Source organism: Candidatus Tisiphia endosymbiont of Nemotelus nigrinus, assembly GCF_964026475.1.
Classification (GTDB): Bacteria; Pseudomonadota; Alphaproteobacteria; order Rickettsiales; family Rickettsiaceae; genus Tisiphia.
In genome coordinates, this window is record NZ_OZ032151.1 from 1,094,277 (window position 1) to 1,151,947 (window position 57,671).

The window sequence follows — 57,671 nt, forward strand, 5'->3', positions numbered from 1 at the left end:
GAATAAATAGAATATCGGCAAATAATAGATGTTCATACATTTTAATTTGCAAATCAGTTAAAATCTTCTGACCGATAAATTTAATTAAATAACTTGAATAATATTCAGCAATACCTTTAATAGTAAATGTTAGTACTACCATTAACGGTAAGAATAATAACATTTGACGATTATGCGTTAAGAATATTTGGTCAATGGTCGGTTGGACTAATTTAACAATATAAGAAGTACACCCAGCCGAAATTACCATAAACAATACTGCTACCCCGATCTGTTTTAGATAGGGTCTTACATGTTCAACTATTAGCCTTCTTAAAGTATTATAGGCACTATAGTCATAATTTATTAGATTATGTTTTTTTTGCAAAATTCTCTCCTTCAGTTTGATAATTTGTTATATAGCCAGCTATGGTTAGTATTTATCCATAGCAAATTGGCGTCATTGCGAGACCACATAGTGGTCGTGGCAATCCATATTCATTGCTTCGTCGTGCTTACGCACCCCTCGCAATGACGGAGTAATACTATTCGTGTTAGCTATAATTTGTTATAACGTTTGTACTATACAGAAAAATTACTGTACTGAACAATATTAGTAATAATAGCATAAAAAATCCTAGCACTAAGTATATTGAATTAAAATATTGCCATAATAACATACAAAAAAATGGTGTTGTCGATGAAAGTATCATACCGCCAAGTGAATGAGATAAACTACACATTCTTGCCCTAATATTAGTTATAAACATAGATTGGACAATAATTTGTAATGGCACTACGTAAAATGGAGCAAGTCCGATAAGCATTACTGGAAAGTAAATTACCAAAATTTCTTTATATAGTAAAAATTGGACAATAATTATCACTAACAAACTTAACGATAATGAAATGATAATTTGTTTTTTAGGGTAAAATCTATCAGCTAAAAAACCAGACAATACTGACATAATAGCATAAATACTTATTAAAGCTATATTGATAATTTGAGCTTGATTGCTATTCATAATTAATGCACTTTTTACAGCAAATACTCCCCAAAAATAAATTAGAAAATGGTAAATACCTCCTATGCAACCACTCATTAATATTGCTAGAATAAATTTTTTAAATGAATCTTTTATAATCTTTGCTAAATAAAAAAAGTGATAATCTGAAGATTTATGATCCTTTTTAGATTTTAAGAACTCCTCGCTTTCATGAAAATAGTGTCTCAGAAATATGATAAATAAGCCAAAAATTCCACCAATAATAAAATTTGCCCGCCATAAATAAGCAATTGATTCAAACTCTGTAGAAAAATGATAAATTGTTGCAGCAAGCAATGCCCCAACCTGACTACAAAATGATACAATACCACTAGCACAATTTTTGCTAGCCTTGCCTACTTTTTCTACAACATAAATTTTTATAGCATCACTTTCTCCTGCTAAGCTCATTAAAAAGGTCATACGGCAAAATATTAAAATTATTGTAGCCACCATGCCAATTCTATCAAAATCAGGAGTTAAGCCTATAAGAATTGTTGAAATAGTAGCTAAAAATACCGAGATTCTAACTGATACAATTCTGCCATATTTATCGCTAATAAAACCAAAAATAATAGAACCAACAGGGCGAGCTATTACAGCTATACTAAATATAGCAAAAAATAATAATATTTGTTTATCACTTGATCCTAGTGGTAAAAAATTCTTGGATAAAACCGTTGCTGATAGACCAAAAAGAGCATAATCATAATAACGGACAATTGTTGTAAAAAAAGCAATTAGGAATGCCGGTCTTGTCATAGATCTAGACCTATTATTTTTTCATGCTATAATTTCTTTTTTCTTATTGTACACTTAATTTTATAAAATAGCTTGTGTATCGTTGATTTTTTACTGTTGAGTATATACATTTAATGCAGAAAAATAAAATATTAATTATATGTGGACCTACAGCTAGTGGCAAGTCTTATTTGGCTCATTATTTAGCTAAAATATATGGTGGTGAAATAATTAACAGTGACTCTATGCAGATATATAAGCAGATTCCTATTATCACTGCCTCACCATCGCAAATATACCGAAACGAGATACCTTATCATCTTTATAATTTTTTATCTATAGATCAAGAGTTTTCAGTAATACAATATGTAAATCATGCTCTTGAGAAAATTACAGACATTCGTAATAGAGGTAAGCTACCCATAATTGTTGGTGGTACGGGGTTATATATTAATTCACTGCTTTTTGGTTATAATGAAATACCAACAATATCTCCTAAAATTAGGCAATATGTTAGAGAGTTGCACTCTAAGATTGGCTCATGTCAGTTCTTTAATAAACTAAAAGAGCTTGATGTATTAGCTAGCCAAAAATTAAATAAGCACGATAGTCAGAGAATTATAAGAGCCTATGAAGTATTTATGCAAACCGGACAATCTATATTTACTTTCCAAGCCACGCAAAATATATCCATTCTTCCAAAATCTGATTTTAAAGTAATTTTTCTACATCCGGGGCGAGAATTTCTTTATCAAACATGTAGTACTAGGCTAGAAAAAATATTTAATGAAGGAGCAATTGAAGAAGTAGCTCTAATTAAAGAAAACTTTCCTGACATACGTTCTTCTGCCATAAAAGCCATTGGTCTACAAGAAATATTATCTTATCTAAATAATGAAATTACTTTACAGACTGCCTTAAATCTAACGCAAATGAAAACCAGACAATATGCAAAAAGACAAATCACCTGGTTCAAAAACCAAATAAAAGACAAAATCACTCTAGAATATGTCAGTAATCAACAATTTGAAGAATTAATTATTGATTTGGGGAGATACTTTATCAATAACCAACTTGCTATTCATTGATTTTATATTTACAGTATCACCACTGCCTATACTACTAGAAAGAATCATTTTGGCAAAATGGTTCTGTAGCTCTCGTTGTATAACTCTTTTCAGTGGTCTAGCACCAAACATTGAATCATAGCCCTTATCAGCTAGGTAATTTATAGTCGATTCATCAAATTGCAATGTAATATTTTGTTGCAAAAGAATTTTTCTTAAATTATCTAGTTGTATTTTGACAATATAATGGATGTTGGCACGAGTTAGTTTATGGAATAAAATAATCTCATCTAGCCTATTTAAGAATTCAGGTTTAAATACGGCTCGTACATATTGCATTACTTGTTCTTTAATTTTATCTTGGTCATCGCCTTGCTGTTGATTAATAAGCGTTTCAGCTCCAAGGTTGGAAGTAAGAACAATAATGGTATTTTTAAAATCAACGACTATCCCTTGACTATCAGTTAAACGCCCTTCATCTAGAATTTGTAACATGATGTTGAAAATATCCGAATGGGCCTTCTCTACTTCATCAAATAAAATGACTTGATAAGGTCTCCTACGTACTGCCTCGGTTAAGATACCTCCCTGCTCATAACCAACATACCCTGGGGGAGCTCCAATCAAACGTGATATAGAGTGTTTTTCCATATATTCAGACATATCAATTCTGAGTATAGCATTACGATCGTCAAATAAAAAAAGTGCCAAAGCCTTGGTTAGTTCGGTTTTACCAACACCAGTGGGACCTAAGAATAAGAACGATCCAAGTGGTCTATTATGATCCTGTATTCCAGCACGAGAACGACGTACAGCATCACTGACTCCTTTTATAGCTTCATCTTGACCAATCACCGATTGACGCAGTTTATCTTCCATAGATAGTAGCTTTTCACGCTCGCTGGATAGCATTGTATCAATCGGTATGCCAGTAATTTTGGAGATGATTATAGCTATATCGTTTTCTGATACAGCTTCTTTTGATAGTTGGTTATTTCCCCCTTCTATTGCTTGTTGTAGTTTCTTAGTTAAATCAGGGATAATACCATATTTCAGCTCACTAGCTCGGGCAAGTTCGCCACTTCTTTCTGCTCTCTCAAGTTCTGATCGAGCTTTTTCTAGTTCCTCTTTTAATTTTTGCTCAATATGTATCCTAGATTTTTCAGCTTGCCAACTAGCAGTCATATCATAAGAAAGAGATTCAAGCTTTGTTAACTCATCTGTTAATTGGATAATTTTCTTTTTTGAATATTCATCGTCTTCTTTTTTTAGAGCTGCTAGTTCAATTTTTATTTGAATGATACGCCGATCAAGTTCATCTAGTTCTTCTGGTTTACTAGATAATTCTATTTTTAGCCTACTACATGCTTCGTCGATTAAATCAATAGCTTTATCTGGTAAATAACGATCAGTAATATATCTGTTAGATAAAGTGCTGGCAGCAATTATAGCACTATCAGCAATTCTTACACCATGGTGTAATTCATATTTGTCCTTAATACCACGTAGAATTGAAATAGTATCTTCTACTGTTGGCTGGCTAACGTAAACTGGTTGAAATCTTCTAGCAAGAGCTGCATCTTTTTCAATATATTTACGATATTCATCTAAAGTGGTAGCTCCAATACAATGGAGTTCTCCTCTAGCAAGCATTGGTTTTAGTAAATTTGATGCATCCATAGCTCCGTCTGTCTTACCAGTTCCTACTAAAAGATGTAGTTCATCAATAAATAAAATAATTTCCCCACTAGAGTTTTTAATTTCACTTAATACAGCTTTTAGTCGCTCTTCGAATTCCCCGCGATATTTAGCCCCAGCAATTAAAGCTCCCATATCAAGCTCAATGATACGACAATTTGCTAGAGTTTCTGGAATATCTTGGCTAAAGATTCTTTGAGCTAGCCCCTCTATTATGGCTGTTTTACCAACTCCTGGTTCTCCTATCAGCACTGGGTTATTTTTCATTCTTCTCGACAAAACTTGCACTGTCCTTCTAATTTCCTCATCTCTACCAATTATTGGATCAAGTTTACCAAGCTCTGCCAACTCAGTTACATCTCTACCGTATTTTTTTAGGGCATCATAACTATTTTCAGAAGAGCTGCTATCAGCCGTCCTGCCTTTTCTTAACTGCAGAATTGCTGCGTTTATTTTCTTATTCGTTATCGAATTATCTGATAAAATTTTACCAGCAGGGGTTTTATCATACGATAAACCTTCAAAAATTCGCTCAATAGTCACAAAACTATCAGCATTATTCTTGGCAAGCTCAGACGCTTTATCAAGTAATTTTAGTGCTTCTGATGATAGGTAAAGCTGTCCCCCTCCCTCTATTTGTACTTTCGGGATTTTATTTAATTCTATAGTTAAAGATTTATTTAAATCATCTAAACTAATGCCTAAAATATTAATGAGATTATCAATAACACCGCTATCATCATTTAACAAGCTTGCCAATAGATGTAATGGCAATATTTGCTGATGATCACTTTTTGCTGCTATGCTCTGGGCGTTAGACAGTACAGATTTTGCATGGGTAGTAAATTTTTCTATGTTCATTGCAGTAACCTCACAAATTTTAGATTATCTCAAAGTTTATTATTTAATATATCATAATATTTTCTTCCACTAAGTCTTTATATAAATAATAATTAATAATAATCAAGGGGGTGTACGCACAACTGTTGAAAGTTAAAAACTATAACATATTACAGCCTTAAATTACGCATAATCAATAGTTTAACATTCATAATTTTAAATTTACAAGATTAGTACTACAGTTGTAGATTGAGTAAATTCTCTAACCGTCATGTATGGAACTACCCAAAAATGCACGAAAAAAAAATAATACTTGACAGAAAAAAAGCAAATGCACTCATGTATTCGACTTAAGGCTATAGAGTAGACGTAAGCGTTGCCACTTACGCCCCTCGTTAGAACCTCATCGTGCCCTATTAAGGCAATGGGCTCAAGATATCATCATTCACATACTGCCTTGCATTAAGGAGTGGTATATTCTTACCTTTGGTAATGGATTGCATTCGATAAACAGACAAAACTTCTCCCAACTGAATGATTCTCTTTGGCTGCGACGATTTAACCACTTAAACAATGTCTTCACTGATTGCCTTATGAAGCCATTCACTGCTTTAATATTAAAAGTCACACCATAATACTGTATATGCCCTCTCAACTTGCTACAAAAACTTCTCCATATGACATGCAGTTTATGCTTGTTTCTAATGTCCTTACACCAGTCATTGACCTTCTTCAGTTTGGCACTTATTCGTTTACTACAACTCTTTACCTTAGGTATTATTTTACCTTTCCTAGACTTACCAAAATAAAAGGTGAAACCCAAAAAATCAAAAGCCTCTTGCCTTTCGTTCTGAGAAAATTTTCTCTTTGAAAATCTAACCATTTTGGTCTTTTCTTCGTTGAGTTTAAGTTTGTACTTCTCAAGTCGTTTTGCTAAAGCTATTTTTATTCTCTTGGCGTCCTCCTCGTATCTACAACATATTACACCATCATCACAGTAGCGAAATAATGCTACTGTTCCTCTGCAATGTTGCTTTACCACTTCTTCAAACCATTCATCTAAAACATAGTGAGCAAAAATATTTGCAAGGATGGGACTAGCAATGTTTCCTTGAATCGTCCCTTCTTCTTGAACAATCAGTTCTCCTTCAGACAATATTCCAGCTTTAAACATGCGGATTATATATCTTATTAGCTTCTTGTCATGAATTTTCTCTTGCAGCATTTCTATCAATATCCTTCTATCAATAGTACCAAAGAAGTTAGCCAAATCTAGGTCTATTACGCTCTCTACCTCATTGCTATAAAGATGTTGCGTTAATCCTCTTATTGCATCATGACACCCTATTCCCGTTCTGAAACCATAGGAACATTCCAAGAATATTGGCTCATATATACTTTCAAGCACTTTGTGCATCATCTTCTGACATATTTTATCTTCAAAGTTGCTGATACCTAAAGTTCTAGTCTTGCCATTGCTTCCTTCTTTCGGTATTTTTACCTCTCGAATATTGCCCGGTATGTAAGCCATCCTCTTTAGTTTATCAGACAATTTTCCAATATTTTCTGTAAGTTTTAAGCCATAATTAGTTTTGTTTACTCCATCTACTCCAGTTGCTTTCTTAACATCCAGCTCATGATAGCAGACAGCAAGTGCGTTCTCACTAAACAAATGCATGAGGTTGTTAAATCTCTTACTTTTATCCAATGAAGATAACCATGCTATTCTCTTTAGTTTTGTTTCTGTTATTACTTGATAATCTGTTGTTATCATAACATTTCCCTCTAGAGATCGATTTTACCCACCAGCCTTCCCTCCATTGGCATTACCCAATTTCATCAGTACTATGCTGGATCTGACTTCCTATATTTCTTTTCAGCTTCCTCGCTTTTACACTTGTTAGCTAATACTCCTAATTCAGAGAAAATATAGGATATCCCACGTTTATAAATAAACTTTTATTACATGCCATGTTCTCAGACCCCGGAGATCCCATACATATCTGCCTATTTATGATATGTATGTTGTTGCATTCCTGTTTATTGACACAGTCTGCGATCTCAAAAGAAGACATTAACGAGGCTCAATTGCTTCAACCTTACGGCTTACGGCCTATAATATTTCTGTCTACGCTTAACTGACTTTGTTACCAAACTCAGCTCAAGACTCGATACATAGTGTGCTAGGTCAACACTTCTATGGCTGCTCTTGCAACAGCTAGCTTATTTACACTTCGTGGCGCACCAATAATGTGCCTTAGCCCTGATGGAATTCGCTACTAACTTACGAACTTTAACATTATCATTGCGACGGCTTCTATGAGCTATATCCCATTCTGGGACTCCCTATTGTTGTTTTAATACATTAAACATTAAATCTAGAAGAATAACATCTGCTATTCATTCTGTATATAGGGTAGTTCCATACCATTATTGCGAGAAGCCACTTTAGGCGACGAAGCAAAAGTTGCAACAGCACAATGTTTATTTGGATCGCCACGCCACTTCGTGGCTCGCGATGACAATCATTCGTTTCTGTAGTTTAGCTCTTCCTACCATTAATTGTGACTTTTAAATCGCCCTGTAAATTGACTATATTTTTAAATATTGACAAATATTCTCAACTCTACTACAGTAAAACCTTAATTTTAGGTAACAAAGAAAAGACCAGAAATACTAGTGTTGTAAGCAAGGGTATGAGTTTATGAGAATGGGGTGGTAAGTAGGGGGATATAGAGCATTACAATGGCATTCAAAAGGTAGTGGGTTCGATTCCCCCTGGCTCCACCAGATTCTCCAACTTTTTCATGGTTTTTATAATTTCTTAAAAGCATTTTTATTTTGGTTTCCCGCCAAAAATCCCCAAAACTGACCTGCAAAACAGTCTGTTTCTAATCGTTTTTCACGGGGGTATGACAGGATCATTAACTTTTCCTGATGGTTCAGTTGAAAATCATAATGCTATCTTCTATGACTTAGTTGGTAATTTCATCCCACCTGAATGGCAAAACCTTACCAATAATTGTGGTAAATGATTAAGCACAATATAAGAACCTAAATATGCTAACTAGTCGCAAGTACTCTTATTTTATTTGTTTCTTCTTGCTAGGGATAGTGGCGGGAGGAAATTTCTCTTTGGTCTCATTCACTATTCACTACCAATTATCACAAGCAGGATATGCAACTGATATTATTGGTCTAATGTTTCTAACCTCTCTGCCATACTGCCTAAAACCAATATTGGCCCCCTTTATTGATAAATATTCTATACCTATTATATGTAAGAGATTTGGTCAACGTCGTGGATGGGCACTGGCTACACAAGGATGTTTATTAGTTGCTACTAGTGGATTCTTAATTATACACCCCACTGTTAATATAGTTATTACTGCAATTTTAAATTTTACTATTTCCTGTTGTGCAGCAACTCAAGATATTATTTTAGATGCTTATCGTATAGAACACTCCGGAACAAAGGAAGAACTCTCAATTGCCACAACTTTTAGTAATACGGGATTTCGTATAGGAATGCTTATTAATAGTACAGGGGCATTATATGTATCTTGCATCTTTAATTGGCATTTAGTATATCTATGTACCTTTTTTATAACAATGGTAGCCCCGGTAATAATCTTGTACATGCAAGAGCCTGCTACAAAAAAAACGGACCACATTTTTACTAATTTCATTTCATTTACCCAATATTCTCAAGTTATTGGTAAGAGCTTACTATTATTAAAACAAAACCATCCAAATTGGATGTTTATTATGTTGTTTATTTTTCTATATAAAGCAAGTGACTCAATTCCTATGGCAATGAGTTCTCCATTATTTATTGACTTATCCTTTACCTCTCAAGAAATTGCCTCTATTTCCAAAACCTATGGATTCATACTAATGACCTTTGGGGGGATTGTTAGCGGTATTTTAACTGCAAGAATAGGAATATCTCGAAGCCTCTTAATATGCGGTAGTCTACAATTACTATCTCCCTTGATGCTGATGTTTTTATCTATAATAGGTCATGATATAGTTACATTTACTATGACTATTACTGTACAAAATTTCTGTTGTGGGCTTGGTAATACCGCTCTGGTTATTTATTTTTCCAGCTTATGCAATAGCGAATTGATTGCCACGCAATACTCAATTATTTCCTCTTTTAGTTCTTTCATACGTATCATTTTATCCTGTTTGTCTGGTATTTGTGCAAATTATATGGAATGGTCCAATCTTTTTTTATTTACTACGTTATTTAGCATGTTATTTGTATTAGCTTTTTTCAGAATACATAAAATTTAATGATTTTGCTTCTATAAACCAAATTTTAAGACGCAATTCTCATATCTTTTAATTATAATTCTTAATATAAAATATACTAAAAAGAGAATTATTGCTAAGTCTCAGCCAACCCCTTGAACAGATACGATACATGTTCGTGGTCAAAAATTACATCAAAATCCATAAGATTTTTATCTTATTTTGTCAAAAACCTTATGGATTTTCAGAACTTTATAGTCTAACCAAAGAATAATGTTTGTCATCCCTGCAAAAGCAGGGAACTAAAACAACACCTAAAAAGCCCTAAGGTATTATAGATTTCTGTCTACGCAGGAATGACATATTTTGCATTTAAATATAGTATATGTTATATTCTAGGCTTTTGACAGAGCAACTATTTAAAGGACACTCTCCAACAACAATCTGCTATTACCGAGATACTTTTTTATTAGAATTAATAGATGTATCAAATACCATAGAGACTAAATTCGCTAACTTTTCCTCTTGATCTAAAATCTCAGGTAATACTTTCCAATATGATATAGTTATCAACTTATTTGAACTATTATATGTAAATGGTTCAGAGATAAAAGATTTTAAAGACACAACCATGTTGTTATCTATTTTAAAATATAACTCGTTTCTTGCAACTATTCCTATTATTACTCCATCTTTATATATACCATAACTACCAAACATTGCACGAGCAGTGATTTGACCAAAAGGGGCTAGTATATCTTTAATATATTCAACAAATTCATTACTTTTCATAATTAACTACTGATTGATCTGCACAAAAAATCATCATAAGATGTTATACGAGCCTTACTACACTGCCTTCGCTTATCCCTTGTTTTATATTCCAATGCGTAGTATTATTTTAGTATAATTGGTAATTAAGATTAAAACAATGCAACTTTTCAATTTAACAGGCAAAACAGCCCTCATTACAGGAGCAAGTAGCGGTCTAGGAGAGCAATTTTCTCGCCTTCTTTCTACTATGGGGGTACGAACCATATTGGCTAGTAGAAGACTAGATAAACTGCAAACTTTAGCTTCTGAGCTTAGAAACGCTATCGCCCTGGAAATGGATGTAGCAGATAAGATATCTGTTCAAAGAGCCTTTAATATATTAAAAGAACAAGGAGAACTCATAGATATCTGCATTAATAATGCCGGAATTGCAAAACCTACCCCCGTATTTGCATCATGTGAACTAGATGATTTCGAGTCTATTATGCAAACCAATATACTGGGAGTTTGGTATGTTACCAAGAAAGTTGCTAATCATATGAGAAACCATGGAATACATGGAAGTATTATCAATATTAGTAGTGTTAATGGAGCCAACCGGTTACGTGAAAATATCGCTGGTTACTGCGCCTCTAAAGCATCTGTTATCCAAATGACAAAGGCATTAGTCGGAGAGTTGGCAAAAGCACATATTCGAATTAATTGTATTATACCTGGTATATTTCATACACCACTTACAGATTACCGATTAAATACAGAAGAAAAACGTAAAGCAATAGAAGAGCTTACCCCTCTAAATTTTATAGCAGAACCTAGTGACCTTGATGGTGCAATTTTATATCTTGCTTCAAACAAAGCATCTCGCTATGTTACAGGCTCATGTATTACCGTTGATGGTGGTGCTTCCTGGGGAGGTAAGTAAGAAGGGCAATTTAAAAGCCGCGGAAGAAACCGTCTGAAAATCCCAAACGTCAGTGCGAGAAACCACTTTAGTCGCTTAAAGTAACTACTCGTTATGACAGTTAGAGAACAGCTTTTTTCCTTAAATTGGTATATTATGTCAAATTACATTTTCACTACAAAATAAAAAATGTAGGGTGAGATTCTTTGTTATTTCAACAAATATTTTTTCGTACAAAACCTATAGTTTTCAGACGATCACACACTTTTTCAAACACCATTTTTGGTAGGATATTTAATGTAGCAATTTCAATATATCCATTATCTTTTAAATCAAGAGAAAAAGATGGTGACTGAAATTCTGGTCCATCAATTTCTCTAGCAATTTTTATAAAATTACCTATTATATGGCTGTTACAATAATCATACGAATTAATCATTCTTTTTGTCAATCTATTAATATATGTATCGCTTCTTGATGTATAGGTAAGTGCAAGAGCGTTACTCAGCATCAATCTTTGACGGTGATTAAAAGGAATATCTGAAGCTAAAATAAATTCAACAATAAAACTAGAACGCAGTGTTCTATCAATATTCTTATTATATTGTGCAAGCATCATGACCAAAGCAATTATACTAATTGTCATAGCATCTGGTTGAATTAAGATAGGTTTGATAACTTCTGTATAATTTTTGATATTACAAGTAGTCTCGTCAAAATTTACCAATGTCTTGATTCGTTCATAAATAATATCTTTTTGCTGTTCTTCTTCAGGAAGACAAGAAAATCTAACACCTTCTTTTAAACCATAATTTGAAATTATCACCTTTTCCGGTAAAAAGACATTGAGCATAGATTTTGCCACTAAGATTGCATTACCATGAATTCTTGACTTGTGTTGTGTTCTCAGCATATTAACATGGGCCAATCTTTCAAGATATAGCTCAAATTCCTTACGGTTTATTTCAAGGTTATGTAAATTTTTAAGAGGATAATGAACAAACTTCATATAAGAACGTCCAATTAATCTTAAAGCCCCTCCTATTAAATATAAGTTTGGGCAATGTAATCCTTCAAACTCTTTCTTGATCATTTGATTAATTATATTAATATCGTCAAAATGATTATTAGTGATTAGACCAGTACCTAAAGGTAGAGACTTTAAGATACCCACCTTTTTATCTTTGATGTGTGCAAGCTCAAGACTGCCACCCCCTAAGTCTGCTGCGATGCCACAAGCATCATTAATACCAGAAATTAATCCGGCAGCTGTAAGATAAGCCTCACGATCACCCGAAATAACTTCAATATTAATATTAAATTTTCTCTTAACTATCTCTCTAAATTCTTCTGCTCTTGGATGCCCTCTAAGTATAGCAGTAGCAACACATTTAACATCTGTTACTGATAACCTATCAAAAATATGTACAAAATATTGTAACGACAAATATGCTTGATGCTTCACTTCTAAATTATCTAGATTAAGTAAATTAATAATATCACTTTTAAATTTATCATTAAAAATTTCTGGAGCTCCAAGTCTATCACATTCATAAACTACAGCTCTTACGGCATTATAGCCAATGTCAATAATAGCTGAGCGCATAGATACTTATCTTACTTCTTACTTAAAAAAATTAATCTTCTTTAGTGGTAGAATCTGCAGTGCTAGAACTTACATTTTCTTGCTCTTCGCCTATATTATTTTTGTTTGGATCATAAGGTTTTTGAGTTGGAATAAATGTAGGGGGTAATAGCCTATTTGTAAAGAACTTATCTTCATAATACTTAATTTTTAAAGATTTTATAGGCGGGAAAGATTCAATTAAAACAATTTGTTCATCTTTTGGCAGTTGAATTACTTCCTGAGGTAAAAGCAGAGCCCTTGAAACTTGCGATACATTCTGAGTTCTTGTTGAAATATTAAGATCAAAAAATATTGGTTTACTATAAGATCGTTGTTCAACTGTTTTATTACCAACTAGCTGAGATATTAAGTTAGCTGTTTCATAATTATTAGCTGCAAAAGTAATACGATATGTAGAATTTGACAGAAACGAATTCATGCCAGCATCCTCATAAGTTCCTTTGAGCTGTTGGGTATCTTGGATAATCAAGAATAGGCGAACTCTATATCCCCTGAAGAATGCGATACCAGCCTTAAACGTTTCCATTTTGCCTAAAGTAGGGAATTCATCAAGCAAGAACATCACCCCATAAGGTTCTTCTTTTAGATCGGGCATTTTACGACTTAAAAATTCTGTAGCTTGCTGGTAAAAAACCTGCATCAATTTTTGCAAACGTTGTATATTATCAGGAGTTAGACCAACATACACTGTTGTTTTAATCTTCTTAAACTCAAGTATATTAAAGTCAGATGAGGCAGTAGCAGCATCAATAAGGGGATTTGCCCATAGTTCTAAAGAGGAGTTCATTGTCGAGATAACACCTGAACGTTCTTTATCTGCTTTTTGTAAAAATGCCGCTATATTCATATAAGCAACAGGATGTATCACTTTGCCTAAAGTATCTAGAACTACTGCTAAATTATACACTACATCATCACTACGCATGGTTCTAACCACTTCGCCAAAAGATTTAGTTTTTGTCGGATCAGCAATCAAGTATAGCACCACACCAAGAAATAAACTGCGGGCCTCATTATTCCAAAAATCTTTTTCAGGCATAATAAGATTTGAGATTTTTTGTACGTCATCCACCATTTGACCTGGTTTGGTACTTACCCAATCTATCGGATTATAACAATGAGTTATCCCATCAGGATTTGATGGTTCCCAAACAAATACACGTTGCCCTTGTTTTTGCCGCCAACCACTTGTAAAACCATGATTCTCTAGCTTAATATCATGCACTATTATAGAGTGTTCCCAAAATAATAAATTAGGAATAACAAATCCTACGCCTTTACCTGAACCGGTTGGAGCAAAAAGCAAAGCATGCTGAAACCCTTCAGCAACAAAATATCCACCACTATTAGTACCAAGTAACATACCATGTTTTGTACGTAAACCAGCTCTACTTATATCATCTTCAGTAGCCCAACTAGCATCACCATAGACTTTTTCCGGCTGAGTAAAAAATTGCAAACTTTTTATTCTTTTAAAATTCTTCCAGTAGAATATGATAACTATAATTGTTGGCATAGTTAGGGCTAATATTAACTTAATTTTTAAGTAATTATACGCTTGGAGAGTTAATTGCGACCACACACTAATTAACCAATAAGACCACTTATAAGCTATATCTATGGCTACTAAGTCAACATTTAGGACTTTAGTTTCGTTGGTAATGAATGCAACTATTGCTCCACTGATCCATATCGTGCAAAATATTACTAATGGGTGTATTATAGCGTGTCCAAAGATGTTACGAACAAGTTTTTGTATTTTATGCCATTCCATCGTTATCCTTGCCTATTCTTACTATAGTATATTTCCGAGACATATCTTTTACCACCACTACCTCGCTTCAATTGTACCACAATATCGACGACCGCTAATATATATTTTTTTACTTTATCTGGTGGCATACCTAAACTAGCTTGCATCACCATTAACTTAAGCTGTTCTATAGCCATGGTTGGTGCATCAGCATGTAAAGTAGATATAGAACCAGGATGCCCTGTATTAATGGCTCGTAAGAAACTAAATGCCTCAGCCCCCCTAAGTTCACCGACAATAATTCTATCAGGTCTTAGGCGTAAACATGCTTCAATCAAATCCTGAGTAGTAACTTTTGCACGACCTTGTCCCCCTTTTGAAGCTAGGAGGTGTAATTTATTAGGATGGTTTGTTAAGATTACCTCTCGTGCATCTTCCACAGTGATTAATCGTTCGCTATTTGGAATTTCTGCTAATGCAGCGTTAGTAAAGGTTGTTTTACCAGTTGATGTACCACCACTAATAATAATATTTTTCTTAGAAATTACCGCATGCCGAATAAATTCTTTTATTTTATTTTCTTTTAGATAGTTGTTTAATACTGCTTCATTCTCGTCAATCAGTTCCCCAGTAGATGTTGAATCAAAAGCTCCCATCTTGTCATATTGATCTAATGTAAGATTCATTGTACTACCTTTCCTGATAGCATAACCAACATATCCCGGCTCACAAGCAGGAGGAAACACTATTTGGATACGATAACCATTAGGTAGTGAGGCGGAAAGTAAAGGCCTTTCTTCGGAAATCATCTGATCAGTTGACTGAGCTACCAACCTACCAAGCGATATAAGATGTTCGAAATCAAGTTCAGGTACTGATTTGCAAAATTGGTCTCCTTTTTTCTCAACCCATACTTCTCCTGGTTTGTTTACCATGATCTCATTAACACCATCCTCTGCGAACAGTTCTTTAAATGGTAATAGGAAAGTCTCTAACGCAGCAAAATTATCACTCATTTTATCAATCTTGATTTTCTTAATACAGCTTGAGGAAATTTATAATCTTTATTGACATAAATCCTTATTAACGTACCTTGATCTATGGTAATAGTTGATTTAAGTGCCTGTTGCTGCATCATATCTTTCATAGTATTGCTGACGTCAGTAAAAGCTTGTTTTGAGGCTGTTTGTGCCTGGGTTGGAGTGGCAGCATTTGCTGTACTAGATAACAAACTAGCTGCTGCACTAGTTACTGCACTCATTAATGCAATAAGTCTTTGACCAGGTTGCGATCCAGTTGGATTGTGAGCAGTACTACAAGCCTGCATCATGGAAGTATATGCTGTTGAGGTTTTATCAGTAATGGCATTCATCACACTAGTACAGATCTGTGAAATTTTAACATCCTCAGTACCAGGACCATTATTAATACTTTGTGCTAAATTTTGTATATTAGCAGCGATAGCAGCATTAGCAGCAACAACTTGCGAATTAACTGGTGGAGCTACCACTTTGTCAAGAGCATTGGCAAGTGCAATATTAAATGCTGATGATAATACAGCGTTGGTTAATCGTTCTTTAAATTTATTATCTACTCTTCCCTGCTCGCCTTTTCTTCCAAGATTATCAACAGCTAAAGCATCTAAATTAATGGTATAACCACTTGATAGATCAATACGATTCCATATTATGGAAATCCGACCATATGCTCCATCAGTACCAGTTGCATAAACACCAAAAATCTTTGATCCTTTAGGAATTAAAATAATTTTCTCCTTTTCAGAGAATACATCTCTGCTAATTATTGCCCTTATTTCTCCACCTAAATCACTGTTAATAGCAGTCTCTAATACTGCTTCCATTATCTTGCCACGAGCAAGAACAAATGCCATATCTCCCCGATCTTGAAAATTTGCTTCTTCGGCAATTTGACTCGGTGTTTTTTTCTCTGGAACTCCTGCAATTAATACTATAGCAGATTTTCTCTTTGCTTCACGACGGTTCTTTTCTTCTTCACTTTCAGTTAACTTCCCAGGAAGAGGTGATGGCGTAACAGCAGGAAGAGTAGCATTACTATCTCCTGAAGGAAGTGGTAAAGGAACTGTTGGTATATCAGTAACTTTAGGGGGAATAGGTTGTGGAGGAGGTGGTGGCGGTGGACGCTCCACAGGCACTTCAAGCTTAGGAGCTTCTGGTAATTTTGGAATTTCTGGTATATTTTTAGAGTTATCTTGTGTTGCTTTAGTAATATCAGTAGGCACTGACGGAGCCACTACCACCTCAGATGGTTTATTATCACTAATAAAAAGTTTAAAAAAAATAAATATAAAAACAGCAGAAATGACAAGCAAAATCGCAATACTTTGCTTAGGATTAGTGGCAACTTTTGATAGCTCATTTTGAACTTCTGGTATATCTTGTTCCTCTGTACCAGGTACACTGATTTGAGAAGTGGTATTATCTTGTTCTGCCATGTTAAATTAATATCAATTTATAAAAAAATCATCTATAGCTAACCCGATTAGCATTTAGTCATAATAAATTGATGTTATTGCGAAACCAAGTAGTGGTTGTGGCAATCCATTTCTGAACACTTTTATGGATTGCTTCGTTGACTTACGTTTTCTCGCAATGACATCTAGAACCTATAAGGGTTACTGTGAGGTAGTAAAGGCTTTCTTAGGGTAATAAAATCTAACTACATACACCAAGTCCTTTTCACGTCCTTCTTCCAATTCTTTGGATACAACATCGAATTGGTAAGTCCTTTTATTAGTTATTATAGTCATATTTGTTCTAATATTTTTCTCCAATGGCTTAATGAATAATCTGTTTGCCAACGGAGTCATTTTCCAAGCATACGATTCTCCTAGAACAATATTTTGTATCTCCTCATTTTTGGCAAATTCTATACTTGACTGAAAGCCAAAATGTAGAACTAATAAATAAACCTCATTAGGATTATGTATATAAGTTTTAATTCTGTTATCAGTAGTTATGGTTAGGTCATCTAAATCATTATCTATATGCATATCACTTGTATAAGCATTGGCAATAACCGAATACAATAATATTACCGTTGTGAAAAGAAGTCTAGCTATTATCATCATCTACCCTGTAATCATTAATTTGGAAACCTACCGGATTAATATCTCGCTCTGCATCTGTTAATTCCATTGGAACATACGCAAAACTTACCACAGCTATTCTATTATAAACCTTTTTATCACCTGTTGTTTCATTAATAGAGAACCTAACTATATATTTATTCTTATTTTCTTTCAAATTTTCTTGCAACTTTGACCAAGATTTAATTATTAAGAAAGTTGTGTTATTTTGAGCATACCTTAAAACTGGGTCTATATCTTTATTTTTTATGTAGCCGAGATAGTTATAATATACCGAGCTTGAAGATAATAATCTAATACTTCTTCGTGCTTCAGTATCAAAATCAACAGGATTATAGGTTTCTCTAGCTATTAGGTATTTTTTTATAAAATATCTTGAAAGTGCATCATTGCCACTTAATATCTCCGAAGATATTGGATTAACAATCGTTGCTGCTCCGGTGCTATTATCAATTTGGATAACAAAAGGGCTAAACTCTCTTGAATTTATTACTATAGTTATCGCTGCTATAAATGCCATTATCAGGAAGAGCAACAATATAGATATTACCAACAAGATATTACGTTGGACAACTAGCTTATCAGATTTTTCTTCGTACCAATTCTTGGTAACCTTAACAAAATTACCAGACTGAACATTTTGAGGTTCTATCATAGAATTGGTAGGTGATTTTAGTGTATTTAATATATTAGCCAACTTAAACATTGTGATTATAACTTATTTCATTTGTAATATAATAACCCTTATCACTACAATTATACACTAATTTGCAATGTACACTAATAGGATTTTAATATTATTTATTTTTACTACCAAAGGAATAAATTAACTTACCTATCAGGGATTCAATATTAACCGCCGACTGGGTGTGTTTTATTTGTTCGCCTATTGCCAAATTTTCCTCAGATGAACCAGGGGTTACTGATATATATCTACTACCAAATATTCCGCTTGTAACTATTGCTACACTAGTGTCTTTAGGCAATTTTATATCATTATTGATGCAAATTGTTAATAAAGCAAAGAAACTAGTTTTATCTAGAGTTATGTTGGTTACTGATCCTATTTTTACACCAGCTAACATCACGTCACTTCCCTTAACTACCCCCTCAGCATTTTGGAAATTTGCTTTAAGCGTATACCCAGATTCGATTCTTGATGAGTTACCAATTTTATAAGCAAAAATAAAAAAGCCTATAGCAACTAATATTACTATAAAGCCAACTAAAGTTTCTATAATATTCTGTTTCATTATTTTGATTTACCTAAAGGTTGCCACCTATTATATTCAGTTTTGGTTGTAGTATTTTTTACTCGCTTATGTGACAAACTAGTACCAGTAATATTAGGAAGATAATCTTGTTGCCAATCGAATTTACCATTATTGATTGGCACTTCATTGATCATATAATGTAGCCAAGCATGCCACATAGGCGGAACTTTTGATGCTTCTACTTTACCTTTATAAACCACCTGTCTTCTAGCCTGCCCTAAATAATCCAGCTTTTTACTTTCGTAATATTTGTTGCCAAATTGATCTTTTCCAATTCTTCTGGAGAAAATAGGTATAAAAAAATTATCTATGAATGACATTTGAGTATTTTTATAGCAGTTTCTTTTCCCTTTGCAGCTAGTCTATCAGCTATCTCATTACCTTCATTATTACCATGACCTTTAATCCAACTCCAAATAATAGAGTGTTTACCTAGCTCGTCGTACAATTTTTTCCATAAATCAACATTCTTGATAGGATCATTGTTGTTTTTATGCCAGTTATTTTTTATCCATGTGTTAATCCACTGAGTTATTCCAAGCTGTAAATATTTACTATCTGTATAAAGTTCTACACAGCATGATTTTTTAAGAATTTTTAACGCTTCAATTGCTGCTGTCATTTCCATGCGGTTATTAGTGGTGTGTAGTTCATGACCAAATATCTCCTTACAAACTCCATTAAACTGTAACAATGCTCCCCAACCACCCGGTCCAGGGTTACCTGAACAAGCTCCATCAGTGTATATAATAACTTTTGGTAGAGAAGCTTGACTCTTTAGAATATTGAAGTTTTGTAGATTCATCGATATTACTGTACTTATTGCGAATCATTTTGCTCATCCTGAACTTGTTTCAGGATATACTTACACACCAAAAGATCCTGAAATAAATTCAGGATGACTACATATTTTTAATTCAGGAGCAGTACATTGTCATCTAGAATTCATAAGTTTTACACGGGCTTACGGGGTTTTCGAAATTTATCCAAAACTATTATATTATCTGCTGAATTAGATTTACTTCTAGAATCAACATCCCCCTTAATTGTTTCTCTTTTTTTTGTGTCTGATAATTGATTAGATTTAATTATTTTTGGTTTAAATTTTAGGCTATAACCACTATTAGGATCAACAAAACTGATCAGAGAATCAAATGGTACGTTGATCGTTTCTTTGATGCCATCAAAACTAACCGTTACAGAGAATCCATTACTCCCTACAGTTAAATCTTCAAATTGATATTGCATTACTATAGTTATTTCTTTTGGATAGCGTTCTTTTATCCTAGAAGATAAGATTACAGCAGGGTTATCAGTTCTATAAGAAATATACAAAAGTTGATTCATCTGCAACTTATCCACATGAACTCTTGCAAGAATCTTTTTTACAAATTCTAACATACATTCATTAAGAAATTGTTGATATGAGTTGTTCATAGTTATAAAATAAATAAAATAATACTCTATAGCTAACCTGATTAGTATTTAGTCATAGTAAATTGGCGTTTATTAGCAAGGAGCTACTTACAGTAGTGACGAAGCAATCCTATTTTATGTTAACCTTGCGAAAGTAGGTATATTAGATTCCCGTTGTTGCTAAGAATGACAATTTACCAGTAGTTAATCCAATCTAATTATTATAGTGGGGCTTTTTCTGTTGCCCGGTTAAGCCCCTTAACCGCGTAGGATTAAGCAGCTGCTAGAGCTTCATTTCCTACGAAACGTTTATTATCATTTGCGTTTCTTTTTTTTAACCCAACGACACAAGGTCCGGCGGAATTATACCGAGTAAAGATAATTTTTTTATTAAGCACGTCGATCCTATTTCGCCCCCATAAAGTTTTTATTACAAAATATATCTCAACTTTCTTGGTGGAAGCGCCGGGTACCGCCCCCGGGTCCGCAACCTCTATTCTAAATCACGTTTATTACAATAGCTACAAAAGTAGCATTCATATGATACATCAATTATAATAGGATGTAAAGACCAATTTCAACCAAAACTATTTAGACACTGTTAACAAAGCTTATTTAATTGGTGAATAAAGTCTTTTTTGCTGCAAATTATAAGATTTTTTTGAAATAGGTATACTATTCCGGCAAAAATCTTATTAATTTTCGCTAAAAAATCCATTAATTCACCAATTAAATAAGCTTTGTTAACAGTGTCTAAAACAAAGTCTCTAACCGTTATTGCGAGAAGCCACTTTAGACGACGAAGCAATCCAAAAGTTGCAACAGCACGTTGTTTATTTGGATCGCCACGCCACTTCGTGGCTCGCGATGACGGTTGTTCGTTCTTATAACCTAGCACTACAGTTGTAAACTGAATAAATTATAGAAAATTTGAGGGTTTTCTTTACAATATGGTTTCTAGTTTTTGAAATCTACAACTGTAGTGTTAGGACGCTCTGCTACTTCTAGGACGACCAGCATAAAGCTTTCTATCGTTATTATTACGAGGAAAATAACTTTTTCTAGCACTATTGTTGCTATTATTACCATTAAATGGTCTTCTACGGTTCTTACGTCCTGTCATTTCTTCTCTTGAAGTACTTTCACCTTGATTCATTAGACGATCAATAGCTTTCCACCTGATATTATCTTCTGGCGAAATGAAGGATAATGCACAGCCTGAAAGCCCCGCTCTACCAGTTCTACCTATTCTATGCAAGTAATCTTCTGGAGACATTGGTAAGTCATAATTGATAACATGCTGTGTATGGGGTATGTCTAAGCCACGAGCGGCAACGTCTGTTGCCACCATAATTCTATGACGAGAAGAGCGAAACGATGCAATTACACGATCCCTTCTACCTTGCGTCAAATCACCATGGATAGCTTCAGCCTTATGGTCTTCAAACTTTAACATTTTTGCCAACTGATCAGCCCCACGCTTAGTTTTTACAAAAATAATTATAGAACCATCTCGTTGATTTAGTTGTTTGATAAGCTCAGGAAACTTTTCTTTATCAGAAACACGCAAAGTTTCTTGTTTTATTTGAGAGGCAGCCTGAGTATTTGATCCGATAGTAATACGTTTAGGATTGCTCACATATTTTTGCGATAGTGCAATAATATGTTTTGGCATAGTTGCTGAAAACATTAAAACCTGCCGTTTTTCAGGTATATATTTATTTATTTCTTCCAACTGCTCTTTCATACCCATGTCAAGCATTCTGTCCATCTCATCAAGTACAACTAATTGAACTGTATTTAATTTTAAGCTACCACGCAGTAAGTGATCTATAATACGACCAGGTGTTCCAATTACAACTTTAGGATTTGCCTTTAGCTGCATAAATTGTTTATGCATTGGTTCACCTCCTATTAAGACCGCACTGGGAAGCTTAATTTGAGTAGTCACATTAGTTAAAGTAGTGCGTACTTGACTAGCTAATTCCCGAGTTGGTACAAGTACCAATGCCATTGATTTAGTCTGTATAAAAGAATTGACGATTGGTAGTAAATAGGCAAGGGTCTTACCCGAACCAGTTTGACTAGAAGCAAGAATATCACTACCTTGCATCGCGATCGGTATAGCCTCTCTTTGAATTTCCGTAGGAGAGGTGATGTTCATCTGTTCAAGTGATATAATCACTTCGTTTGGTAAATTAAAATTTTTCATTATTAAATCCAATATTATAAATATTATTTATCTTAAATTAAAAACACTCAAATGCTTTTGGCGCTTATATCTTTAAATTATGATATAAGCCTAAACATTGGTGCTACGCACCACGTAACAAAATGGAAGAAACTACCAAAATATGTGCAGTTTCTTAGAAGTGTCTAAAGAATTGGAAGGTAAAACGTAATTATATATTCCAACTCTTCAAAGCATCTGAGTAAACAATATTCTATACCTTTAAAAAAAGAATAAGTTTATGATTAAGTTCTTATGTTATAAAGCGGGTTATTAATTAATTTGCATAGTAAAAGCGGCTGTAATTATAAATACAACAGAAAATGCATACTCTTTTGCTTTGAAAAATTATTTTTCAAATCCATTTCCCCAAATCATTCGAGTATACTTAAATAGTCCAATAAAGTTACAGCTTTACTTACAGTGAACACTGAATTACAAAAGATAATGCACAAAGTGTATAAAAAGATGATACTACCCAAAATTCACTAGTTTAATAACCACTCATAAATTTTGAGTAGTTGCTTGTAGTTTTAAATAAATATTACTTTATTTGCAGATTAACAGCGGAAATTTTCCCCTTATTGTCTTCTAGATCAAATCCTATACTTTGACCCCCATTAAGATTACGAATCCCGGCACGCTCTACAGCTGAGATGTGGACAAAAACGTCACTCCCACCATCATCTGGTTGAATAAAACCAAAGCCCTTGGTTGTATTAAACCATTTGACCTTACCTACTTTAGTAGTCATAAAAACCTTTTAGTATAGAGTTACTTCATCTGAACTTAATTCGCAACTCTTCCATAGAAATTAAACCAAATAATCTACTAGTATAAGGTTTTTATGCTATTAAAGAGTTAATTATTAAACTCAATGAGCATAGTACTCTTTTTCTTAATAATTGTCAACAATGGATAAGAAAATATACATAGATTTTATATTTTTCTTTAAAATAACAGACATTTTAGCACAGTGCCTCTATTCATTCAATAATGTGGGAGATAAAAGTTTGTGAATAGGGAGTAATGTTAGTCGGGTTAGCTATACAAAGTCGTCTTTATTTAATTTTTATCTTGCTAAACTTTGTGATTTTTGCTACTAATCATCCTTGATATTTGGAATTTGATTTATCGATTTTTTTACAACTAGCAGCTAGCTTCCTATAAAATTATTACAATGAGTTATTTTAAATTTTTCCTTCACCTAGTATTATTAGTATTTTTAATAAACCACTCCGCTCAAGCTAGATGGAGTAGCTATGAAGATGCCCCTATTGAGATTAAATTTTATAATGACGATATTAATATTAACCAAGATGGCACTTCTGAAAACATAACGGAAATGCATGCAAAAATACTAAAAGAATCAGGTCGCGATGCTTTCTCCCAATATCGCTTAACTTATAATGAGAATAGTTCTTCAATTTCTATATTAGAAGCTAAAACTATTTATCAAGGACAAGAATATATAGTTACTAAAGATATGATTGAAGATAAACCACTAGCTTGCCCTGGCAAAGGTTTTGATCAATTAAAACAAATAACCATATCATTTCCTAAAGCAGAGCTTGGAGCTGAAATATATTTAAAATATAAATATGTTGAAACAAAAGTGCCTGTAGATAACTTTTATGGTGCTACTATATCTTACGGTATGAACAGTTATTTTAAGGCAAGTCACACTAAGATTAATTCCAAATTACCTTTAAATATTAAAGTAAACGATCCAAAGGGCGTATTAAAAGTTATTAAAGACGCTGAAAGTGATTTTCATTCGGCAGAAATTATCTTAGAAAAACCTGTTTACAACGCCCTAACAAATGAACCAAATAATGGCATATTAAATATCAAACATTCTACTTGGGTATCCTTATCAAGTTTAACCAAATGGCAAGATTTGGCTAAACAACTTGCTCCTGGGTATTCCAGTGTAATTAATCAACCACTTCCTGCAATTTTTATGAATATAGCGGAATCTGCCATAGATAAGAATACTGACGAAGAAAAAATTAATTTTGTCACTTCTTCGTTGAATGAAAAAATTCAATATATGGGAGATTGGCGGACAGTATCGGGTCGTTATTTCCCTAGAGACTTAGAAAAAATAGCTAGTTCACAAATTGGCGATTGTAAAGATTTTTCTGCAAGTACCGCTGCTATCTTGCAGAAACTTGATTATAAAGTTCAACCTATTTTGGTAATGAGAGGTGTTACTAATTTTTCTAACCCAAATTCCTTACCTAACATAGGGAATTTTAATCATGTGATGCTTAAAGTAACTAATAAAAATGGTAAAGCATATTGGATTGATCCAACAAATCTTGTTAGTATGGCACAAGGGGTGTTCCCAGATATTGCTAATAAGATAGCACTGGTATTAGATATTCAAGAAGCCGGTTATACCAAGATTGCCTCTATACAGCCTGAAAATTCACAAACTATATTACGCAATGAATTAGTTATACAAAATAATATTGTAAAGGTATCTGGTCAGCTTGATTTCAAGGGAGAAACATCACTAAATCTAAGCGGTCAGGGGTTATATGCTTCAACTGAACAGTTGAAGGATTCTGCTTTCCGCATGTTGAGTGGAGAATATCTGAATGAAGAAGATAAAAAATTCTTAGAATTACCTGATCTTACTTCTCGTATTGTCAAGGATCTTACAATCAAATATGCATTACAGCAAAGAAATAGAATTTCCAAAACAAATATGGGAGCTGCTTTAAGTTTAAGGTCTAGTAGTAGAATGGAGGATATCACTGATATAGCTTTTGACCAAATATCAGATATCTTTATAGGGATACCTGAAACTAATAAGAAATGTATGACTATAAAAAATATTATAGTTAAAGACTGTAAAAAATTAAACTTTGAGATTGATACTCCTTGGATATATGTAAATAGATCATGTAAATATCAGAATAAAGATACTATATTCACAGATATAATAACCATAAAACAGAGCTTGATTACCCAAGAAGAATTAAAAACTTCTCAATATAAAAATCTTAAAACTAAGTTAGAAAATGAATTTGCTCGAGTTGCCATAATATTACCCTAATATACTACGTATTCTTGCAATGACAAAGGAGTTATCTAGGAGGCTGTCGGAGATAACTAATTAATTATATTTTGAGCTATTTTTAGGCGAAAATAAATAGGATTTTTGATAGGATGTGTACCTATTTCAAGAAAATCCTGTTTATTAGCAGCCAAAAAGAGCCAAATATAGAATTACTTTAGTTATTGCAGGCAGCCTCCTAGGTTCTTATATCATAATTTAAAGATATAAGAACCTAGGGCCTCAAAGGGTTAGCTATCTTTTATCATAAGGCATAAATTCTCTTTGTACATACCCAGTATATAATTGCCGGGGTCTGCTAATTTTTTGTTCTGGATCCTCATGCATCTCTTTCCATTGCCCCATCCAACCGACAGTTCTTGCCATAGCAAATAGTACTGTAAACATCTGTGATGGTATACCCATAGCTTGATAAATAATACCGGAATAAAAATCGACATTCGGATAAAGTTTGCGATCGATAAAATATTGGTCACTGAGAGCAATTTTTTCAAGCTCAGTAGCGATTTGTAGTAAGGGGTTATTACGGTTTCCTAACTCATCCAATACTTCTTTGCAAGTCTCTCTAAGTACAATTGCTCTTGGATCATAACTTTTATAAACTCGGTGACCAAAACCCATTAATCGGAACGGATCATTTTTATCTTTTGCCCTTGCGATATATTCTGGAATACGGTTTATGGTACCAATTTCTTTCAGCATATTAATTACTGCCTCATTAGCTCCACCATGTGCTGGACCCCATAAAGAAGCTATGCCAGTACTGATACAAGCAAATGGATTAGCTCCGGATGATCCGGCTAAACGTACTGTCGAAGTAGAAGCATTCTGCTCGTGGTCAGCATGGAGGATAAATATTTTATCTAAGGCATTTTTTACCACCTGACTTACCTTGTATTTCTCACAAGGTGTTGAAAACATCATATAGAGAAAATTTTCAGTAAAATCCAAACTATTATCAGGATAGATAAAGGGTTGTCCTATTGAATATTTATATGCCATTGCTGCAATAGTTGGCATTTTGGCAATCATTCTAATAGCAATCAATTCACGTTCATTTTCTTCTATATTAAAAAAATCTGGATAAAATGCAGATAAAGATCCTACTACAGCTAGCATAATTGCCATGGGATGAGCCGAGGGGCAAAAAGCCATAAATAAATTTCTAAGCCGCTCATTAATCAAAGAATGATGCGTAATCTTCTGGGAAAAAGATTTATATTGATTGATAGTTGGTAATTCACCATTTAGCAGCAAATAGGCTACCTCTAAGAAATTACTTTTTTCCGCTAATGTTTTAATATCATATCCCCGATATCTCAATATCCCCTGATCACCATCTATATAAGTCATAGCTGATTTACAAGCTGCTGTAGACATAAAGCCAGGATCGTAAGTGAAATAGCCTGTTAATGAATATATACTGCTAACATCAATAACATCTTGACCAAACGAGGCTCTTTTTATTGGTAAATTAAAAATTTTATCACCTATTTTTAACTCAACATTTTCTATAGTCATACATCCTCAATTTTATCATACTACTTTATCATATTTTTTGTTGCCCACTAATACTAAAATTCTAATATTTTACACCGAATTATATGTATCTTTATCCAGAGTACCTTCGCTATTATCGATAATCAAGGTAATTGTTGCATCACCTGTAATATTAATAGTCGTACGTAACATATCTAATATCCTATCAATTCCAGCAATTATAGCAACCCCTTCAATCGGTAAATTAATTGAAGACAGCACCATAGGTAGCATTATTAAAGAAGCCCCTGGAATACCAGCTCCACCTATAGAGCCAAGAGTTGAGGTAATGATAATGACTAAATAATCATGTAATGCTAAATCTACACCCATCATTTGAGCAAAAAATATGGTAGTAAGAGCTAAATTTATTGCAAAACCATCCATATTTATCGATGCACCAAGAGGTAGTACAAAAGAAGTACTAGATTCAGATATACCTAGTCGTTCGCGACAAACTTGCATAGTGGTGGCAAGCGTTGCCTTACTACTAGAAGTAGAAAAGGCAAGCACCTGATATTCTAGACTTTTTCTATAAAAAGGTAGTGGTGATATTCGACAGAACAGATAAATTAGCATACCAAAAATACCATATTGACATATCATGGCAATAACTACCGCAGCAACTAATCTGGACAAGCTAATCATTACATCAAAGCCCTGCGTGCCAACTATCCAAGCCGTTAAAGCAAATGCACCATATGGCGAAAGTTGAATGATCATGGAGATCATTTTTAACACTATTTTTGATAATATGTGAAATAAATTCTTAATCGGTGTAGCACTAACATCCATTTTATTTAGTACAAGTCCAAAAAATATTGCAAAGAATACAATTTGCAAAACATTAGAATTGGCAAAGGAACCCACTACATTTTCAGGTACAATATTTACAAAGAAATTAAATATATTAAAGGATTTATCTTGTGAAATATTCTGTGCAACATCAAAATTAATGTGTACACCATGTCCCGGTTTTAATATAAGTGCAACTGTAATACCAAAAACTACGGCAAAGAAGGTAGTGCCTAAAAAAGCTACAACCGCCTTTAGCCCTACTCTACCAAGAGAAGCAGGGTCACTCATACTAGTTATACCAGATACTAAACTAAAAAATATTAAAGGAGCAATAATCATTTTGATCAAACGCAGGAAAATATCTCCTACCGGTTTTATGTAAGATACATATTCAGGAAAATATATACCAAACAATATACCCAAGATTAATCCCAATGTAACTTTTTTCCATAATTTCATTATTATACTTAATTAAATTAAAGAGTGTTTTGATTAAACTTATTTTGCTGATTTCATATGACTGTTTATAGTAAAAAGCAGCTGTATTATAGCTAACTCAACTAACATTACTCCATCGTTGCGAGGAGAACTAAGGTTGACTAAGCAATTGTACGATGTCATTCCCGCGTAGGCGGGAATCTAGACACTGTTAACAAAGCTTATTCAACTGGTGAATAAAGTCTTTTTTGCTACAAATTATAAGATTTTTTTGAAATAGCTATATTATTCCGGCAAAAATCTTATTAATTTTCACTAAAAAATCCATTAATTCATCAATCAAATAAGCTTTGTTAACAGTGTCTAGCTCCCTACATTCGTAGGGATGACACAAAAATTGCTTCGTCGCTACTATTAAGTAGCTCCTCGCAATGACGGAGTAATGTTAGTTGGGTTAGCTATACAATAATACAACTCATTTTTACTATAACTGAGTAAATTTTAGCTCTAATAAACACTCTCTTAAAATTAGATACTTTGAGTTACCCAGTTTAAATACGCCGGTAGCCCATCTTGAATATCGAGCTTTATTATTTGTGGAAGATCATAATTGTGCATATCAATAATCATCTTTTCTATTGCATTGTAGTTATCAGACTTGGCTTTTACTACAATACGATATTCTGGTACAGAAGATATCTTGCCTTCCCATTTAAAATAGCTGACTATATTGTCTACTTGTATGCAAGCAGATAGATTTGCTTCCAACAAACTAATGGTTAGCTTGTCTACTACCTGTTGGTTATCGGTCGTAGTTAAAATTACACAACATCTTTGTACCACTTATACCTCAACAAAGCAATTAGGTGTTTCAAATAATTTGACTTTTGTAATAAAAAAAGAACTATTAGTAAATAATTTTGGCAAGATATCCAATTTTAAGTGTAATGCTATATTCTCTGCTGTTGGATTTTGTGGCATATAATATATTTTTTGACCAGTCCAACTACATATTCTATCACCTATCTCTCTATCATCTTGATGTAATATAAGATTATGATCAAAATTATCATCTGTCCAATTTTTTATTACCGATTTTATGTAACTAAAATCTACCACCATGCCAAGATTATCGACCACATCAGATCCAGCTGTAACTTCAAGGACATAACGATGACCGTGTAGAAATTGACACTTATTTTCATGCCCGATCACCCTATGACCTGCATCAAATTCAATTTTGCGAGTACATTTTATCATGTTTTAGAGCCTATTATTACCTATAAATATTTTATCAGCTCACCTTACGCATAACCCCCACGACAATTTAAAAATTGCAGAAAAGTACAAGACGCTATTAGAAACTGTTAACAAAGCTTACTTAATCGGTGAATAAAGTCTTTTTTGCTGCAAATTATAAGGTTTTTTTGAAATAGGTATACTATTTCGGCAAAAATCTTATTAATTTTCGCTAAAAAATCCATTAATTCATCAATCAAATAAGCTTTGTTAACAGTGTCTAGCGAAACCACGTAGTGGTTGTGGCAATCCACATTTATTCAATTGCTAATAAATAATAAAAATTACTTACATTATTAAACTAATAATAGGATATAGTCAAGGCATACTCAAATGATTTAAAGAATTGTTTTTTGAAAATATCAGGGACTCGCATACTCACGTGCTTATAATACGCTGCGTGTACTCGCCCCTCATTTTCAAATCCAATTCTTCAAATCATTTGAGTATATGCAAAAATTTTTCCAAGCAAACACCACGAATAAACGCCTATTTTTTACTTGAATACAATAAATTAGGTGTTATTTTTCCATTGCTACAATCATTGAATTTAATTATATCAGCTTGCAATGACGTATGCGTCTATTATAACTCATAATTGCGATAAGTGCATAAGCACCACGAAGCAATTGTAAGTTATAAGTATAATATAATATATATTGAAGTTAATGTAAACAATGATTTATATTGACTTATAAGGGCAGGGCGATTTAAAAGTCGCAATTAATGGTAGAAAAATTTGTTTTAGAAAATGCATAAACGTCATTGCGAGGAGTCGCAAAGCGACGACGTGGCAATCCAAAAGTTGCAGCGGCAAAAAATAAAACTAGACACTTATATCTTTAAATTATGATATAAGTGTCTAGTGTCACTTAATTGAAAATTAGTAAAATATTTCAAGAGACATTAATAGGTTATTGCTATAGAATGCCAAATTATGCAAATTTAGCTCTTATATTGGCATTATACCACCTTACTTCAAAAATTATCTTAAATGCGAATTTTCTGCAATTTATTGAGTCTCATTATTTTGTTACCGGTTTGTGGTTTTGCACAAGTTGATCAGCAAGGAATAGACAAGCGATTTAGCTTTTTGTCAACAGATTATATTGAATATAACCAAAAGGAACAATTTATTTATGCTAAAGGTAATGTTCAAATTATATTAGATAGTTATTTTCTAACAGCTAATTCCTTGATTTATGATATAAGACAAGATCAGCTCTGGGCTGAGGGAAATGTTAGAATTACAGAACAACAAAATAGAGTTCAAAATAAAGTTATTTTGGGAGAATTCGTCATATTAAAAGATAAGCTAAAGGCAGGAATAATTTCAGACTTTGTTTTACACTTTGGTGATAATACGCTTTTAGCGTCAAAAGTAGCGGAAAGAGTAAATGAAGATGTTTTTCGGTTGCATAATAGTACCTTTACTCCATGTAAAATACTATGCAACCAAAAACCTATTTGGCAAATTTCTGCAAAAAATACAGAGATAGATTTACATGAGAATAAAATGGTTTATAAGCATCTATTTTTTGAGGTATATGGTATCCCAATCTTTTTTACTCCCTATTTTTCTTATCCAACACCTAAGGCGTCTGCAAAATCGGGAATATTGATACCTGGAGTGCATGATAGTGCTTTAGGGATACCACTATATTATAGAGCTAAATCTAATCTAGATTTTACTCTAACTCCTAGGGTTTTCTGGAAAAAACATAATAACACATATACAATTTTTGAACTAGAAGCTCGTTACAAACCAAATGAAAGTGATTATATATCTTTAGATGCTAACTATGGTAAAGTACCATATTCCTTAAAGAATGGTGCTATAACGGTAAAAAATACTAAGGTAAACTCATATTATCTATTGAGCAATGGTAACTTCACCAAAAATGATTATCGATATGGATTTAAGTTACAACGTACTTCTGATAAAGCCTATTTAAAAAACTATTATAATAATTATACTCCATATTTGACTTCTAAGTTATATTTAGAACATGTCAATAATTACAATTATTTATTGATGGAAGGGATGTATTTTGAAGGGTTGGGAACAAATGATTCTAGTAACACCAATCCATTAATTTTCCCTAGGATTAGAACCAAGAATGTTATACCTTTAAATGACAATGAAACTACTAACCTAGTCGTTGAGAATAATGCATTAATTTATAAAGAAAGAAGCGGAAGAGAACTGGGGCAAGTTGCACTACAACTAGCAGTGGATAATAATTTTTTAACTTCATCTGGTCATTTATTTAATATTACCTTACGGAATAGATCAGACATATATTTTATTAATCACCTATATTCAAATAATTCTAGGCATAACAAGGTTCTTGCGAGGAATATACCAGAAATTCAAAATACTTGGCGTTATCCATTAGCTGGATCAATCTTTGATAAAGCTAGCCTGTTTATTGAACCAATTATATCGGCGACTATTGGACGCAAACATAATTCTAATAAGAAATTTTCTTTTATTGATCCATCAAAATATGAATTATCGGAAAATAATATATTTAGTTCGAATCGCTATAGTGGTATAGATCATCATGAATTTGACAATAGATTAAGTTATGGAATTAATTCTTCTATACTTTCAGAGCAAAATTATTCAAGTTTATTCCTAGGACAGACCTACAATAATAATCTTATTAATAACAAATCTATTGATAATATTGAAAATGTTGGCAGAATTTCTAGTAGTTTCTCTGATAAAATAGAACTGTTCTATAGATTTAGAAAAAGTAAGGATTTTAAGCCAATTAGAGATGAATTAGGTGGAAGTCTTAATTTTAAGACAATTCAGTTAACTGCTGGATTGGTTCAAATTTCTAATTTACAGAAATATTATTTTACCAATGAACTAACTGGTAATAAGATAAGACAACTTTACTATAATTTCACTTATCAATTAGCGGAGAATTGGTCAGTTGCTTATGATATGAGAGTAGATTGGTCAAAAAACAAAATAAATATTCTTTCTAAGAGTATCCAGGTGACATACTTGAACGATTGTGTTAGAATAGCTGGGAGACTTTCAGACACTTATATGGGAGATAATAGTAGAGGGATAAAAAAGGCTTCTGCTGTCCCCACTATTTCTGTGGGTTTAAAAATATTAAATATGTGAGTCTAAAATTATGAAGAAGTTATTTTGTTTAGTTACCATCATTTTTAACCTAACTATAGCAAAAGCAGAATTATCCAATATAGTTGCATTTGTTAATAATGAACCAATTACCTTACATGAATTTCTAGCTAGGAAACACATGATCATGGCGCTTAACAATATTTCTAATCCTGATCCTAAAACAAATAAGCAGCTTGATAAGGTGGCAATTAACAGCATGATTGATGATGTATTACTTTATCAGTCTGTAAAAGGCAAAAAAAGCTCTGATAGTGAGTTAAATGAATATATAGAGAGTATTGAGCAGCGTAACAAAATGGCAAAAGGGCAATTATTACAGTTTTTGAAGAGTAAATCTGTAGATATTAATAATTTTAAATATCAAATTGGTGCCGAAATTATCAAAATGAATATTTTATCTGGTATTTCGAGATCAGTTGCTATTAGTGTAAAAGAAATTGATGCTATAATATTAGCGACGAATTCTAAAGATGCAGAAATATCAGCACAGATTTTTACTTCAAAAGATAAAGATGATAAAACTTTGCAGAAGATGTGTGATTTACAAAAACGTCTTATAAATTGTTCTGATATTAAAGAATCTTTATATAAAGATTTTTCTACATTAGAGGTAATTAATCAAAATCTAAGTGCTCTAGATTCTACGCTGCAGACAATTATCAAAGATTTAAATACAGGAGCAAAAAGTAGTGTTTTCGAAATGCAAGATGGGTTTAAATTAATCTTAATGTGTGACAAGAAACTAATTAATGTTACTAGCGAGGAAAATAACTACATAGTGAATCTGCTAACCAATAGAAAAATGTCGCAAAAAGCACAAAAATACTTTGAAGATATGCGTAAGAAAGCATATATCAAAATAATGCTTCCTTTGTGATCTCAAATAATTTGAGTACCTTGTCTTCAATTGCAAAGCATGCTAGCAAACATGGTATTACTCCTATTAGGAAATATGGTCAGAATTTCATTTTTGATAGTAGTCTATGTGATAAAATAGTTCGAGTAAGTGGGCTGAAAGAACATGATTCTGTCTTAGAAGTTGGTCCCGGTACAGCCGGGCTTACTAGAGCTATTCTTGCCTGCCGCCCTAAATCTTTAACGGTCATTGAAACTGACGTTAGATGCATACCTTTACTTATGGAAATAAGGGAATTGTCTCCTAATCTGCATATTATTCATTCGGATGCTGTTAAATTTGAGCTATCAACCTTAAATCATAACAAAATAACTATCATTTCAAACTTACCTTACCAAATAGGTACAGAGTTAGTCATAAAATGGTTAAAAAAGTCGTCATTAATAAGTAATATGACTTTAATGCTGCAAAGAGAGGTTGTAGACCGAATATGCGGTAAAGTTGGCACAAAATCTTACGGAAGATTATCAATAATATCTCAGTTACTTTGTTCAGTTGAAAAATGCTTTGATGTTAATCCACAAGCCTTCTACCCTGCACCAAAAGTCCATTCTGCTATAGTTAAACTCATACCTTGTAACAACAATATGTTAACATCTGAATTAATAGAGAAAGTTGAGCTAATCACTAGACTAGCATTTGGCAAGCGACGTAAAATGATTAAATCATCTTTGAAAAAACTAACGCCACATATAGAGGATTTGTTAGCAGAATTAAAAATTGATAATTCTTGTCGGGCTGAAAATTTATCACCACAAGATTATTTATCTTTAGCAAGATTATATTCAAATTATTTTTAGTATACCCCTTCCTAAAATTAGTTTAAAGTAGATAATTTGAAAAATGAGGATTTGACTTTAATGCCTTAAATATGTATACTACAATTATATACTAAAATTATGAGATATAGAGCGTGACAAAAATTATTAGTTCTAAATATAAGGCGAGTAGAAGACTTGGTGTAAGCCTATGGGGTGATAGCAAGGATGCCTTCAATACAAGAAATTACCGTCCTGGTCAACATGGCCAGAATAGTATGATTAAAACTTCTGATTATGGCGTACACTTGAAGGCTAAACAAAAGCTTAAATGCCATTATGGTCGGATTAATGAAAAACAATTTAGAAATACTTTTGCTCTTGCACAAAAAATGAAAGGCAATACTGGTGAGAACTTCATAGGCTTATTAGAAAGAAGGCTTGATGCTGTTATATACAGAATGAATATTGCTCCAACGATTTTTGCTGCAAGACAGTTTGTTACGCATGGTCACATTAAGGTAAATGGTAAAAAGGTTGATATACCAAGCATGAGACTAAAAGAAGGAGATGTCATCGAGCTAAGGGAATCAGCAAAACAAATTCCTGTAATACTTGAAACAGCTACCAAACAGGAAAATACCGTGCCAGGTTATTTAAATTTTGATGCCCATTCATTGTCTGGTAAGTTTGTTAGAGTTCCAGTAATTTCTGATGTTCCGTACCCATTTGAACCAGAAGTACATTTAGTAATTGAATTGTATTCAAGATAGTTGGTCCAAATTACTTATTATATTTTTTGTGGACTGCTTTTTGTCATGCTTGCTAATAGACGACATAATGCTAATCGGGCTAGCTATAAGATTATGAATAATTTAATTATTTTCTTTACTTGGTATCTTGAACATTATTGATAGTCGATTGTTGTTGATCCATTAGTTTGTTCTTTTTATCTATTGAGTTAAGAAAAAATAAGTAGATGTTAGAAATCCAATTAGCATAGAAAGTTGATCCGCTAGAAGTGCCAAAAATTAAGAATAAATTAACAAAAATTTCTGTATAAAACTTAGCAATTTAGGATTTTTGATGTAAATTTTTGGTATAAAAAGGTGATTTTTAGAGAATTTTTGCATGAAGATTTGTTAACTAGTCGCTCCGTCAAAAAGGCTGTAGACATAAGAGATGATATATGTTCGTGGTCAAAAATTACATCAAAATCCATAAGATTTTCACCTTATTTTGTCAAAAACCTTATGGATTTTCAGAGCTTTATAGTTTAACAAAAGAATAATGTTTGTCATCCCTGCAAAAGCAGGGAACTAAAACAACATCTAAAAAGCCCTAAGGTATTACAGACTCCTGCCTATGCAGGAATTACACCTTTTGCATTTAAATATAGTAGTTGTTATATTCTAGACTTCTGACGGGGAGACTAGGAGTCTGTCGGAGAATAGCAAATTTACTCTAATTAATGATCAATTTTATAAAACAAGCCGTAGGGGGTACGGTCAATTTTTTTATTTTTCAAGATATTTGATATTCTTCGACAGACTCCTAGCTACCTAAATTTGATATATATCCAAACTGGCAAATTCTGCCCCTAACGGTTCTACCATTACCTCACGACAATACCAGTCACTATATTCCTCGAGTAATTCTTGACACTTCTCTAGATCATTTTTTAGTTTAGTATCAACGGTCTTCTTCATTATTGAGTTTAGGCAGTCTTGAACAGTAGCACCTTGCATCTCCAAAAATGGATCAAAAGGAGGCTCGTTGTTGCTATCTAACAAAAGCTTTAACGTTGGTAATTTTTCTTTAGTAGAGTTCATCTTACTTGCATTTAACAATAAAGCATGTGGTGCAGTTTCACCATTGTCAGCTTGTGTATTTACATTTGCTTTAGACTTTAACAGCTCTGTTACTATTGAAGGAATATTATAGTCAGAATACCAATTTAGTGTAGGACGTCCATTAACATCACCAGCATCTATATTAGCACCACGCTCTTTTAACTTTTGTAAAAGAGTAGGAGCTTCCTTACCTAACTCACACACCCAGTGTACAGCTGAAAAGCCAGTAGCAGTATCTTTAGCAGCGGGAATAAACTTTTCGCTTTGTATTATTTTTTCTATTATCTTTGTTACTATAGGTGTATATTTTTTAATATCTTCCACATATTTTTTCTTTGTATAAGCATTATCAGTATCTAAATATCCTTTCCTAAGTCTCCACATATGCTCACACAGTGCAGATAGCACAAGTTTTCCATAGCATGGTATATTAGGATTAGCCCCATCCTTTAGCAGCTCATCAACCAGGTTCGTATTTGGATTAAGCTTCAAATCATTACCTAGTGCTAATGCAGCCTGAAATAAAACAGTAATTTCTTGAGAATCCTGTAAATCTACATTTATCTTTACATCGTTAATTAAATATTCAATAATTCCTTTTTCTACATTATTTTGCACCGCTACATGTAGAGCAGTACGACCACCGTAATCTTGCTGATTAAAATCGTAATTATTATTACATTTTTTTATAACATCATGGGCTTTTTTAATCAAATCAAGGTTTTTTGTCCACACAGCCCACATAAACTCTGTGCAACCCTGTGAATCTACAAGGTCAGCATATGTATTCTTTGAAGAAAAAATATCAGATATTTGCTTTAACGCTTCTAATGTTTCTATAGATTTATCTGGATAGCATCTATACAATACGCATAGTGCAGAGAAAGGTGTAAGTTTTGTATTGGACATTACTTGCTGTCCAGTAATACATAACGGAGCAGTGGTCTGTACTGTTAAATCAATGTTAGGGTTAGACAATAATTGTTTTATCAACGGTATATTAGCTGATTGTATTGCATCAAATATTGAGTGCTGGGTAGTAGTAAGGCTGTGAATGTTTTTTTTTGACATATTTATATTCCTTTAGTGAATAATTATGGTTTTATGGAATTGTTGAACAATCAATCCCCAAAATTATACTCTTTTTCTTGAAGAAAAACTATAGTAAAATCCTGAGTATTATCAGTTGGAAAAGCTGCTTAACTATACACCTAGTACATTTCCTAACTTGCCAACTGTTATTTTATATGAATCTCAACATAAATAAACAGCCGAAAATCTGAAATTGACTCAGTATCAGATTCCGACGTATAACAGATGCGACTGAAACGTTTATAGAAGAGGAAGCACGCTGGTATCTAATGATATATCTCCAGCATAATCTACTTTGTCGTAGATATCACTAGTATTATAGCCATCAACAAAAGAGCTTTTTTCAGGTGAACTGTCATTATAATTTTCTGATTTTACAATTGATGTTGTATCTTTAGTTTTTTCATGATGAATGCTAGCATGAATGTTATTAATAATGTTATCAAAGAAAGAGACAAGTTTCTTAACAGATACTGATGATTCTCCATTATTACTTAATAAATTTGCATCTACGTTTGCTGCAGAAATAACAACTTCAGTATCAGCAATACAAGTATCAGAAGGTTTCAATATGACTTTTTCCTTATCACTTGCTGGTTCTGTAACTATAGTTGCTTCAGTTGCAGTAATGCCAGTTTCTTTATTGGTGTCTTTAATGATGGTATCAGAAGAAATTTTAGATTCAATAACAACGGGTGAAGAGATTGTTTCGTCAGAATATTTTCTACCAGGATGTTTTCTTAAATAATTATCTGAATAAACTGTTATGACAAAATTTATCTTCTCTTCTTCTCGTGTCCAAGAAGGAGTCCAAGAATCAAATCCTAATTTATTTAATGAATCCTTATACCAACCTAATGCAATAAGTTTCTTTGCTTCCTCTCTAGATATTTTTTCCAACATAACTTTTCTCCTAATAAATTAATTTGTTAATTAATACATGACAATGTTTTGTCCGTGTGCTACGGTATATACAACATTCTTATAAACTTGCAAGTACTATTTTCATTTATTTCAAAATTAGCTGAATGAGTATTATCTCTAGTATTTTTTAGCTTAGATTTTATTCAAATTCCTGTACGTAGCTTACAACTGCCGAAAGTTGGAAGAGGAAGATATTTTAAGTAGGGTAACGTCATTGTAAGAAAGACCTCAGGTCGATGAAATAATCCATAAAAGTAATAATAATATCAATAGTGCTTCGTCGGCCTTACGCTTTCTCGCAATAATGGTATGGAACTACCCTATATACAGAATGAATAGCAGTTATTATTCTTCTAGATTTAATTTTGAATTTATAATTGTTGTTTCGTATCAATGACGATTGACAAATGTGTTAAATTAAGATATACTTTATTTTAAGTTCAAGTAAGTAAAAATCTTATAAATTAGGATTTTAAGGAGTGGAAAAGGATGGATTAAGTGTCAAGTACAATAAAGGCAATTAATCATCAAAATATAACTTTCTTGGTTTACGCAAAGGGGAGGGGCAGTTTGAGTCTGTCATCGCCCACCGTGATAATATAAACAATTAAATAGTGGAAATTTATGACAAGTTATGTTAAAAAATCATTATTTGTTACACTTGGTCTTGCTGTAATAGGCTTAGGGTTATTTTTTGGTAATCCTATTAGAGTTGATGCGGCAATTAAAGAGGGACAAAAGTTTTCGGATTGGGTAGTTAACTGCAATACGGGCGCTGACAAAAAGAAGGTTTGTTTTTTAACTTATACTCTTAATTCTGCTAAGGATGGTAAACAACAAGTGGTAGCTATATATCAAGTAGGCTATTTGGGTAGTAGTGATAAGAGAAGTTTGAAAATGATACAAATAGTTCCTACTGATGTTTCTGTTGGTCCAGGTACGTCGATTATTAGTGCCAAAAAATTAGTTGCTCCAGGTAAGTACGTTAGTTGTACCAAAGATTCTTGTAACGCTCTTGCTGATATATCAGACAACGATCTTAAAACCATTTTAGTAAGTGATGGTAATCCTCGTGTGAGTTTTATGAATTCGGCTGGTCAACAGATAGATTTGCCATTTCCTACGAAAGGTCTTGAAGAAGGCTTGAAAGCTTTAAGGTAGCAATGTGAAAAGCGAATAGGAGATATTAGACTTCCTGCATAAGTACAATCTATCTAGCCGCTCCGTCAAAAAGGCTGTAGATATAAGAGATGATACATGTTCGTGGTCAAAAATTACATCAAAATCCATAAGATTTTTACCTTATTTTGTCAAAAACCTTATGGATTTTCAGAACTTTATAGTTTAACCAAAGAATAATGTTTGTCATCCCTGCGAAAGTAGATATCTAAAACAACGCCTAAAAAGCCCTAAGGTATATAGATTATTGTCTACGCAGGAATGATACCTTTTGCATTTAAATATAGTAGATGTTCATATTCTAGATTTTTGACGGAGCGACCAAATAATGTTGTGCCTAAAAATTTGCACCCCTTATATCTATAGCCCTTCCGGCCTTATGCTTTATTAAAAACTGCGTAAGTTGGGATTTGAATGCATATGTTAGGTGCTATAATTAATGACAATTTCCAAACCATTATTCCTGACCATTTTGCCAACTCTTCGCAGTAATTTACACTCCAATCATTGAATAATAAAAAACCTCTACAAAATTATCCGCCAAAGGCAGAATCTGAAGAATTGTTTTGCTTTCTCCCACTACCCCGGAAGCTACTAAGTTTTTTAGACCTAGTTGGATGTTTCAATTTGCGTAGTGCTTTGGACTCTATTTGTCTAATACGTTCCCTAGTGACGTTAAATTGCTGTCCTACTTCTTCCAGTGTATGATCAGTATTCATCCCTATACCAAATCTCATTCTTAAAACCCTTTCTTCACGAGGAGTAAGGGTTGCTAATACTCTAGTTGTAACCTCTCGTAAATTCGATTGAATCGCCGCATCAAGTGGTAATATAGCATTTTTGTCTTCAATAAAGTCTCCCAAATAACTACCATCATCATCGCCTACTGGATTTTCCAAGCTAATTGGCTCTTTAGCTATCTTCATCACTTTACGTACTTTATCAACTGGCATAGAAAGGCGAGTGGCAATTTCTGCTGGAGTTGGTTCATAACCTAGTTCATTTAGCATCTGCCTAGAAGTACGGATAATTTTATTAATTGTCTCAATCATATGTACAGGAATACGTATAGTTCTGGCTTGATCTGCGATAGCTCTAGTAATAGCTTGCCTAATCCACCAAGTAGCATAAGTAGAAAATTTATACCCCCGACGATATTCAAATTTATCAACAGCCTTCATTAATCCTATATTTCCTTCCTGAATTAAATCTAAAAACTGTAGTCCACGATTTGCATACTTTTTAGCAATAGAAATAACTAGACGAAGATTAGCTTCTATCATAGCTTTTTTAGCTCTAAGGACCTGTCTTTCTCCCTTTTGTATTGTATGTACTAATTTTTTAAATTCAATAATTGGCAAACCAATAATCATTTCCATAGCCTTTAATTCGCTAATCATTTGATCAGTGCTATCAGATTCTTTAGCAAGGAAACTTTTCCAATTAGACTTCTTATTTTTTTGCATTTGCCTTTTCCAGTTCTCATCAATTACTGCTCCCATATATTCACTTATGAAACATTGACGAGTTATGCCATATTTTTCAGCTAACTTAAGAAAACTCCCTTCTTTGTACACTAATTCTTTATTCAGACTATATATTCTATTAAGAATCTCCTCCGTTCTTTTAGAGTGAAAATGAATACCAGAAATTTCAACAATTATTAATTGTAGATTTTTGGCATATTTTTTGTTATCTTGTAACCCCTTAGGTTGAGGATAACGGGCATAATGTTTTTTTGCTTCAACTAACAGCTCTTCAGAAAGTTTAGCAATTTTTTCCATACGCTTGACAACAGCAGGTAATAATTGTAATTCAATAGTAGCTATTGATAAATTACTAGCTTCTTCATGTTCTTCATGTTCTGATTCCAAATCATTATTGTGATTATCTTCAGCATTACCACAATATTCGTGAACCATATTAGCTTCTAGATCAATCAAATCCCGAAGTAGAATTTTTTCATTAGCTAAATCTTCATGCCATTTAATAAAGAACTTCATCGATATTGGATTTTCACAAAGTGACTTAACCATTATCTCCTTGCCTTCCTCAATATCTTGAGCTACTTCTATTTCAGCCTCACGAGAGAAAAGCCCAACCCCTCCCATATCTCGTAAATATAATCTTACTGGGTCGTCGGTTGAACCTAGATTTTCCTCTTCGCTGTCATCTTCAGACTCATTATCAACATTATTAGACAGTTTAAATTCTTCATCTACATTAATATCAAGTTTAATCTCGTCCTCATCCCCTTCTATAATATCAACTCCAGCCTCAGAAAACTTTGATATTACCTTTTCCACATCATTTACTGATATATTATTAGTGATTGGAATAACTTTGTTTATATCATAATAAGTAACTGCCTTGCCTTTTGCTTTGGCTGATTTAACTAAGTTATCAACTGCTTCGCCTTTTTCGTCCACATTCTTTTTTACATCCGTCATAATTTATAAACCTTAGGTCAATTAGTAAAAGATTCGTTTAGATTATAAAGCTCTTTAGAAACCTTCATAATCTCTTCTCGGTATAACATAGCTTTTTTCAACTCTTCATCTGATCCATTTTGAATAATGGTTCTATATTCTTGTTTTAGTAGTACTAGGTGATATTTTTTATGTAACCATTGCCAAAGCAAGTCAGAATCTATATCATTCTTATTAAATGATATATCTAGAAATAGATTATTAGGTTTTGACAATACCGAAAAAGTGTTGTAAAATCCATCTTTTTCTGCCAAATCAATAATATTTTCCTGATCTAATATATCATTGTTAATAATCTCTGCAAAATACCAGTCACGAAAATCGTCAAGCATTTTATTTTGAAAATTTAACGTTAATAAAAAATCCTTTATTTCTTGCTTTTTAACTATTTCTGGAAACTTTATGAACATTATACAAAAAACTTGTTCTAACATCTCAATCTCTGAATAGTCCGGAGCTGAAAATATTACATTTGAATTTTTTCTTCCCCCCTTACTTTGACGTTTAATTAAATTTTGCCATATTTGATCTTTAAAATATCTATAGTAATTATGGCTCAAGGTCCTATCTTTTATTTGCTTACAATAATCTCCAAGATTTTTTTCTAAAATAGCTTTGTCTTCTGGAGTTACAAAAGTCTTGCCTTCGTATTCGGAACGCCAAATCATTTCGGATAGATTAATCCTTTTATCAAAAATTGTGGCAAAGCCCTTTGCCCCATCTTTATTGATAATATCATTAGGATCACTACCACTAGGTAACATGACAAAGGAAATTTTCTTATTACCATTTATCAACGGTAATACTAGGTTAATTACTCGCTGAGTAGCTTTTATTCCTGCCATATCGCCATCTAAGCAAAGTGCTATTTCATCGCCCGCCCGCCATAATTTCTGCAGATGATTTTCTGTAACTGCAGTACCAAGACTTGCTACGGTTTCTTTAAAACCAGCCTGGTGCAAGGCAATAACATCTAAGTATCCCTCAACCAAAATTGAATGGTTTTTCTTATAAGCAACACTAATCGCATTATTCTCTCCATATAATGTTTCATTTTTCTGAAATAATATGGTTTCCGGAGAATTTAAATATTTAGGCAATCCATCACCAATTACTCGTCCCCCGAAACCAATTACCTTATTATAGATATTTCTAATCGGAAAAATTACCCGGTTATAAAATATTTCATACATTGTACCATCATTTCTCTTGCCCACTAAGCCTGCTTTTTGAAGTTTTTTCAAAGATATTGATTTTTTTTCAAAAAATTTCTGCAATTCCTTAGCTGGAGGGGCAAAACCAATGGAGAATTCCTTAATTGCTTCTTTACTAATACCACGATCATCTAAATAACTACATACTTCTTGTGACAATTGTGATGCAAAAAACCTTTCTGCCATCTCTAAGATATCAAGTAGTTCATCTGATTCTTCATGCAGTTTTTGTTGTTCTACGGTTAATTTAGGCAATTCAATGCCATAATCATTAGCAAGTTTAATAGCCGCTTCTTTGTAAGATAAACCACTAAGGCTAGCAACAAATCTTATAACATCTCCGTGAACAGTGCAGCCAAAGCAATAATAAAATCTCTTGGCATCATTTACCGTAAATGATGGAGACTTTTCAACATGAAAAGGACATAGCCCCAAGTAATTCCCAGATTTCTTAGTTAAAACTACTTTTTGCCTAACAATATCTGATAAATTAATCTTGGTTCTGAGAAGTTCATAAAATTCTAATGGAATTCTCATAAACCTAAAATGAAGGTGAATATGGTGGTAGAAACGCAGTAAGTAAGCGGTATTAATAAATTATCGTTGATCAATAATTCTTTTGCATAAAATTCACCAATAGTAGCAACTATAGAACTAATTATGATAACAGTAAAACTAGTATGATAACCGACGAAAAAATACACTAGCATGCTAATAAAAATTGCAGAAATTAGAAAGGCAATAGAACCCTCCAATGATTTACCATTTTCTAGAGGCTTACCTATTTTGATACCAACTAATGCAGCAAGACAATCAGCTATTATTAATATAAACCAAGATGAAATAGCCAAACCTTTTGAGAATAAAAGAGCTGTCAAGAAAAATCCAATCACCATAAAACTACTGCCACTTAACCTGAATGAACCGCTCTCTTCCTCAGGTCTCATAAACTTTGTAAGAAATCTATCCGTAAATTTTTTAACGTATAAATTGTAGTGCCTAGCAATATCTATATATAATACACAGGTGGTAAGTAAAAATAATAATGTAGTAACAACTAATTTAGATGAAAATAAATAAAAAAGCGGTATAATAAGGCTGTACAAATGGAAAGTTTTGCGTTGTATCTCAAATTTAAAGATTTTAGTTTGCATAATATCTAAAAGGGTCGTTTGACAAAGTTTAACACAACAAATATACTAGAAAACTTAACTTAGACAAGACATTATTATGACAAAATTTCCTATTACACATAAAGGGTTCGATAGTTTAGAGAAAGAAATCAAACACCTTAAACATATAGAAAGACCAAAAGTAATTGAGGCTATAGCGACAGCTAGAGATTTTGGAGATTTATCTGAGAATGCGGAATATCATGCAGCAAGGGAGAAGCAAAGTTTTATTGAAGGTCGTATTTTAGATCTTGAAGATAAAATGGCAAGAGCTGAAATTATTGATACTTCAAAACTCTCAGGTGACAACATAAAATTTGGTGCTACAGTTAAGTTGATCGATGATGAAACGGAGGAAGTAGTTGTCTACCATATTGTTGGAGAATATGAAGCAGATATAACTAAAAAAAGAGTATCGATCGTATCGCCAATTGCTAAGGCTCTCATTGGTAAAATGGTTGGAGATATAGTAGAAGTTACAACTCCCAAAGGTTCAAAATCTTATGAGGTTTTGGAAGTAGCCTATCAAGAATTAGTAGATATTTGAGCATATACTCTGCTGCTTTAAAAATTGGTTTCGTAACACTTCATGATATAATAGTTCCCATATTTTAGATACGAAAATAAGAGGAATGAGATAGAATCCTCTAGGTTGCTGTGAACAAAATTTAAATTTTCTATATTTTGAATATTTTAAAGCGAAAATTAATAAGATTTTTGCTGGAATCAGTTAATCATATTTCAAAAAAATCTCATAATTTGCAGCTAAAAAGAGTCAAAATAGAGTAATTTAAATTTTGTTCACACAGCCTAGTACCAGCCATGATTAGGTAATATAAAAAATTAACTTGCAATAACCTATAAAAAATATTATACTTCCCTTATAGCAATGTGGCTTTGGTATGCCTAGTTTTTGCTATACAGTCTTAAAATACCAGATATAAGGAACTATAATGCCTAAATTAAAAACAAAATCAGCTGTAAAAAAGCGCTTCAACCTTACCGCTACTGGTAAGGTTTGTGCCACTCAAGCTGGTAAAAAACACTTCATGAGACGTCGTACAAAAGCTCAACTTCGTAACCTTAGGGGAACAACGATTCTTTGTACTCAAGATGCAAAGAATTTAAAAAAATTCTTCCTCCCATATGGAATTTAACAACTTAACTAAGGAAATAGGTGAGATATGTCACGTGTAAAATCAGGAAAAGTTTCAAAAAATCGTCATAAAAAAATTCTCAAACTTGCTAAAGGTTACAGAGGACGGTCTAATAATTGCTTTAAGATAGCAATTGAGAAGGTTGAGAAAGCTCTACAATATGCTTATAGGGATCGTAGAAATCGCAAACGTGATTTTAGAGGACTTTGGATACAAAGAGTTAATGCTGCAGTGCGTGAGCATGGTTTAGTATATTCACAATTTATGGGTGGACTTAAAAAAGCTGCAATAGGTATCGATCGGAAGGTGTTAGCTGAATTGGCAGTTAACAACCCACAAGGTTTTGCAGATATAGTGGCTCAAGCCAAGGCGCAGTTGCAATAGATTTTTTTAGACTTACCTAGGCTGTGTGAACATTTCTAAGTAGGAGAGAAAAATTGAAAAATGTGATAGTGTAATTTATGAGCAAAAAAAGCACTATCAGAGATGAATTATTTATTATGGTTCATGGAGGGCTGTTCATAAACGATTCAAGCACTGGAGTGATAAAGGAATATGGGGTATTTTATTTGAGAATAGCAAGGAACAACCAGATATGGAATCAACAATGATTGACGCTACTATAGTTCGTGCACATGCCTGTTCATTTGGCTATAAAAAAGTATAGTGCCCCCAATTGTCAAACCAAAAAAAATAAGTTAATCCGTTTTTAACTATTAAAAAATACAGATAATACAAAATTTCAACATAGTTAATTCTCTTTTATTGGCCGATAAACATCAGCTGGTCTTTTATAATTGAGAGATTGATTTCGTCTCTCATTGTTATACCACTTAATAAATTCATTCAGTATTTTCTCTAAATCAGCTATACTTTCAGGCCTATAATAATATATTGCTTCTTGTTTTATTGTTCTCCACAATCTCTCAATATTTATATTATCAAAGCACCTACCTTTATGATCTATACTGATTTTAATATTATGCTCAATTAGACACTGTTAACAAAGCTTATTTAATTGATGAATAAAGTCTTTTTTGCTGCAAATTATAAGATTTTTTTGAAATAGCTATACTATTGCGGCAAAAATCTTATTAATTTTCGCTAAAAAATCCATTAATTCATCAATCAAATAAGCTTTGTTAAAAGTGTCTAATAACCTTGCTTGTTGCCTAATTGACAGATTATCGTGAATATCTAACATACTGACTCTACTATTATAATCTACAGTTTTAATTTTTTTAAGAAAATTATTTTCAACTGTAATTTCTCCAATCAGTTTATGTAAAATATTTATCTCTTGCTCTAATATTTTCAACTGCTTATTTCTTTCTGATTCGGGCAGAAAAATATCTTTAGCAGAGTCAAGTAATTTTGCTTTCCACTCATGTAAATTAGTTTGAGGCATCTTATGTTCACTACTAATCTCACTACACTCTTTTTATCACTAATTAATTCTATAGCTAACTTCGCCTTAAATCCTGGTGCATATTGTTTCTTAATACTCATTTTCTTTCCTTTCAATTTACTTGTTTTTAATAAATTTACTCGGATTAATCTATTTTTTTGGTCCTATTTTAGGGGGGCATTATAACTTATATTGGTCAACAGATGGTTGGCTAAATGGATCGATTTTTAGATAATTAGCAATTAGTATAGTACTCAACATTGTGTGAATAATTTGATCTACAATTATATCCTCATCGATATGTACAAAATTCTCTAGCAGCACTGGTCGCTTGACTTGCACTAATGCATTATATATATTGTTAGCATGAGCAGCTAGACTCATGTCGATATCTGAGTTTGCTTTGTTGTTAGTAATAATTTTATAAAATTTATCATCTGGACCTTCTAAATAAAGTTGCAATTGACTGTGTTGATCAAATGTTCCTTTTGCTATTATAGGAGTTATACCAAACCCATTCTTACCAAGTGATTCAGCTATAATCTGTTGTTGCCACCTACATAAATCATCTAATTGATAACTATAATTAAACATAACTAACATATGTCTATTTAAAGAATATTGATTAAGGTAATACTCAGCTATCTGACAAATACTAGAACCATCAAGAATAGACCTCTTTCGAAACTCTACTCCTGCTGGTGGTTTGTACGTCGAGCAGGTACTCGAATCCTCACGTACATTTGAGTACGCTGCGGTTCTGCGCTCCGTGCCTCCTTCAAACTCCTCAGCACAAGCGAGTTTCGAAAGAGGTCTAATGATATCTGATATTTTTTGAAAAGCAGCTGCAACGACTTTATCTACATCAACTCCTGCAGTTGTTGCTGGTATCAAAGAGGCATTAGAAATTATGCCAAATCTTCCGCTGCTTACATTATCATACTCTAAACAATTCGCCCCAAAAGATTTCGCTAAATTATATAACAAGCTATTACTAAACGGTACTATTACATAAACATTTTGAGGGAAAACACGTAAAACTTCCAAAACATACTTAGTTAATAAATAGGTTTCATTGGTATTCCCAGACCTACTCAATGAAAAAAACACTGCTTTATCTAAATTAACCAGTGCCAATTTTTTATCAATTGCCAACTGATCTAAATTATCAAGATATATTAGCCTTTTAGTAGCTACTGCCTTCATACTTAATAATGCTCTAACATTTAAGCAAGATGCACCAAAACCTATAATAATCACCGTATCATATTTTGCAGTGAGCTGATTTGCAAGAGCCTTTATTTCATCTTTCTTGATCAGCTCAAACCTTAAGAAATCATATTTATTGGCTTTAATCTGTAAAATAAGGTCATTATATAGTTTGCTCAGCATTTAATCTCCGCTTAATGTTTTTAAACCTGAGTAGGTTTTTGATATTTTTATAAGTCTCTAAATGTCATTACGAGCAGACGTAAGCTAACGAAGCAATTATGTTTCGTGTCATCCATGCGAAAGAAGCGATATAGATATACTCTTCTGCTTTAAAGAATTGTTTTTTGAAAATATCAGGGACTCGTATACTCACGTACTATAGTACGCTGCGTGTACTCGCCCATCATTTTCAAATCCAATTCTTCAAATCATTTGAGTATACTTATATCACATTTTTAAGACGTTATTTGATATGCTAATTTAATCCGGACTTTCTAGGAGTCTGTGGGAATAACATCTTTCTATTAAGTCTTTTTAAGTTTAGATTCTTCCTAATAATTCAAACATAGTTTTCCCGATATCAGCTGGCGATCTAGTGATAGTGACTCCCGCGCTCTGTAGTGCCTCTAACTTGTGTTCAGCTGATCCTTGTCCATTAGAAATAATCGCACCAGCATGCCCCATTCTTTTTCCTTCAGGGGCAGTAATACCAGCAATGAAACTAACTATTGGTTTTTTAATCTTTGAACTTTTTATTAATTCAGCAGCCTTTTCCTCAGCGTCTCCCCCTATTTCGCCAATCATAATAAGCGATTCTGTTTCATCATCTTGTAAAAACATTTCAATACAATCAACAAAATCAGTACCGTTAACTGGATCCCCACCAATACCAATACAGCTGGATTGACCAAGGCCAATAGCTGTAGTCTGGGCTACCGCTTCATATGTTAAAGTACCGGAGCGAGATATAATTCCAACTTTTCCTCTTCTGTGAATATAGCCAGGCATTATACCAATTTTACATTCATCTGGGGTAATAATGCCTGGACAGTTAGGACCAATTAATCTAGTTTTTGATCCAACTAATGCCCTTTTGACCTTTATCATATCAAGTACTGGTATACCCTCTGTAATACACACTACCAATCTAATTCCTGCATCTATAGCTTCCAAAATTGAGTCAGCAGCAAATGGTGGTGGAACATAAATAACACTGGCTGTAGCCCCGGTTTTTTCAACTGCTTCATGTACTGTATTATATACAGGTAAACCTAAATGAATACTCCCTCCTTTTCCAGGAGTTACCCCTCCTACCATTTTAGTACCATAATTTATGGCTTGTTCAGAATGGAAAGTCCCTTGAGAACCAGTAAAACCCTGACAAATTACTTTTGTATTTTTATCAACTAATATTGACATATATGCATTTTCCGTATTTTTTGAAATAGTGATTGAAATAGACCTATTTTAAGACTAAAATATTGTAACAAAATAACCTTTTAATTCTGCAGAACATCTTGGAGTATAACAATAACCAATCTTAATCTGTGTTTAAAAATTATTTACAATGCCTAATCTAATAATTCGTCATTTACTGTACTTTCAGTAATTCATTGATTTTAGTAATAGATAGTCCAGTCATTCTAGCTACTTCTTCAATAGATCTACCATTACTTATCATCATTTTTATTAATTTAGCCTCCCCTCTGGCTTCTCCAATTTGAATACTTTTTCTTTTACCAATCTCTATCCCTTCTTCTTTCCATACTTGAGCTATACTAGGCATAAGTTCCTCTCCTTTTTCTTTAGTTAAACTGGTGATTAACATTTTTTCTAATTCTATTTTATCACTTTGCTCAATAAAGGTCAAAGTATAGTGTAATAGATTTCTTATATGGTCATAACCTATGCTCACTTTAGTTAATTCAGGTAAGAGATCAGAGATTTCTTGCCATCTTTTCAGTAACTGACGCTCGTGGATATGTTTAAGAAAAAATAGCAGAATACCAGACCACAGCTTTTTCTTAAGCTCTTCATTTGGGATATCATGCACGTTAATAAGCTGACAACCATTTGTCCAGAAGTATCTTGCTAAGTCTGAGTAGGTAAATAAATCCCATATGTTAAGCGGGGCATCATATTTTTTCTTGCCATTGTACAACACTAACGGATAGATTAATGGAAGGCTTTTAGATTTAGGATTAATAGTTAAATATCTATCACAAATATTCACCATATATTTAAATAACCTGAACGCCATTAGCTGATCAACAGTACTTTGATGCTCCAATAACAAAAAAATATAACCATCCGTATCATTGAACTTAACAGAAAATAATACATCTGATATCCTTTCAGAAAGGTCTGGCTCAATAAAACTATCTTTTTCTAATTTTAAAGTTGTGCTATCAATTAAAGCCAGTACATCTTTAGGTAAGTGAGTTGCCAAAAACTCCTTGGCAACTATTGGATTCTCCATAGATTTACGAAATATTTTATCATGTTTTGGTCTGTCTGGAGTCATATTAAAAGAAAAAGCTATTTTGTAACAATGTCTAAGTTCATACAATTACTTTACCGCAGCAACAATTTTAACGGCAGCATCACCTAAATCATTTGCGGCGATTATTTTTAAACCAGAATTTGCTAAAATATTTTTACCTAACTCAAAATTGGTGCCAGCTAAACGTACAACTAGAGGAACCTTGATACCAATCTCTTTTACTGCAGCAATAATCCCCTCAGCTATTATATCACAACGCATTATTCCGCCAAAAATATTCACTAGAACTCCTTGTACTTGCGAGTCTGATAGAATTATTTTTAGTGCTTCCGTTACTTTCTCACGATCAGCTCCACCACCAACGTCTAAAAAATTTGCTGGTTCAGCACCATAAAGCTTGATAATATCCATTGTCGCCATAGCTAATCCAGCCCCATTCACCATACAACCAATAGTACCATCCATCTTGACATAACTAAGACCAAGGCTATTTGCTTGCATTTCAAGAGCATTCTCCTCATCATTATCTCGCATATTTAAAATATCAGAATGTTTAAATAGTGCGTTATCATCAAAGTTAATCTTGGCATCAAGTGCCAATAAACTACCATCAGACTTTGTTATTAATGGATTAATTTCAATTTGGTTAGCATCAGTTGCTATAAAAGCCTGATAGGTTGATTCAACAATTTTCATCATTTGTTTTGCTTGTTCGTTTTTAAAGCCAAGCTTGTACGCTATTTGGCGACAATGAAATGGTTGTATACCTGTTGCAGGATCAACTGATATTTTGATAATTTTCTGTGGAGTATTATGAGCAACTTCTTCAATATCTACCCCACCTTCAGTAGAGGCTATAAAGGTTACCTTGCTATTACTACGATCAAAAACAGCACTAAAATAATATTCTTTTAAAATATCACAGCCAGATTCAACATATATACGACGCACCTTTTGCCCAGCAGGTGATGTCTGATGAGTTACTAGGTTAATTCCAAACATCGTGTGAGCTGCCTTCTTTGCCTCTTCTTTACTTCTTACAACTTTTACACCACCAGCTTTACCTCTACCACCTGCGTGGATTTGAGCTTTAACCACATATAGTTCTGCCTCTAGACCGTCAATTAGTTTATCAATATCTTCTTTTTGCAATATCACAACCCCTGTTGAGGTAGGTATGCCATATTGCCTCAAGATCATCTTTGCTTGGTATTCATGAATATTCATTTTTATAATTTTTTAAATAATTTAAGCCTAGGTTCTTGTATATATAATATATATTTGAATGACCTGAAGAGTGGAAGCAACAAACAAAAGGTGAGTGTGCTAGTTATATGTACACAAACAAATATACCCCAACATTCGTAGCCAATATCTTCAAAGTACTTGATTATACTACAAATGTTGTTCATCTGTAAAGCCTCATTTAATATTACACTCTTCAATTTTAAGACATACAACAATAGGTGATCTGTATAGGCTACTAGACAACATGAAAAACGAGGTAAGAAGAATTTACAAAACCTTTAATCTCAAGCGAGCAGACCAAGTTGAAATATATCTAAAATAAGCAAATAATGTTGTGCCTAAAAATTTGCACCCCTTACATCTATAGCCCTTCCGGCCTTATGCTTTATTAAAAACTGCGGAATCCGGGAGCTTTACAACACTTGTTACCTCATGCTGCATCAATTTTGGTTCTACGCTGTTGGCTATTCTTTACGTAGACTGGATTCTCACCAGCTATTACTTACGCACTTTGCTTGGCACACTGACGGAGCAGCTTACTATATAAATATAAAAAACTTCTTAATAAAAATCTGTATAAAATAAAATAATATGATACAACATGAACATATAATTAAGCTAACCATCATGGAATTGGGCAATTTATGTTCTAAAACCATTTTAGAACTATTAGCTATAGTTGGCTTATAAATAAATATCACAAGCTTTGCTAAATAAAGGGCAGAGAATAACGTACTTAAAGCCAGTACCCCCATAACTAATATTTGATTCTGTTCGGCAGCTGCCAACATAATATAAAACTTACTAATAAAACCACCAAAAGGAGGAATACCGATTAAGGATAAACTGGCAATAAATACCATAAAGCTGGTTTTTGGCATTTCTTTACCAGCATTGATCAGGTCAGAGACTTGGTTAGTTTTCTTTAAGCTATAAATACTTCCCATCCCATAAAACAAACAGATTTTAGTGAATGAATGTGAGGATAAATGTAGGATAGCTGCTCCTATAGATTTTGAGGTAAACATGAAGCTACTCAATAAAGCTATCCCTAACTGGTTAATCGTAGAATAGGCTAGAATCTTCTTAATATTATCACTAGTTAAGGCTTTAAAGGAACTATAAAATATGGTAATAATAGGGAAGAAAATAACCCAATTAAATTCTACAAAAATAGATTGTAAATATTTAAGACCAAAAATATATATTAGAATTTTATAAATACAAAAAAGCCCCGTTTTAACAACTACCACCGCATGTAGTAAGGCACTTACTGGGTAATGTGCTACCATTGCTGCTGGTAACCATTGATGCAAAGGGTATAAGGCTGCCTTCGATATGCCAAAAATAAACATTAATAATAAAATTATTATTTGACTCCTAGAAAAATAATGTTCGATAAAACCTTGTGATGTAAAATCACCATGCCCTGCTTTAGCATAAATAATTATTAGGGCTGGCAAGAATAGTAATATCCCCGAGATCATCAATATTTTTAAATATTTATAGACCCCGACCATAACTTTGTCTCCACCACTATGACCAATTAATGGAGCAGTTGATAATGTTAATATTTCATAAAAAATAAACATAGTAAAAAGATTTGAAGATAATGCTACCAGCCCACCAGATAATACACTTAGATTAATGAAGAATAAAAAGCGACTAGAATTATCAATATTATTAATTGTCAAATATTTTGTGGTGTAAATTAACGCACAAATCCATAAGAAACTCAGTAAGGTTAAGAAAATGAGGCTTAACGCTTCTAAATGCAATCCAATAGCAAAATTACTGAATATATTTATTGATAGATTGGCTCTTACTCCTTTCAGGAATAACCAATCAATAATTAAAATATTGACAGAAAAGAAGCTACTAATGGTAATTAATAAGGAGTTACGCGTATTATTATCACTATTACTAATAAAGGGAGTAACTAAATTTAGCATAGCTAGAAGTAAAGTTGATAAAATCAAAAAACTAGGAGTAACAGAAGGGTACATTACTGTCCCCCTAATATTTGTAGTTGGTTTAAGAATATTGGCAGGAGAAATTGCATTATACTAACAAAAATTAGCCCACTATATTTATACTTAGTGCTAGACTGTAATAGTGTATAATTAGAGTGATGCCAACATAGTTTTTTGGCAATTTTATAATGATAAAGTAACGACATAGCCGAACTTATAACAATAATCACCAACTCTAGCCACATATCTTCCACAACCAGCAACTCAAAAATACTAAGCTTAATGAAAAACATACTACTTATTGGCAAACCACAGCTGCAAATTAGGCTAAAAACTACCAAGACCCGCCACAACATATTAAACGGTTTCGAAATATCAGAATAAGCAATGATCAGAAATAAAGCAATCTTGTTAATGCTATCAGCAAACAAAAAGGGAAATAACAGTGATTCACCTCTAGGAATAACTAAAAGCAAAAACATATAACCAATCTGTACTGCCGAAGAATAGATAACAATATTTCTGACTTTCTCTTGGCTACGACAAGCAAAATATGTACATAACATAATAGTTACCAAAGAAATCGGTTTGATAAAACTTGCTAGATCATTAATGATTACGCTATAGTTAATGGTAAAATGAATGAACCTCAATATTATATAAAGACCCATTATACTGGAGATACTAGCGAGATATGTCAAAATGATCGGAGCAACTGAGGAATATGCTCTAACCATCCAAAAATGCATAGGGAAAAAAGCCGTTTTTAATATAGCACCAATTAGAAAAAAACTAATAGCTAGTTTAACTATTTTACAGTCATAATTGGTTTGAAGCAGCATCGAAACATCTGACATATTAAGGCTGCCAGTAATGCTCAATAAAAACCCAATGGCTATTAATATTAAAGTTGCCCCAACCGTACCGAGCATCAGATAATCAAAAGCACCGATGACAGATTTGGGGTTATTGCCCTGTGCCATTAGTGCATAGGTACTTAATGAAGATATTTCAATAAATACATAAAGATTAAAAAGATCGTTAGTACTTAATATACCAAGATACCCACTATGGGCAAATAATAAAAGTGAGTAAAATAACGATTGCCTTTTGTTATCAATAAATTTAAGTACGGTAGTTGTAAGCAACTTGTTACAAAAAATTAGAAAAAATAATAATACACCATTAATATAAATGATTATAGGTTGGTTCAGATAATCTAGCTTATATTCAATACCTATAGGTGCATGCCAATTACCAAAATCATACGACACGACACCTTTATTAATTGCTGATAAACCACAAATACTTAAAAATAAACTTAGTGCAATCGAAATAACTGCTATAATTCGAGTGGCAAGCACATAACGAAAGGTTAATATTGAAAATAATGCTCCAAAAAATGGCAGCAATACTTGCAGAGCGGGAAAATGTTTAATTAATATCATTTATTCCAATCATTCGTAGTCGCTTCGCTAAAATTAATTTCATGCTCCGATATAGTATTAAATTGCTTAGAAATACGATAAATCAAGCTAAGCCCTAATGATAATGTAGCAAAACCAACAACAATAGCTGTGAGCATCAATACCTGGGGTAACGGGCTTACATAAAGCTGAGAGTCCTGCGGCAAACTACGCTCAATTGGTACAATACCGCCATTCACCTTACCAAGCATCAGGTAAAAAATTAGTACCGAACTTTGCATGACACTTAGCCCAATAATCTTACGAACATAATTATCACTGGTTAACATTATAAACAAACCACTAGTTAATACCAGTAATATTAAAAAATATAAAATTTTTGAGATATATATAATTTCTAGAAACATTGCTACTTAACTTAATTAATACACTTCCTGCATATGGTTAACTCCAAAGTCATTGTGAGTAGGCGTAAGCCCCACAGCTGCCAAAAATTATAAGAGGAAACGTTCTTAGAAGGACAATGTCATTGCGAGGAAGACCGTAGGTCAACGAAGCAATCCATAAAGTAATTAGAAATGGATTGCTTCGTCGGCTTATGCCTCCTCGCAATGACCTCGTTATTTTTTCGCAACTTTTAAGTTGTCCTAATGACCTCTAAAACAGCTTCCTCTTCTAACTTTCGTTGCCACTAAAGTAGCCTCTCGCAATGACGCAGGAGCTATAAAGTCTAATATGGCTTAAATGCTTCATTAAATACGCACACTATTTTCTTACCATGACGTATTGATAGTTTGTGAAATACCTGTTCGATAATCACCATATTAGCATTATCTTGGGCAAGTCGATAATTTACCATAGATTCTCTAAGAGCTTCATCAACTGCAAAAATAGCTGGTAACTCAGCATTCTTATCTCTGAATTGTAAGTAAGTATACACTCCATCATCAAAAATTTTAATTGGGGCGATTGATTCATTGCCACTTATCGAATAATTAAAATTATATTTCTCAGGATGAGATAAATCAATGTTAGCTGAGGATGTAACATAATTTTGCAAATAATCTCCAGAATTCTCATCATCAGGATAGATAAACCTTAAATTAAAAACCATTTCTGGATCCCTCATATCTGAGGTTTCTGCAGCATATAGTTCAAAAAAGTAAGTCCGCTTGTTAGTAATAATCGTCATATTAGTTGTAGCATCTTGTTCCATTGGTTTAATAAAAATTCGATGACCAGCTGGTACTATTTGCCAAGAAGTAGTATCCCCCATAGAAATACTAACTATTTCTTCCTCTTTTGCTAACTCTATACTAGCTTGATAACCGTAATATCCGGTGAACTTAAATACATCATCAGGGCTATATACCATTATCCTAATTCTACTGTCGATTGATAATGGTCTAGATTCTCTAACAGCTAACGTAGTATTGACAAAAAATACTACCATAAAAAATATTATTAATTGCTTCATCTTATTTCTTACTTTTATCTTCTATTAACTTAAGTTTGTAACCAGTGACAACAAAATTAAATTTTGAGTTAGGGGCTAAATGGATGTTAATTGCATCTATTTCAAAATTTATTGTAGCTTGCCACACCATATTTTCCAAAATATCATTAACGGAGTTTTTTGCCACCGATGTAAACATAACCTCAGCCTTATTATTTTTATGATAAATCACTGATAATATATTAACAGAACGCCTTAAAGCCCTTTGGTAACGCATAACTGGTGACAATGAATTATCAATATTCATAAAATTGGCAAATTGTCTAAATATTATACGTGTAGAACTATTCTGAATAAACATAAATTGAGGACGAAGAAAATCATAATCATAAGATTCTCTGTGTATCACATAATTTCTAATCATAATATCTGCAATAGAATTGATTGCATCATTTTTTATATGATTAGCATTAATTATTGTTGCACTTTTAAGAGATTCAGCACTAATTGCGTATCTTATCTGACGAACTGCTGGTAATAAACTGTTAAAACTAACCACCATACCTAGAAATAATGTAAGGAAAACTATAACAAATATCAACAAA

The 57,671-nt window shown here is 32.9% G+C and carries 51 protein-coding genes, 1 other RNA gene and 1 pseudogene (2 of these 53 cut by a window edge); 14 read left to right on the forward strand and 39 right to left on the reverse strand.

The annotated features are described in order from the left end of the window. A protein-coding gene (locus AAGD39_RS05200) for an ABC transporter ATP-binding protein (protein WP_341756329.1) crosses the window boundary here: on the reverse strand, positions 1-367 show its start. It extends 1,406 nt beyond the left edge of the window; 367 of the gene's 1,773 nt are visible here — the first part of the coding sequence; it begins with the start codon at positions 365-367; its stop codon lies off the left edge, out of view. 166 nt (positions 368-533) lie between these two features. Continuing rightward, positions 534-1,787, reverse strand: a complete 1,254-nt coding sequence (locus AAGD39_RS05205; RefSeq protein WP_341756330.1) for an MFS transporter — start codon at positions 1,785-1,787, stop codon at positions 534-536. Between the two features lie 113 nt (positions 1,788-1,900). On the opposite strand from AAGD39_RS05205, the gene miaA reads away from it, so the two are divergent. Beyond that, positions 1,901-2,854: a tRNA (adenosine(37)-N6)-dimethylallyltransferase MiaA gene (gene miaA / locus AAGD39_RS05210; protein WP_341756331.1), complete on the forward strand. Its 954-nt coding sequence runs from the start codon at positions 1,901-1,903 to the stop codon at positions 2,852-2,854. Here the strand turns inward: miaA and clpB are convergent. Next, positions 2,801-5,392 carry an ATP-dependent chaperone ClpB gene (clpB, locus tag AAGD39_RS05215; RefSeq protein WP_341756332.1) on the reverse strand — a complete coding sequence of 864 codons (2,592 nt, stop codon included), beginning with the start codon at positions 5,390-5,392 and terminating at the stop codon, positions 2,801-2,803. The genes miaA and clpB overlap by 54 nt on opposite strands. A gap of 424 nt (positions 5,393-5,816) precedes the next feature. Then, positions 5,817-7,145 carry a reverse transcriptase domain-containing protein gene (locus tag AAGD39_RS05220; RefSeq protein ID WP_341756048.1) on the reverse strand — a complete coding sequence of 443 codons (1,329 nt, stop codon included), beginning with the start codon at positions 7,143-7,145 and terminating at the stop codon, positions 5,817-5,819. A gap of 1,138 nt (positions 7,146-8,283) precedes the next feature. Between AAGD39_RS05220 and AAGD39_RS05225 the strand changes: the two genes are divergently transcribed. After that, entirely contained in the window at positions 8,284-8,406 is a 123-nt protein-coding gene (locus AAGD39_RS05225) for a hypothetical protein (protein ID WP_341756333.1), read from the forward strand. Between the two features lie 25 nt (positions 8,407-8,431). Continuing rightward, positions 8,432-9,673: an MFS transporter gene (locus AAGD39_RS05230; RefSeq protein ID WP_341756334.1), complete on the forward strand. Its 1,242-nt coding sequence runs from the start codon at positions 8,432-8,434 to the stop codon at positions 9,671-9,673. A gap of 408 nt (positions 9,674-10,081) precedes the next feature. Here AAGD39_RS05230 and AAGD39_RS05235 read toward each other — a convergent pair whose 3' ends face one another. Continuing rightward, a complete protein-coding gene (locus AAGD39_RS05235; RefSeq protein ID WP_341756335.1) occupies positions 10,082-10,423 on the reverse strand; it encodes a TfoX/Sxy family protein in 342 nt (113 codons plus the stop codon). A gap of 139 nt (positions 10,424-10,562) precedes the next feature. Here AAGD39_RS05235 and AAGD39_RS05240 point away from each other — a divergent pair, with 139 nt between their 5' ends. Further along, the gene (locus AAGD39_RS05240) at positions 10,563-11,327 is read left to right on the forward strand and encodes an SDR family NAD(P)-dependent oxidoreductase (RefSeq protein ID WP_341756336.1); all 765 of its coding nucleotides are present in this window, start codon (positions 10,563-10,565) and stop codon (positions 11,325-11,327) included. 193 nt (positions 11,328-11,520) lie between these two features. Here the strand turns inward: AAGD39_RS05240 and AAGD39_RS05245 are convergent, their stop codons facing one another. From AAGD39_RS05245 to AAGD39_RS05310, 14 genes are all read right to left on the reverse strand, one after another. Beyond that, positions 11,521-12,912, reverse strand: coding sequence for a Ppx/GppA phosphatase family protein (locus tag AAGD39_RS05245; RefSeq protein ID WP_341756337.1), 1,392 nt, complete (start codon positions 12,910-12,912; stop codon positions 11,521-11,523). Between the two features lie 31 nt (positions 12,913-12,943). Then, the gene (locus tag AAGD39_RS05250) at positions 12,944-14,728 is read right to left on the reverse strand and encodes a type IV secretory system conjugative DNA transfer family protein (RefSeq protein WP_341756338.1); all 1,785 of its coding nucleotides are present in this window, start codon (positions 14,726-14,728) and stop codon (positions 12,944-12,946) included. A 2-nt stretch (positions 14,729-14,730) separates the two neighbouring features. Next, on the reverse strand, positions 14,731-15,723 hold the full coding sequence (virB11, locus tag AAGD39_RS05255; protein WP_341756339.1) for a P-type DNA transfer ATPase VirB11: 993 nt from the start codon (positions 15,721-15,723) through the stop codon (positions 14,731-14,733). Then, positions 15,720-17,180 (reverse strand): TrbI/VirB10 family protein, encoded by a 1,461-nt coding sequence (locus AAGD39_RS05260; protein ID WP_341756340.1) that lies wholly within the window; start codon positions 17,178-17,180, stop codon positions 15,720-15,722. The genes virB11 and AAGD39_RS05260 overlap by 4 nt, the downstream gene beginning before the upstream one ends. A gap of 180 nt (positions 17,181-17,360) precedes the next feature. Then, positions 17,361-17,738: a TrbG/VirB9 family P-type conjugative transfer protein gene (locus AAGD39_RS05265; RefSeq protein WP_341757241.1), complete on the reverse strand. Its 378-nt coding sequence runs from the start codon at positions 17,736-17,738 to the stop codon at positions 17,361-17,363. A gap of 61 nt (positions 17,739-17,799) precedes the next feature. Continuing rightward, positions 17,800-18,531, reverse strand: a complete 732-nt coding sequence (locus AAGD39_RS05270) for a virB8 family protein (RefSeq protein WP_375359841.1) — start codon at positions 18,529-18,531, stop codon at positions 17,800-17,802. Between the two features lie 100 nt (positions 18,532-18,631). Continuing rightward, entirely contained in the window at positions 18,632-19,087 is a 456-nt protein-coding gene (gene mlaD / locus AAGD39_RS05275; protein WP_341756341.1) for an outer membrane lipid asymmetry maintenance protein MlaD, read from the reverse strand. Then, the gene (locus AAGD39_RS05280; RefSeq protein ID WP_341756342.1) at positions 19,087-19,428 is read right to left on the reverse strand and encodes an NADH-ubiquinone oxidoreductase subunit NDUFA12 family protein; all 342 of its coding nucleotides are present in this window, start codon (positions 19,426-19,428) and stop codon (positions 19,087-19,089) included. The genes mlaD and AAGD39_RS05280 overlap by 1 nt, the downstream gene beginning before the upstream one ends. Continuing rightward, entirely contained in the window at positions 19,416-19,913 is a 498-nt protein-coding gene (rnhA, locus tag AAGD39_RS05285) for a ribonuclease HI (protein WP_341756343.1), read from the reverse strand. The genes AAGD39_RS05280 and rnhA overlap by 13 nt, the downstream gene beginning before the upstream one ends. Positions 19,914-20,062: 149 nt before the next feature. Next, entirely contained in the window at positions 20,063-20,545 is a 483-nt protein-coding gene (locus tag AAGD39_RS05290; protein WP_341756344.1) for a ClpXP protease specificity-enhancing factor SspB, read from the reverse strand. Positions 20,546-20,749: 204 nt separating this feature from the next. Further along, positions 20,750-21,097, reverse strand: a transfer-messenger RNA (tmRNA) gene (ssrA, locus tag AAGD39_RS05295). Between the two features lie 28 nt (positions 21,098-21,125). Further along, a complete protein-coding gene (locus AAGD39_RS05300; protein WP_341756345.1) occupies positions 21,126-21,422 on the reverse strand; it encodes a hypothetical protein in 297 nt (98 codons plus the stop codon). 87 nt (positions 21,423-21,509) lie between these two features. Next, positions 21,510-22,736 (reverse strand): DEAD/DEAH box helicase, encoded by a 1,227-nt coding sequence (locus tag AAGD39_RS05305; RefSeq protein ID WP_341756346.1) that lies wholly within the window; start codon positions 22,734-22,736, stop codon positions 21,510-21,512. Between the two features lie 562 nt (positions 22,737-23,298). Further along, positions 23,299-23,508 carry a cold-shock protein gene (locus AAGD39_RS05310; RefSeq protein WP_341756347.1) on the reverse strand — a complete coding sequence of 70 codons (210 nt, stop codon included), beginning with the start codon at positions 23,506-23,508 and terminating at the stop codon, positions 23,299-23,301. A gap of 426 nt (positions 23,509-23,934) precedes the next feature. Here AAGD39_RS05310 and AAGD39_RS05315 point away from each other — a divergent pair, with 426 nt between their 5' ends. After that, positions 23,935-25,821: a DUF3857 domain-containing protein gene (locus AAGD39_RS05315; protein WP_341756348.1), complete on the forward strand. Its 1,887-nt coding sequence runs from the start codon at positions 23,935-23,937 to the stop codon at positions 25,819-25,821. Positions 25,822-26,076: 255 nt separating this feature from the next. Here AAGD39_RS05315 and AAGD39_RS05320 read toward each other — a convergent pair whose 3' ends face one another. The 4 genes from AAGD39_RS05320 to AAGD39_RS05335 all read right to left on the reverse strand — a co-directional run bounded on the left by AAGD39_RS05320 (position 26,077) and on the right by AAGD39_RS05335 (position 29,877). Beyond that, positions 26,077-27,363 carry a citrate synthase gene (locus tag AAGD39_RS05320; protein ID WP_341756349.1) on the reverse strand — a complete coding sequence of 429 codons (1,287 nt, stop codon included), beginning with the start codon at positions 27,361-27,363 and terminating at the stop codon, positions 26,077-26,079. Positions 27,364-27,432: 69 nt separating this feature from the next. Beyond that, positions 27,433-28,638 (reverse strand): dicarboxylate/amino acid:cation symporter, encoded by a 1,206-nt coding sequence (locus AAGD39_RS05325; RefSeq protein ID WP_341756350.1) that lies wholly within the window; start codon positions 28,636-28,638, stop codon positions 27,433-27,435. Positions 28,639-29,145: 507 nt separating this feature from the next. Next, a complete protein-coding gene (cutA, locus tag AAGD39_RS05330; RefSeq protein ID WP_341756351.1) occupies positions 29,146-29,460 on the reverse strand; it encodes a divalent-cation tolerance protein CutA in 315 nt (104 codons plus the stop codon). Continuing rightward, a complete protein-coding gene (locus AAGD39_RS05335) occupies positions 29,461-29,877 on the reverse strand; it encodes a 6-pyruvoyl trahydropterin synthase family protein (RefSeq protein ID WP_341756352.1) in 417 nt (138 codons plus the stop codon). A gap of 1,033 nt (positions 29,878-30,910) precedes the next feature. On the opposite strand from AAGD39_RS05335, the gene AAGD39_RS05340 reads away from it, so the two are divergent. From AAGD39_RS05340 to rpsD, 4 genes are all read left to right on the forward strand, one after another. Further along, positions 30,911-33,064 carry an LPS-assembly protein LptD gene (locus AAGD39_RS05340; RefSeq protein WP_341756353.1) on the forward strand — a complete coding sequence of 718 codons (2,154 nt, stop codon included), beginning with the start codon at positions 30,911-30,913 and terminating at the stop codon, positions 33,062-33,064. 10 nt (positions 33,065-33,074) lie between these two features. Beyond that, positions 33,075-33,962, forward strand: coding sequence for a SurA N-terminal domain-containing protein (locus tag AAGD39_RS05345; RefSeq protein WP_341756354.1), 888 nt, complete (start codon positions 33,075-33,077; stop codon positions 33,960-33,962). Positions 33,963-33,982: 20 nt separating this feature from the next. Continuing rightward, complete coding sequence (gene rsmA / locus AAGD39_RS05350) at positions 33,983-34,801, forward strand: 16S rRNA (adenine(1518)-N(6)/adenine(1519)-N(6))-dimethyltransferase RsmA (protein WP_341757243.1); 819 nt, start codon at positions 33,983-33,985, stop codon at positions 34,799-34,801. Positions 34,802-34,914: 113 nt separating this feature from the next. Next, positions 34,915-35,532, forward strand: coding sequence for a 30S ribosomal protein S4 (rpsD, locus tag AAGD39_RS05355; RefSeq protein WP_341756355.1), 618 nt, complete (start codon positions 34,915-34,917; stop codon positions 35,530-35,532). A gap of 789 nt (positions 35,533-36,321) precedes the next feature. Here rpsD and AAGD39_RS05360 read toward each other — a convergent pair. Both AAGD39_RS05360 and AAGD39_RS05365 read right to left on the reverse strand, forming a co-directional pair. Beyond that, positions 36,322-37,683 carry an ankyrin repeat domain-containing protein gene (locus AAGD39_RS05360; protein WP_341756356.1) on the reverse strand — a complete coding sequence of 454 codons (1,362 nt, stop codon included), beginning with the start codon at positions 37,681-37,683 and terminating at the stop codon, positions 36,322-36,324. Positions 37,684-37,944: 261 nt separating this feature from the next. Next, on the reverse strand, positions 37,945-38,607 hold the full coding sequence (locus AAGD39_RS05365; RefSeq protein WP_341756357.1) for a hypothetical protein: 663 nt from the start codon (positions 38,605-38,607) through the stop codon (positions 37,945-37,947). A 645-nt stretch (positions 38,608-39,252) separates the two neighbouring features. Here AAGD39_RS05365 and AAGD39_RS05370 point away from each other — a divergent pair. Beyond that, positions 39,253-39,789, forward strand: coding sequence for an invasion associated locus B family protein (locus AAGD39_RS05370; RefSeq protein ID WP_341756358.1), 537 nt, complete (start codon positions 39,253-39,255; stop codon positions 39,787-39,789). Positions 39,790-40,340: 551 nt separating this feature from the next. On the opposite strand, the gene rpoD is transcribed toward AAGD39_RS05370, so the two are convergent. The 3 genes from rpoD to AAGD39_RS05385 are packed head-to-tail and all read right to left on the reverse strand — an operon-like array spanning position 40,341 to position 44,664. Then, entirely contained in the window at positions 40,341-42,257 is a 1,917-nt protein-coding gene (rpoD, locus tag AAGD39_RS05375; RefSeq protein ID WP_341756359.1) for an RNA polymerase sigma factor RpoD, read from the reverse strand. A gap of 17 nt (positions 42,258-42,274) precedes the next feature. Then, positions 42,275-44,047, reverse strand: a complete 1,773-nt coding sequence (gene dnaG / locus AAGD39_RS05380) for a DNA primase (RefSeq protein ID WP_341756360.1) — start codon at positions 44,045-44,047, stop codon at positions 42,275-42,277. After that, positions 44,044-44,664, reverse strand: a complete 621-nt coding sequence (locus AAGD39_RS05385) for a diacylglycerol/polyprenol kinase family protein (protein WP_341756361.1) — start codon at positions 44,662-44,664, stop codon at positions 44,044-44,046. Before AAGD39_RS05385 ends, dnaG begins: the two co-directional genes overlap by 4 nt. Before the next feature lie 73 nt (positions 44,665-44,737). On the opposite strand from AAGD39_RS05385, the gene greA reads away from it, so the two are divergent. The 4 genes from greA to AAGD39_RS05405 all read left to right on the forward strand — a co-directional run bounded on the left by greA (position 44,738) and on the right by AAGD39_RS05405 (position 46,450). Next, entirely contained in the window at positions 44,738-45,229 is a 492-nt protein-coding gene (gene greA, locus AAGD39_RS05390) for a transcription elongation factor GreA (RefSeq protein WP_341757244.1), read from the forward strand. Positions 45,230-45,635: 406 nt separating this feature from the next. Beyond that, positions 45,636-45,839: a 50S ribosomal protein L35 gene (gene rpmI, locus AAGD39_RS05395; RefSeq protein ID WP_341756362.1), complete on the forward strand. Its 204-nt coding sequence runs from the start codon at positions 45,636-45,638 to the stop codon at positions 45,837-45,839. A 27-nt stretch (positions 45,840-45,866) separates the two neighbouring features. Continuing rightward, positions 45,867-46,223, forward strand: a complete 357-nt coding sequence (gene rplT, locus AAGD39_RS05400; RefSeq protein ID WP_341756363.1) for a 50S ribosomal protein L20 — start codon at positions 45,867-45,869, stop codon at positions 46,221-46,223. Positions 46,224-46,300: 77 nt separating this feature from the next. Next, positions 46,301-46,450: a hypothetical protein gene (locus AAGD39_RS05405; RefSeq protein ID WP_341756364.1), complete on the forward strand. Its 150-nt coding sequence runs from the start codon at positions 46,301-46,303 to the stop codon at positions 46,448-46,450. A 140-nt stretch (positions 46,451-46,590) separates the two neighbouring features. Here AAGD39_RS05405 and AAGD39_RS05410 read toward each other — a convergent pair. The 11 genes and pseudogenes from AAGD39_RS05410 to AAGD39_RS05460 form a co-directional block, all read right to left on the reverse strand. Beyond that, positions 46,591-46,821 (reverse strand): annotated as a pseudogene (locus AAGD39_RS05410) (integrase core domain-containing protein); the annotation flags it as partial. A gap of 87 nt (positions 46,822-46,908) precedes the next feature. After that, on the reverse strand, positions 46,909-47,247 hold the full coding sequence (locus tag AAGD39_RS05415) for a hypothetical protein (RefSeq protein ID WP_341756365.1): 339 nt from the start codon (positions 47,245-47,247) through the stop codon (positions 46,909-46,911). A 180-nt stretch (positions 47,248-47,427) separates the two neighbouring features. After that, positions 47,428-48,639, reverse strand: a complete 1,212-nt coding sequence (locus AAGD39_RS05420; protein WP_341756366.1) for a palindromic element RPE1 domain-containing protein — start codon at positions 48,637-48,639, stop codon at positions 47,428-47,430. A 360-nt stretch (positions 48,640-48,999) separates the two neighbouring features. Continuing rightward, a complete protein-coding gene (gene sucD, locus AAGD39_RS05425) occupies positions 49,000-49,878 on the reverse strand; it encodes a succinate--CoA ligase subunit alpha (protein ID WP_341756367.1) in 879 nt (292 codons plus the stop codon). 172 nt (positions 49,879-50,050) lie between these two features. After that, positions 50,051-50,983, reverse strand: a complete 933-nt coding sequence (locus AAGD39_RS05430; RefSeq protein WP_341756368.1) for an Rpn family recombination-promoting nuclease/putative transposase — start codon at positions 50,981-50,983, stop codon at positions 50,051-50,053. Between the two features lie 45 nt (positions 50,984-51,028). Continuing rightward, positions 51,029-52,189 carry an ADP-forming succinate--CoA ligase subunit beta gene (gene sucC, locus AAGD39_RS05435; protein WP_341756369.1) on the reverse strand — a complete coding sequence of 387 codons (1,161 nt, stop codon included), beginning with the start codon at positions 52,187-52,189 and terminating at the stop codon, positions 51,029-51,031. Positions 52,190-52,749: 560 nt separating this feature from the next. After that, complete coding sequence (locus tag AAGD39_RS05440; RefSeq protein WP_341756370.1) at positions 52,750-54,216, reverse strand: proton-conducting transporter membrane subunit; 1,467 nt, start codon at positions 54,214-54,216, stop codon at positions 52,750-52,752. Beyond that, positions 54,216-55,631: a proton-conducting transporter membrane subunit gene (locus AAGD39_RS05445; RefSeq protein WP_341756371.1), complete on the reverse strand. Its 1,416-nt coding sequence runs from the start codon at positions 55,629-55,631 to the stop codon at positions 54,216-54,218. Before AAGD39_RS05445 ends, AAGD39_RS05440 begins: the two co-directional genes overlap by 1 nt. Next, a complete protein-coding gene (locus AAGD39_RS05450; RefSeq protein WP_341757245.1) occupies positions 55,628-55,996 on the reverse strand; it encodes a Na+/H+ antiporter subunit C in 369 nt (122 codons plus the stop codon). The genes AAGD39_RS05445 and AAGD39_RS05450 overlap by 4 nt, the downstream gene beginning before the upstream one ends. 344 nt (positions 55,997-56,340) lie before the next feature. Beyond that, positions 56,341-57,087: a P-type conjugative transfer protein VirB9 gene (virB9, locus tag AAGD39_RS05455; protein ID WP_341756372.1), complete on the reverse strand. Its 747-nt coding sequence runs from the start codon at positions 57,085-57,087 to the stop codon at positions 56,341-56,343. Between the two features lies 1 nt (position 57,088). Then, a protein-coding gene (locus AAGD39_RS05460) for a VirB8/TrbF family protein (protein ID WP_341756373.1) crosses the window boundary here: on the reverse strand, positions 57,089-57,671 show its 3' portion. 113 nt of this gene lie beyond the right edge of the window; the window shows 583 of its 696 coding nt (coding positions 114-696); the start codon falls outside the window, past its right edge; it ends in the stop codon at positions 57,089-57,091.

Excerpts from the sequence above, each read along its gene's own strand:
- AAGD39_RS05205 (WP_341756330.1), bottom strand. The coding sequence starts at position 1,787 with ATGACAAGACCGGCATTCCTAATTGCTTTTTTTACAACAATTGTCCGT.
- miaA (WP_341756331.1), top strand. The coding sequence starts at position 1,901 with ATGCAGAAAAATAAAATATTAATTATATGTGGACCTACAGCTAGTGGC.
- clpB (WP_341756332.1), bottom strand. The coding sequence starts at position 5,392 with ATGAACATAGAAAAATTTACTACCCATGCAAAATCTGTACTGTCTAAC.
- AAGD39_RS05220 (WP_341756048.1), bottom strand. The coding sequence starts at position 7,145 with ATGATAACAACAGATTATCAAGTAATAACAGAAACAAAACTAAAGAGA.
- AAGD39_RS05225 (WP_341756333.1), top strand. The coding sequence starts at position 8,284 with ATGACAGGATCATTAACTTTTCCTGATGGTTCAGTTGAAAATCATAAT.
- AAGD39_RS05230 (WP_341756334.1), top strand. The coding sequence starts at position 8,432 with ATGCTAACTAGTCGCAAGTACTCTTATTTTATTTGTTTCTTCTTGCTA.
- AAGD39_RS05235 (WP_341756335.1), bottom strand. The coding sequence starts at position 10,423 with ATGAAAAGTAATGAATTTGTTGAATATATTAAAGATATACTAGCCCCT.
- AAGD39_RS05240 (WP_341756336.1), top strand. The coding sequence starts at position 10,563 with ATGCAACTTTTCAATTTAACAGGCAAAACAGCCCTCATTACAGGAGCA.
- AAGD39_RS05245 (WP_341756337.1), bottom strand. The coding sequence starts at position 12,912 with ATGCGCTCAGCTATTATTGACATTGGCTATAATGCCGTAAGAGCTGTA.
- AAGD39_RS05250 (WP_341756338.1), bottom strand. The coding sequence starts at position 14,728 with ATGGAATGGCATAAAATACAAAAACTTGTTCGTAACATCTTTGGACAC.
- virB11 (WP_341756339.1), bottom strand. The coding sequence starts at position 15,723 with ATGAGTGATAATTTTGCTGCGTTAGAGACTTTCCTATTACCATTTAAA.
- AAGD39_RS05260 (WP_341756340.1), bottom strand. The coding sequence starts at position 17,180 with ATGGCAGAACAAGATAATACCACTTCTCAAATCAGTGTACCTGGTACA.
- AAGD39_RS05265 (WP_341757241.1), bottom strand. The coding sequence starts at position 17,738 with ATGCATATAGATAATGATTTAGATGACCTAACCATAACTACTGATAAC.
- mlaD (WP_341756341.1), bottom strand. The coding sequence starts at position 19,087 with ATGAAACAGAATATTATAGAAACTTTAGTTGGCTTTATAGTAATATTA.
- AAGD39_RS05280 (WP_341756342.1), bottom strand. The coding sequence starts at position 19,428 with ATGTCATTCATAGATAATTTTTTTATACCTATTTTCTCCAGAAGAATT.
- rnhA (WP_341756343.1), bottom strand. The coding sequence starts at position 19,913 with ATGAATCTACAAAACTTCAATATTCTAAAGAGTCAAGCTTCTCTACCA.
- AAGD39_RS05290 (WP_341756344.1), bottom strand. The coding sequence starts at position 20,545 with ATGAACAACTCATATCAACAATTTCTTAATGAATGTATGTTAGAATTT.
- AAGD39_RS05305 (WP_341756346.1), bottom strand. The coding sequence starts at position 22,736 with ATGAAAAATTTTAATTTACCAAACGAAGTGATTATATCACTTGAACAG.
- AAGD39_RS05310 (WP_341756347.1), bottom strand. The coding sequence starts at position 23,508 with ATGACTACTAAAGTAGGTAAGGTCAAATGGTTTAATACAACCAAGGGC.
- AAGD39_RS05315 (WP_341756348.1), top strand. The coding sequence starts at position 23,935 with ATGAGTTATTTTAAATTTTTCCTTCACCTAGTATTATTAGTATTTTTA.
- AAGD39_RS05320 (WP_341756349.1), bottom strand. The coding sequence starts at position 27,363 with ATGACTATAGAAAATGTTGAGTTAAAAATAGGTGATAAAATTTTTAAT.
- AAGD39_RS05325 (WP_341756350.1), bottom strand. The coding sequence starts at position 28,638 with ATGAAATTATGGAAAAAAGTTACATTGGGATTAATCTTGGGTATATTG.
- AAGD39_RS05335 (WP_341756352.1), bottom strand. The coding sequence starts at position 29,877 with ATGATAAAATGTACTCGCAAAATTGAATTTGATGCAGGTCATAGGGTG.
- AAGD39_RS05340 (WP_341756353.1), top strand. The coding sequence starts at position 30,911 with ATGCGAATTTTCTGCAATTTATTGAGTCTCATTATTTTGTTACCGGTT.
- AAGD39_RS05345 (WP_341756354.1), top strand. The coding sequence starts at position 33,075 with ATGAAGAAGTTATTTTGTTTAGTTACCATCATTTTTAACCTAACTATA.
- AAGD39_RS05360 (WP_341756356.1), bottom strand. The coding sequence starts at position 37,683 with ATGTCAAAAAAAAACATTCACAGCCTTACTACTACCCAGCACTCAATA.
- AAGD39_RS05365 (WP_341756357.1), bottom strand. The coding sequence starts at position 38,607 with ATGTTGGAAAAAATATCTAGAGAGGAAGCAAAGAAACTTATTGCATTA.
- AAGD39_RS05370 (WP_341756358.1), top strand. The coding sequence starts at position 39,253 with ATGACAAGTTATGTTAAAAAATCATTATTTGTTACACTTGGTCTTGCT.
- rpoD (WP_341756359.1), bottom strand. The coding sequence starts at position 42,257 with ATGACGGATGTAAAAAAGAATGTGGACGAAAAAGGCGAAGCAGTTGAT.
- dnaG (WP_341756360.1), bottom strand. The coding sequence starts at position 44,047 with ATGAGAATTCCATTAGAATTTTATGAACTTCTCAGAACCAAGATTAAT.
- AAGD39_RS05385 (WP_341756361.1), bottom strand. The coding sequence starts at position 44,664 with ATGCAAACTAAAATCTTTAAATTTGAGATACAACGCAAAACTTTCCAT.
- rpmI (WP_341756362.1), top strand. The coding sequence starts at position 45,636 with ATGCCTAAATTAAAAACAAAATCAGCTGTAAAAAAGCGCTTCAACCTT.
- rplT (WP_341756363.1), top strand. The coding sequence starts at position 45,867 with ATGTCACGTGTAAAATCAGGAAAAGTTTCAAAAAATCGTCATAAAAAA.
- AAGD39_RS05405 (WP_341756364.1), top strand. The coding sequence starts at position 46,301 with ATGAGCAAAAAAAGCACTATCAGAGATGAATTATTTATTATGGTTCAT.
- AAGD39_RS05415 (WP_341756365.1), bottom strand. The coding sequence starts at position 47,247 with ATGCCTCAAACTAATTTACATGAGTGGAAAGCAAAATTACTTGACTCT.
- AAGD39_RS05420 (WP_341756366.1), bottom strand. The coding sequence starts at position 48,639 with ATGCTGAGCAAACTATATAATGACCTTATTTTACAGATTAAAGCCAAT.
- sucD (WP_341756367.1), bottom strand. The coding sequence starts at position 49,878 with ATGTCAATATTAGTTGATAAAAATACAAAAGTAATTTGTCAGGGTTTT.
- AAGD39_RS05430 (WP_341756368.1), bottom strand. The coding sequence starts at position 50,983 with ATGACTCCAGACAGACCAAAACATGATAAAATATTTCGTAAATCTATG.
- sucC (WP_341756369.1), bottom strand. The coding sequence starts at position 52,189 with ATGAATATTCATGAATACCAAGCAAAGATGATCTTGAGGCAATATGGC.
- AAGD39_RS05440 (WP_341756370.1), bottom strand. The coding sequence starts at position 54,216 with ATGTACCCTTCTGTTACTCCTAGTTTTTTGATTTTATCAACTTTACTT.
- AAGD39_RS05445 (WP_341756371.1), bottom strand. The coding sequence starts at position 55,631 with ATGATATTAATTAAACATTTTCCCGCTCTGCAAGTATTGCTGCCATTT.
- virB9 (WP_341756372.1), bottom strand. The coding sequence starts at position 57,087 with ATGAAGCAATTAATAATATTTTTTATGGTAGTATTTTTTGTCAATACT.